The organism is Lentilactobacillus sp. Marseille-Q4993, assembly GCF_951230165.1.
Classification (GTDB): domain Bacteria; phylum Bacillota; class Bacilli; order Lactobacillales; family Lactobacillaceae; genus Lentilactobacillus.
Genome location: NZ_CATNVB010000005.1, coordinates 1 through 57,671 on the forward strand (window position 1 = coordinate 1; position 57,671 = coordinate 57,671).

Sequence of the window (57,671 nt, forward strand, 5' to 3'; positions counted from 1 at the left end):
TCTTCCTTAACTTTAGTTATTTGTATATTTTTGTCTTTGATATCCAGTAAATCTAAGATAGAATTGTCTTGGGACATCACATACACCTCGCTTGTTTTTTGTTTAGACGCTTAAATCTTAGCATATGGGACAGTGATGTCCTATTTGTTTTGGATAAAAAAACTGGCATTGATGATGTTCATCAATACCAGAAAGTATAGTTCCAAAATTCCTAAGCCTTTTTCTGTTCTTCAAAATTTTTAAATGTTAGGTACGCCCCTGCTTCCTGGTCAACCGTACCGTCATGTTGATTAGATTGAAGTTGACTAAACGGAAAGACAGAAGTCATTGTGGAACGCCGCTTATGATTGAAACTGGTAAGTTGTTCCTGTATTTGGGTTTTGTCTAACTTACCAAGATACTTTTTGACGAGAGTTGCGACCCAATCGACACCAGTTGTTTTAGTTAAAAAGGCGGTTTCTGTTATCGTTACTGGCCTGATCCCAACAAATTCATAACCGTCAACCTGGCGATTAAACATAATTTGAACCAGCCCCTGCCAGTAATCAGTGTTAATTATCTGGGTTACAGTGTCTACCAGAATTTCAGTATCCGTTTCCCAATGGAGCATCGGTTCGCTAAGATTGTACAGGTATTTCAGTTGCTTGTTGTTACTGTCCTTGGCGTTTGAAAACTCAATCGTTGTTATAGGTGTAACCGTCGTACCATCAATAAAAACATCAATTGCATTAGTTGCTTGATTATCGTTGTATTTTGCAATTTTTTGATCTGGTGGTAATAGCACGATATTCAAATCAGTAAATTTCTTTAATTCAGTAGATAGGAAGTGACGATTACCTGGTAAAAATACAACATTAGGGTGTTCAAGGTCAATAATATTCAGAATATTTCCAAGTTGAATTGGCTCAATGTATTTTTTATCACTTAACTGTGGAGATAAAGAAATGGCATTGGGATTGGTATTCATAATTATTGTTCGGTACCCTGTTTTTTTCAGAGTCAGTAAAATCTTTGCAGTATAGTAATCAGCAGCCGTATTTGGCCCCAATTGGTTACCGCCTCTACCAATTACGAGGGCAACTTTATCATCTGTCGAATAACTTTCGCTTTCGTTCTCCATCTCATAACTAGAATAAAATGTATCGGTTGAATCGTTTAGCTCACCGGCACTTGGTTCTACCATTTTGAAGGTTACTTGATTTGCTGACTCGGACCCAATCGCCCTAACGTCGTTAATGCTTAAATTCCACATCTCTGCTAGCATTCCGTCCCCAAACCCATACTTATGAGCTACGTCAACTGCCTTTAATGTTCTAGGATGGTCAGCAACATACTTTTGCCCTCTAAGCAACTGGTTTAGTTTATAGAAATAAAACTTATCGATTTTGGTTAATTCAGACAGTTCATCAATAGAAAAGCCTCTTCGCAGAGCTTCCATTAAAATTAAGATCCTGCTTGCAAGCGGGTGGATCAGTTGATTAATCAACTCATCTTCATCCACTTTTGAAGTACTTGGTAAGATATCGCGGGGAGACAGTTGAGAACTATGTAAAGCTTTTAAAATAGCTTCTTCCACAGTTCTGCCGACCCCGATTGTGGACCCGACTGCTTTCATCACGGTATTTAGGTGCTGATCAATATCTGGAATGTCTTCAAACGGCCAAATTGGAACCTTAACTAGCACGTGATCAGATGTTGGCTCCATGTATGCTGTGTATTTGCTATATTTGCTTGGCAGCTTGATTTCAGTTAGTGAATAACCCATTTCCAAAAAAGTTGAGATATACGAAATTGGATATCCGGTTGACTTGGCCGCCAAATTAGTATTTCTAGTAAAAAATGGGCTAACCTTAGTTACAAAATAAGAGCTAGTTTGCGAGTTAAGTGCAAATTGTATATGACAAGTTCCCTTAATTCCAAGACTATCCATTATTGAAAACGTTGAGGTTCTTAGCGCTTGGTACTCTTTATTGAGTAGTGTTTGAGTTGGAGCAAAGATAATTGAATCTCCTGAGTGAATTCCAATCGGATCCATATCTTCCAAACCAGAAACCAACATCTTGTTTCCCAGTGAATCCCTCACTCCAACCATTTCGATTTCTTTGTATCCTACAATACTCTGCTCGATTGAGCAGCGATTTATGTATGTTCGTTTTAAACTGGCTTCAATTGCATCATCGAGCTCGTCAGGGTTATTACAAATAAACCGGCTAGTATCGTGGCTTGAGGAAATTGGTTTAACGATAACCGGGAATCCAACTTCCCTAACAAAATCCATTGCCTCTTCCTCATTCGCAATAATAACAGACGCAATTGTCTTTTCACCTATTTCAGTCAACGAATCTCTAAGCTTTTGATTATCAATAATCTTGGTGAGCTCCTGCGGGCCAATGCCGAGAAGGGAAATTTGTTGTTCTTCAAGGACTTCACTTTCGTACAGTTGCCATGCAATTTGGATTGCCTTTAGTCCTCCAATGGTTGGCATAACTGCATCTGGGTGCTCCTTTTCAATCACTGAAACAACGTTTGCAAAATTAACTTCTAGCGAATAGACATTAGCGGCTTGAACTTCTTCTGCAGACACAGAAAAAGGATTATTATCGATATAAACTATCTTAGCGCCAGTTTTCCTGATGGCAGCAATGGTCTCGAAACAAGCGGCATCGTATTCATTTTCGTTCCCAATATTAGACGATCCACTACCGATGATTAGGATTTTTTTAAAATCTTGTTTCACTGCTATCCCTTCTCCTTGCCATTATTTCAACGAAGTCATCAAATACCCCAACTGCATCTTTGGGTCCTGGAGCACCATCTGGTGAAAATTGTACCGAGAATGCGGGGTAATCACGATGACGTAGGCCTTGTACAGTTCCATTGATGAGGTCAGCATGGGTGATATAAAGTTTGTCATGATTAATTGATTTTGAATCAATCGCATAACCTTGTTCCTGACCAGCGTAAAACACTTCATTAGTGATTATTTCTCTAATCGGATGATTACTACCATAGTGCATAGATTCCAACGCAACAATTTGAGCATCATTAGCCATCGCAAACAATTCGTGTCCTAGCCCAATTGCCAACATTGGGACGGCTTCTTGAACATTTCTAATCATTTCAAGAACATCATCTGGCAAGCTTGTTGGCGCCCCTGGTCCAGTTGAAAGCACCACTCCATCCGGATCTAAATCTAGAATCATCTCACTGGTTGAGTTCCAGGGAACAACTGTGATATTACAGTCCCGCTTTGATAGCTCCCTAAGAATACCGCTTTTTAGTCCAAAATCAACAACGACAACGTTGTCCCCGTCACCCGGATTAGCATATGGCTTTGGTGTTGCTACCTGCGAAACCTGTTGATTTGTAAGTACTGTCGCATGTAACTGATCAAACGCGTGCTCATCTGCAACATCAACAATACTAGCCTTCATGTTCCCTTTTTCTCGTAGATGATGCACGATTTGACGGGTATCAACATCGTAAATTCCGGGAATCCGGTGTAACTTTAAATACCGATCCAATGAAATTCGCTTAAACTGATCGGTTGCCAAATTCTCGTATTCTTTAACAACGACGCCCTTTGCAGTTGGCATAATTGATTCGTATGCATTTTGATCTAACCCAGTATTTCCAATCGATGATTGAGTAAAAACAATTATTTGGTTGTGATAGATTTGATTAGAAATAATCTCTTGATAACCATTCATCGTTGAGTTGACAACAATTTCTCCAGTTGTGGTTGATAATGAGCCGAAAGCCTTACCTAGGTAAGCGGAGCCATCTTCAAGTATTAAATATCGTTCAGTCATCTATCTACCACCTACAATCTGTCTATTTTAGGATTTCAACGGCATCCTTACCATCAATTTCGTTAACGTAAACTTTGATCTTTTCCTTTTGAGAACTTGGTATGTTTTTCCCCACAAAGTCTGCCCGGATTGGAAGCTCTCTGTGGCCTCTATCGACTAAGACAGCAAGATTGATTGACTTAGGCCGACCAAGGTCCATAACCGCACTAAGAGCAGCTCTGACAGTTCTGCCAGTGTATAAAACATCATCGACTAAAATGACCCGTTTGTTTTCAACTGAGAAGTCAATGTTGTTGTTAGACATCTTGATTTCATCAATTGAAGTTGCATCATGTTCAATATCGTCACGATAGTTGGTAATGTCTAATTCACCAACTGGAATACTTACGTTTTCTAATTGCTGAAGTCTGTTTGCGATTCGTTCAGCTAGGAAGACTCCTCTAGTCTTGATACCAATCAAAACTAGATCCTCGACCCCTTTGTTTCTCTCAACGATTTCGTAAGTAATTCTAGTCAATGCCCGTTGCATTGCCATTTTATCCAAAATATTCTTACCCATAATTTAGCTCCTTAAATATAGTCTCCCATTACTAATCTATTACCATTCAGCATAGAAAAGCAGTTAATTAATGTCAAGACAACTTACCTGTCGTTTCTTAGTTGGTTAATTTTATCATTAAAATATGCCGGTAATGGTGCCGAAAACATCATCAGTTTATGACTAGTTGGGTGAATGAACCCTAATTCTGCAGCGTGTAAGTACTGGCCATTATCGGAAATTGATTTCTTCGGTCCGTAAAGTGGATCACCAATCAGTGGATGATTGATATATTTCATATGAACCCTTATTTGGTGGGTTCGTCCTGTCTCAAGCCGGCAATGAATCAAGGTACTGCTTTTAAATCGTTCTATAACGGTGAAGTGAGTGATGGCATCTCGGCCGTCAGCCACAATTGCCTGTTTCTTACGGTCATTTTTAGATCTTCCAATTGGGGCATTGATTGTCCCTGAATCTTCCTTGATAACACCATGAACGAGTGCAACATACAAACGCAGGTTTTTCTTTTCTTTTAACTGTTTTGAAAGTTCAATGTGGGCATGATCATTTTTGGCCACCATCAACAACCCTGATGTGTCTTTATCTATTCGATGTACGATTCCTGGCCTAAACTCACCATTAATGTGGGATAGCGGACTGTGATAAAGTAGAGCATTTACTAATGTTCCAGAAGGGTGTCCTGCTGCGGGGTGGACAACCATTCCAGTTGGTTTGTTAACCACGATAACATCATCATCTTCATACACAATATCGAGGTCAATATCCTCAGGAATAATTTCAGTTTCCTTGATCTCAGGAATTTCAACAGAAACAACATCACCAATTTTTGCAGTGTACTTTGGTTTTACCCGTTGGCTATTAACTTTTATTGCCCCTGATTCGATCAACGTCTTTGCCTTTGAGCGCGTTAAGCTAGGAACAAACAACGGAACCAGTTTATCTAATCGGTCTTCCTTTTCGGTTATTTTAAAATCACTCATAATTACTCTCTCACGATTCTAATGGCTAATAATAAAATTCCAACCGTTAGAAACATGTCCGCGCAGTTGAAAATCGGAAAATTGATAAAGTCTAACTGAAACATGTCAACAACATGCCCCAGTCTGATTCTATCAATGATGTTGCCCGCTGCACCAGCGAACAACAGTACCAAACTGAACATGTACCAGTTATCATTTCTAAATTTGAACATCATGTAGGCGATAACGATGAGTGCGATTATTCCTATCACGACGAATATAAATTGGTGGCCAGATAGGACGCTCCAAGCGGCACCAGTGTTATTTAGGTGGGTAAATGACAGAATCCCATCAATAATCGAAGTAGTTTGTCCAAGTTGGAGGTTAACTACTATGAGGTGTTTAACAACTTGATCGATCGCAATTAAAATTGCAATCAATCCAATGTATAAAAATGGCAAGGTAAAAATCCTCTCTATTTTGCTAGTTACTTGGCTTATAACCAGTTATTAAGTTTTTAAGTTCAATTACTGAGTTTGCTGGTAAAATGAATGCATAAATTTTACCATTAGCAACAAAACCGAGCTGATACTTGGATGTCTGAACACTCTCGATCTTTGCAAGCTCAATTACCAAGGTGTGGGGATTGATTATTCTGCTTACAATTAATTTTTCGTTTTCAATTGTTATGTTTCTAAAGCGAATCTCTGCCCAGCTAACAAGTCCAAACAGAACAAAGAAAAATAAAGTTATCCATTGAAAATGAGTGATTTCAAGCCAAATAACGACACCAACAAAGAAAATCACTAGCGTCCAGCTCCAACAAATAATGCTACTAAGAAAACTTGGTTGATATAAAAATCTTCTTTTTTGAGTTATCATTTAATAAACTCCTAAATAAGGTGGTAGGAAATGCTTAAATTATACACCGATGCAGCCGTAAAACAAAGCACCCAAAAGAGTGCTGCGGGTATTCTAATTGTTCATGAGGGCCACCAAATTCAGCTCAGTAAAGAGCTTGTGGCAATGGACAATCATACAGCAGAATTTCAAGCAGCAATCGCTGGCTTCACAGAACTAGCTAACCTAAAAATCAGCCATGATGAGATCATTCTCTTTTATTCTGATAGTAAAATCTTGATTGATGCTCTTAATAAGCAGTATGCAAAGCACTATCAGGAATATGTCGACAAATTGATTGAACTACAGTCCCGATATCAGGCCGTAGTAAATGAATGGATCGCAGACAATCAGAATAAAGGAGCCCATAATTTAGCCATCCAAAAGCTACATCACTTATGATGCATTTTTACATATTGGGCCACGGGTTTTGTGAACGAATCAAAATCAGGATAATCACCCGAAACTGCCATATCGGCCAATAGTTTACCAATTATCGGACCAGTTGTTAGACCTGATGAGCCTAAACCACCGGCAACTAGCACGTTCGGCTGACCCTCGATTGCACCGAAGAATGGTGCAAAATCACTAGTATAGCCTCTTGTCCCCACCCTCACTCGATTAATTTCATTTTCTGATAAATTAGCAATTGATTTTTGACCACTCGCAAATAACGACTTATCAGCTAATTCAGTAGGATTCAAATCAAAACCTGCTTCATTCTCGTGAGTTGCCCCAATTGTCAATTGATGACCGGTAAATGGGATAATATCTGATTCGCCTTCTGGCATGTAAACGGGCATGTCATCAAACACCGTTGATTGGATATTCAAATCGATAAGTTGCCCCTTTTGAGGACGAATATCGACGTCAAATCCAATCGGTTCTAGTAGGTTTGCAAGAAACGCACCTGGAGTAATAACTATCTTATCAAATTTCTGTTGATTACTATTTTCAACAACTTCAAATCCATTCGATAATTTAACGCGGCTATTGCTCAAATGCATACCATTATTAACTGCTTGCGAAATTAGCGTGGCCACTAGTTCATGACCATTAATTTTAGCACCGCCAGCAACAAAAATTCCTGCCTCAGGGTTAGTCAATATGGGTATCAGCTCTTTAACTTCATCTGCAGTGAGTAGTTTTACCGACTGCATAGCCGGAGTTACCTGAAGCCTCTCATTAGCTAGAGCATACAACTCAGTCAACTTCTCTGGCTCTTTGCGAGTGACGATTGTACCAGTTTGCTGATAGACATCTTTGCCTAATTTTGCATCGCGTACGAGCTCCGAGTAAAAATCGGCTCCCCGTTTTGCAAGTGCAAACCATCTTTTGTTTCTGCGCTTTGAAAGCCATGGTGAAATGATTCCCGAAGCAGCCTTAGTTGCCTGTCCGCAATCATCATCAAATAAGGTAACATTAACTTTATTATTGTTTGCCAAATAAAATGCTGATGTCGCCCCAATGATTCCGCCACCGATTATTGCAATGTTCTGCACCTGAATTACTTCCTTTCAGCCCAGAATTGGAAGTAATCCGCTCTAATCGCACCGTTATAAAGTTTCCGCTTCTTAGTGGCTTTTTGACCATAGTACTTTTCAAAGTCAAGATCACTAGTAATAAAGTATTTTGACCAATCTTTCATTGGAGCAAGGGCTTTACCCATTTCTTTGTAAATCTGGTGAACTTTTTCTTGCTCTCCCATTCGTTGACCATAAGGAGGATTAGAAACGATTACTCCCCCACTCAATTCGGTTTTAAAGTCAGCGATTGCGACTTGTTTAAACTGAATATCGTCCAACAGCCCAACTTCTTCTGCGTTTCGCTTAGCAATGGCAATCATACTACCGTCAATGTCAGACGCATGGATTTCAAGTTCAGAATCATAATCTGCTAGGCTGTCAGCCTCATCACGAGCTTCTTGGGCTAAGTTATCATCTAAAAATTGAAATGATTCGAAGGCAAAATTCCGATTGAATCCAGGGGCTATGTTTCTAGCAATCATCGTTGCCTCTATTGGAATTGTGCCTGAACCACAAAATGGATCCCAGAACGGCATGTCTTTCTTCCAATTGGTTAGCATCACTAATGCGGCAGCCATGTTTTCCTTCATTGGAGCGTTTCCTTTTTCTACCCGGTAACCCCGCTTGAAAAGTGAAGAACCAGTGGTATCAAGGGTGATCATCACGTGATCTTTATTGATTGCTACTTCCAGTGGGTATTTAGCCCCCGTTTCAGGAAGGCGAGTGTGTCTATGGTAAGCGGCACTCAATGAGCTTACAATGGCTTTTTTTACAATCGCCTGCACATCAGGAACACTATGAAGTGTCGATTTTTGCGACTTTCCTTCGACCGGAAATTCGGCGTCCATTGGTAAGTATTGATCCCAAGGAATCGCAGTCGTTTGATCAAACAATTCATCAAATGACTTAGCATCAAACTCGGTCACTACGATTTTAATTCGATCAGCCGTCCGTAACCATAAGTTAGTTTTAGCAATATCCTTACCATCACCTTTAAATCTAATTCGTCCGTTTTCTGCCTGAACTTCGTATCCAAGGTCAGTGAGTTCACGTTTTACCAAACTTTCAATTCCGGCAGCACAAGTTGCAATTAAGTTAAACATTGATTGGTCTCCTTTGTTATTTATGTTCGAGTTATTGATTTTTTAGGTAATAAAAAAGTGGGAGCAAGCTCCCACTACGTCCTGATGGTGTAAATCCCTGTAAGCCATGTTTTGTGCTTGCGTCACCCCAGGAAAAGTGGCAACAAGTAGTAATCATCTATCTCGGAGAAGAAAAATCTTCTCCCCCCCACACTTGGTTTGTTTTCCGTGTGTGAAGCTCCCCTACCAAAAGTTTGGGTTTCCCGCTCGAGGGGTTTACCGCGTTCCAGTGATTAGGTTTCCCCAACCAATCGTCTCTGTGGCACCTTCGGGACATCTAAGCATAGCCGAAACCTTAGTTTAGATGTCCGCCGTAACTCTCTTAAAAGAGGTCCCCCGGCTTATTTTTTCGCCGAGCACGAACACTACAGGCATTGCAGCCTGTGCGAGAATGGACTTTCCTCAGCTATCAAAAGATAACCGCGATTACTCAGGACTTACACCAGTTATAAACTATTTTAAAGACGGTGTGACTCGTTAGAACCACTTGCACCATTGTCTAGTTGAGAACCAAATACCCTACGTTCAAGGTTGGATAGTCGCTTAAGGATATCCATATTAGTTGCACTCGACATTGGTTGACTTGGTTGTTGACGAACTTGCGTAGTGGCAGTTGCACTTGGAGTACTTTGACTAGCAACTGTGATTTGTTTATTTAACTCGTCAACTTGAACCTTTAATCGTTGGTTTTGATCAGTAAGATCCGTGATGGTTTTCGTGAATCTTTCATAATCCTTAATAATGTCATCCAAAAAACTGTCAACATCGTTAGGGTCATAACCCCGCATCTTCTGCTTAAACTGACGTTCTAGAATATCTTTTGGAGTAAAATTAATGTTTTCCATTTTATTGGTTACACCTCGTCATTGATTTGCACCGTACCAAAACATAATACCATATGTTACTCATCTTGAAAACCGTTATCTAAACTTTCTAAGTATTCTTCAGAAGCTGTTTGAAGATCGTCAAACGTAATCAACCGGTAAGGATAAGGATGGTCGGCTGCATAATTTTTTATTTTTTCATAATCGAATTGAGTCTTTCCCTGACTATCTAAATCATATATCAGAAGTGCCTCATCAGTATGATTAATCATAAATTCTTGGTAATTTCTTAATTGTTGAGGACTCTTATAACTATCATTACTGACAGAGGCAAAGAAATCAACTTTCGACTTTACAGTAGCAAACGATTGCTGGTTATTTTCATTCCAGTTTGACGAAAAATCAGCAAACGGCACAATCATTGAAGTTTGAAATTCATCTGGATACTCTTTTTTCAAGTCGATAGCAGTAGTGAGTGACCACTGTTCAATCCCCATTTGTCCGCCCGATATTATCCAATCAACGCCGTTTTCGATTTCCGTCGCTAATTCTGTTTTTAAAACATAGTCGAGAACTTTTCTTTTTGGATCATTATTATCGAATATTCCCAGCTCATAACTGCGATAACCCGTTATCCACAATCTACTCAAATAATCACCTTATATCAGAAACATTTTTCATAAATTCTACCAACTGCTATAATATCATTATTAGTGGTTTCAATACATACTAATGCTGTACAATGAAATTATTACCACTAAACTAGGGATGATAAAAATATGACTATTAAGTACCCAAATGGGAAAAAATACTCATTCAAGGATGATATTCTGAGTAAAGAAAGTAGTTCGGTCGAATTTTCTAACCGGGGGATGACCTTAGAAGATGAGATCAATCGTAGTAATGAGTATTACTTGAACAACGGGATTGCGGTGATTCATAAAAAGCCAACTCCTATTCAAATCGTTGCGGTCGACTATCCAAAACGAAGTGCCGCAAAGATAAAGGAAGCTTACTTTCGGCGCGCATCAACCACTGACTACAATGGTGTTTATCGGGGTAGGTATATTGATTTTGATGCTAAAGAAACCAAATCAGCAACTTCTTTCCCCCTCAAAAACTTTCACGCCCATCAAATCGAACATATGAGGGCGTGTTTACAGCAACAGGGCATCTGTTTTGCTATTATTAAGTTTGTGACTGACCAGAGCGTCTTCTTATTCAAAGCATCTGACTTGATACCCTATTGGGACAATCAGGAGCACGGCGGTCGAAAATCAATTCCGCGACAGGTTATACACGATAAGGGATATCAAATCGATTATAAAATCACCCCCCTTATTCCATACCTAAGCGCAGTTGATTGTATTATTTAGATGGTCAAATTTATTTAAGGAGATTCATATGTCTGAGAAAAAGCCAAAGCGGACCGATGAAAGTCGAGTCGCAAGGAATAAAAACAAACCAAAGAAAAAATCATGGATTAAAACTACATTTAAGGTTTTGCTATTCGCATTTGTTTTAGTCTTTTTATTAGGGGCAGGATTATTCGCTTATTACGCATCATCAGCCCCAAAAGTTACCCCAGCTGCCCTGTCGAGTGATAACTCAACTAAGTTTTATGACGCTAGTGGTCACGTAATTTCCCGATTAGGAAGCCAAAATAGAGATTACGTTAAGTCGAACAAGATTCCTTCGACATTAAAAAATGCTGTTGTTTCAATCGAAGATAGACGATTCTATAAGCATCATGGTGTCGATCCAGTCAGAATTGCTGGGGCCTTAGTAGCCAACGTTACGGGGTCTTCACTCGGGCTTCAAGGTGGAAGTACCCTAACCCAACAATTGGTTAAGCTTTCAGTCTTCTCAACGGCTGCCTCCGACCGAACAATAAAGCGGAAGGCCCAAGAAGCTTGGTTGGCTTGGCAAGTTGAAAATAAATACTCAAAACAAAAGATTTTGGAATTCTACATCAATAAAGTTTATATGGGCAATGGTGTATACGGAATGCAAACGGCCGCTGAATTTTATTACGGTAAGACGCTATCCAAGCTGACCTTACCTCAATTTGCTTTACTGGCTGGAATGCCGCAATCGCCAAACACCTATAACCCTTACCGCTTTCCAAAGTATGCTAAAGAACGCCGTGACGAAGTATTGAATGCGATGGTGAAGAATAAAGCCATCACTTCTGCGGAAGGCTCTCAGGCAAAACGAGTATCTATCAAAGCAGGCTTGGTAGCTAACCATAGTAAGACTAATACCAGTGAAAAGATGGGTAGAGTAATTGATTCCTATCTAAAGCAAAGTTTGCAGGAGTTAAAACAACGAGGATATAAAGCTAACAGCGGCTTGAAAGTTTATACCAATTTGAATTTGACTGCTCAAAAGAAACTTTATAAAGTTTCAAATAGTGACCCGTCGATTGCGTACCCTAGCAAACGATTCCAGGTTGGAGCAACCTTAGTTAACCCTAATAACGGAAAAGTCCTTGCCATGCAAGGTAGCAGAAAAACAAAGGTTTCGTTTGGATTGAATCGAGCTGTTCAGACTGGTAGGTCATCTGGTTCGACTGCAAAGCCAATTATGGATTATGGTCCAGCAATCGAATATATGAAGTACCCCACTTATCAACCAGTTAAAGATACACCGTATATTTACCCAGGAACCAACAAGTCAGTAATGGACTTTGATAACAAATATCAGGGTACCATCACAATGAGAAAAGCCCTGATTGAATCTCGGAATATTCCGGCAATTCGTACTTTGGAAAACGTTGGAATTGACAGAGCTCAAAAATTCTTGAAGGGACTTGGGATGCCGTTTGATAAGCAGCTCGAGCTCCAAAACGGGATTGGGTTGTATATTTCAAGTGAACAATTAGCTGCGTCGTACGCCGCGTTTGCTAACGGTGGAACATACTACAAACCTTATTACATCAATAAAATAGTTCAATCAAATGGCCAGACTAAGACATTTGAAAGTAAAGGTAAACGGGCAATGACCCCAGCAACAGCATTTATGATCACTAGTATGCTCAAAGGGGTTATGACCGACAGTAGTGGTTCGGGTACGGCTGCGAAAGTTTCAGGGCTCTATGAAGCTGGTAAGACAGGAACGACTCAGTATCCTGACGATTATATCAACAAGGTACCGTCAGACTCCTCAATGGATTCGTGGTTCTCTGGTTATACTAAAAACTATTCATTAGCAATTTGGACTGGATATGATCATCAATTCAGAGCAAATTCTTACATTACCCAACCTCAAACAGAAATTGCACAACAGATATATAAAAATGTAATGGGTTATATTTCTAAGGATAAGCCTAATACAGATTGGACCCAACCAAGCAACGTCATCAAGAGTGGTTCAGATGATTATTATATTCAAGGTTACCAATCAGCTCAGTCAGATAGCAGTTCAAATCAGACCACAAGTGGATATACAGTTGACAATAGCTCCAGCTCGGCAACCGTAACCTCACCTAGAACTGGTGAAGGAGAAACTTCTAGCAATTCAGGAACTACCGGCACAGGAACTTCTCAAAGTTCGGACACTACTCAGCAACCAACTGGTGGCACCGGATCTGGTGATGGCGGCGATGATGACACCACTGATACTGGTAGTTCAAATACTGGTACAGATAGCAATTCAACTAATAACAATACAAATACTGACCAAGGTGGTAACACTTCTAATACGGGTGGTGGAACCACTTCTAATGACACAAATCAGACTACCAATGATAATACCGCTACAACAAATACAGATAATACTGATACCGGTAATTAAATAAGCAAAAAAACAACCTCGAAATCCGCTAAGTGGATTTCGAGGTTGTTTTTTACAAATCAATAAACGGTATTTCAGGTCCCTGGTACTTACCTATATTACCATCGTCGGTACCCTGTTTACGTTTAGAACGTTTATTTTGAACCTGCTGAGCAGTCTTTAGGTTCTCTTTATTCCAGCTCAACATGATTCGATCCATATATTTGAGATTATAGACTTGGCTTAAAACGGCCTCTTTGAGTGCTAACAATATGAAATCTGGTTCATAATTATCGATTCCGAGCCAGTCGTTGATCGTCTCGATTTCGTATCCGGAAAGAGTACGACCAAACTCCTCTTCTATAGCACTAAAGACTCGCTGCCGATCAGTTAATGATGGCATGTCTACGTGAGTTGCTTGAACAGCTTTTTTCGTTGATTCCATTTCGGTAACCAACTTTAAAAGCTTCTCGTACATATCCGAAAAATCATACGCATCAATCGTTTGATTGCCGTCATTCATGTTACTAATTTTAGCAAGCTTCTTTTCAATCATGCTATGAAATAAATCAAAAATCTTCTTTTCACTAAAACCAGTTTGACTCCCAATAACCTGAGGGTCTGGCATGGGCACTAAAATATCATCATTTTGTTTTATTAGGAGGTACAGAATCAGCTCGTCATTAGTCATTCCAATTTCACGATAGTGAGCTAATAATAAATTGCTGATTGTAGTCTGCCCAGCAAAATATTTACTCGGATCAACATCTGCCAAACTTATTCCCTCCTCTCTAACTAATCGTTATGGGTAAATCCGGTTTAATAATCTTGGGAATGGAATTGCTTCCCGAACATGGTCCTCACCGGTCAACCACGTCAAAGCTCTTTCTAAGCCAAGACCAAAGCCTGAATGCGGAACACTTCCGTATTTTCTAAGGTCGAGATACCATGAGTATTCCTTAGGGTCTAATCCTGCCTTCTTAACTTGGTCTAGAAGATAGTCATAATCAACGGCCCGTTCAGAACCACCGATAATTTCTCCATACCCTTCTGGAGCAAGTAAGTCTGCACAAATAACAACGTCTTCTCGAGTTGGGTGTGGTTTCATGTAGAATGGTTTGATAGCTTTAGGGTAGTTGAGAACAAATACTGGTTGGTTAAATTGATCAGCAAGAAATGTTTCTTCAGGTGAGCCGAAGTCGGCACCCCAAGTCACATCAAAGTCGTTCTTTTGAAGAAGCTCAATTGCTTCATCATAGCTAATTCGTGGATAAGGTAGCTTAGTGTATTTCTTCAAAGTCTCAATATCTCTATCTAATGTTTCCAAATCAGTCGCGCAATGATCAATAACGTTTTGAACTAAAAATGCGATGTAACGTTCTTGAATTTCCAGACTCTCTTCTTGGTGCATGAACGCCATTTCTGGCTCAATCATCCAAAATTCAATTAAATGCCGTCTTGTCTTGGATTTTTCAGCTCTAAAAGTTGGTCCAAACGAAAATACTTTGCCAAATGCTAGGGCACCAGCTTCTTCGTACAATTGACCACTTTGAGATAAGTAGGCGTCACGATCAAAGTACTCAGTATGGAACAAATCAGTTGTCCCTTCGGGAGCACTACCCGTCAGGATTGGTGAATCAATTTTAACAAAGCCCTCATTGTTGAAAAACTCATATGTAGCTCTGATGACTTCGTTTCTGATTCTCATAATTGCGTGTGGCCGACTTGAACGTAACCACAAGTGACGATGATCCATCAAGAAATCAATTCCGTGCTCCTTTGGGGTGATTGGGTAATCGTGAGTTTCAGAAAGAACTTCAATTTCTTCAACTTCAAGTTCGTACCCAAATTTTGACCGTGAATCTTCGTGGACAACACCGGTCACAAACATACTTGTTTCTTGCTTAACTTCCTTAGCTAGCTCGAATGTTTCCTCACTGACGTTGCTTTTAACCACGACTCCTTGGAAAAAGGCAGAACCGTCACGAAGTTGCAAAAAGGCAATCTTTCCGCTTGAGCGTTTGTTAGTAAGCCAAACCCCAATTTTTACTCGTTCATCAACGTACTTTGGTGCGTCGATCATATTGATTGTTTTCAATCTAAATTTCCTCCATTACTGAACAAATTGATTTAAATAATCTGAAATTCTTTGGATTGCAGTCTCCAAGTCATCAAGACTCGTAGCGTAACTCAACCTTAAATGATTATCCATTGAAAATGCAGCTCCGTCAACCACTGCAACGTGAGCTTCAGTCAAAATTCTTTCAACTAGCTCACTTGTATTCTTCGATCCTGTTAGTTTTACGGCTTCACTGACCTCGGGGAATAAATAAAATGCTCCCTGTGGTTTAAACTCCATTTTAAACCCTGGCAAAGCATTAACTTTAGGGTAAATAGTGTTTAGTCGCTTCTCAAATTCAATTCGCATTGATTCAACCGCACTTTGGTCGGAGTTAAACGCTGCCACTGCGGCATATTCACTTACCGCTGTTGGACTTCCTTGTGAGTGTGACGCCATAGCGTTAACCTTTTGAATTAACTCAGGCTCCCCAGCAATATAACCAATTCTCCAGCCAGTCATTGAGTATGCTTTAGAAACTCCATTAACTAAAATTGTTGATGCGGCAATTTGGTCGCCCAACTGAACTAGCGAAACAAATTGATTGTCGTTATACACTAACTTTTGGTAAATATCGTCAGCAATCATCGTAATATTATGCATGACAGCCCAATTACCAATTGCAGTTAGCTCATCTCGTGAATAAACGGTTCCAGTTGGATTTTGAGGCGAGTTAAGAATTAGCACCTTGGTGTTCTTTGTTACGGTCTTGTCCAACGAATCCGGAGTGATTTTAAACTCATTATTAGTTGGAACCATAACGGGAGTGGCTCCACTTAAAATTACCTGTTGGGTATAACTAACCCAAGATGGTTGGGGAATCAGCACCTCATCCCCTTGTTCTGTCAGCACTTGAAACAAGGTATAAAGTGCCATTTTCGCTCCCACCGCAACGCTAATATTGTCAGGTGAGTACATTACGCCATAATCCGCCTTAATTCTTTCAGAAATGGCTTCTTTTAACTCAGAAATTCCGCTTGCTGGAGTATAAAAGCTACTTTTACCGCTATCAATAGCTGCTTTAGCTGCATCATTGATAAAATCAGGGGTTTCAAAATCAGGCTCCCCAATACTTAAATTAATAACGTCGATGCCATCCTTGATCATTTGTTTTGCCTTATTAGACACAGCAACGGTGGCAGACGGCTGAATCATATTTGCTCTAGTTGAAAACTTCATTTTTTTATCCCCTTACACATTAGCAATAAGTTGAACTATCTTGCCAGTCTTAAAGTTCAGTGTGGCAAAACACAATCGATTGCTTGAATTTACGTAACTAACTACCCAGTGTGGTTTACCCCCGAGAAGGGTGATCGAAACACTGTTAATTTTCTTCGGCTTTTTTCTTTCGGTAATTAGCGTCTTTACTTTTGAGACAGGCAAGCCGTCACTTTCTGGGACAACCGTCACTTTACCGCCCTTCTTGGCAATAATCACGTATACAGATTTCCCCTTCGAAGTTGAACCCGCAACTGTGTAATATGTTCGCGTCAAATTAGAGTTGTAAAACCCCTTAACGTCAGTAACATCAGCATATTTCTTGGCAATCTGAATACTCTCACTTTTTGCCTTATCAAGTGGTGACTGGGCTTCGCCAATTACAATTGCAGTTGCCAAAATAATCAGCAAAATGCCAATCGCAATTCCCCACTTCAAAAACCTATTCGATTTTCTGATTCTTTGTCGCCTTTGCATTCATAGCTCTCCTAAAATTACTTAATTAATTCGATTATACCAAATAGCCACTTGGCATCCCCTCGGATTTAGTGTTTTTCAAAAAAACTTAGCATATCTACAATGCATTCGTCGAGGTCACCTTTAAGTTGGGGGTATTCCTCCAGATTTCTCAGCATGATTTCCCCATAATGTCGTTGAACAAGCCGAGGGTCAAGAACAAACACCGTCCCATAATCATCATTGGTCCGAATTAGACGGCCAATTCCCTGTCTCATCCGTAAAGTGGCATTCGGTAAGCTAACTGAATAGAATGGATTCTTGCCGTTCTTCCGCTGGCGACTAGCCATCGCCCGATTGTAGGGCTCAGTTGGGACATCAAAAGGTAATTGGGCGATAATCAGATTTTCAAGTTTGTCACCTGGAAAGTCTACTCCTGACCAGAAAGTACCCGTCCCCATCAATAAGCTTGGTTGCTGTTGGTTGAATAAGCGACTGATTTTATTTGCAGTTCCATTCACACCTTGTGCTAAAACGTTATGGGTCTGGGTAAACCCAACTTCAGACATGAAACTGTAAGTCTGAGAAATGGCGTCTAAGGAATTGAATAGAATCATCATTTGACGAGGAGAATTCTTATAGATTCGAACGATGGATTCGGCAAGAAATTTATAATAATCGTCATTCCCCAAGCGATTGGCATCAGTAAACGAATTAACCAAATAAAGGCGTGAATTATCTTTGAAATCAAAATCAGTTTTCAATCTCCTAGAGACCACTTCATTTCGAGTTAATCCTAGCGAGTCAAATACATACTTTGACTTTTTTGATGAAAAAATTGTTGCCCCAGTATATATTGGCCGGGGAAATGATTTATATACCGTCTGCTTAAGATAATTACCAGTATCAAATAAGCCACAACTCACTTTAACTTGCTGACTATCTGGGCGCTCAAGCCAAAATACATGTTCCTCATACTCGTCGGTCATTAATTGTTCTATTCGAGTTAATCGTTCAAGTAGTTCGATACAATTACTAATTTCAGCGTAAGTATCGATAGTTTGTTTGATTTCACTGGTAGTCATTAATTCGGGATTATTCCTAAATTCCGTTTCCAGTCTGAGGGCATGATCGGTCAGCTGCTGTGTCATCTTCACTATCTTACTTCTAGTTCCTTGAAAAACGGGAGCAAGCATCTCCATTTCACCGCTATCTAACAGTAACTGAGCTTTTTTTGTTGTTCCAAAACCGTACCTGAGTAAATTAGCATTAAAGTTGTTAAGTTCGGTGGTGATTTCGTGTTTGACAGCCAAAATTGAATTTACCGTTTTTTTAATCACCGCGTTTATTTGAACGATTGATTTAAAAGCCCGTGAATGCAATGTGGTCGTCATTCTGTCAAGTTCAACCTGAATTTGATGAACGGATACTTCCAATTTATTTTCTCGAATTACTGTATCTGTAAATTGGTGAGATTCGTCGATACATAAGTAGTAACCACCAAGCTTTTCGTGAAGAAAATCAAGGTGCTTTAACAGATAATTGTGATTAACAATGATAAAGTCTGCATTCTTAGCATTATTGAGATTAAACTGAAGAAAATCATCCCTAGCAAACTCGCTACTTGGATTGATCGTTTGAATTCCTCGATGTTGAATTCGCTCAATCATTGAGTTTTGGTCAATGTTCAGGTGTAGTTCATCTAAATCTCCCGTGGTTGTAATCGTCAACCAGATTAGTAACTGAGCAATCAAAAATGCATCGTGGGTCGTTCCCGTCCCTGAAGTGAATGCATCTTTAAACCTAGCTAGGTCAAGATAATGACTACTTCCTTTGAGAATCTGACTAGTGATTTTAAAAGGTAATACCTGGTTTAGTAGCGGAATCGTTTGGTTCTGCAACTGATCTTGTAGATAATTCGTCGAAGTGCTGATAATGACTTTTCGATCAGGTTCCTTCAAATAAGCTAACGGTAGCGAATAACCCAAGCTCTTACCAATTCCAGTTGGTGCCTCAACAATAACTGATTTAGTATCATCAAGCTCCTTACGGTCATAATTGTTGAAAATCAGGTTCATCATGGTGTTCTGTTGCCGGCGGGATTCAAAGTTACTTGGTAACACCTTTTGCTTATCGGCAGCAGTCTTTGGAAACTGATGATCAGCATTTTGGTCACCTGTCGCTGTCATTGGAACTTTTTTTCTAAGGACAATGCCATCGACCAACATAAGGTGGCCAGGCAATCGCTTTGCTGTTGCCTTATCTGCATTTAAATCATCAAACATTTGAAAAACTTTTAGGGTATCTTTAGGTAAATTAGGCCGAAGGTTAACCACTTGGTGGAGCGTAATTGATGGTAATCCTTCAATTTGCCGAAGCAATACTATCAATAGCTTTGCAGTGGCCATTGCATCACCATCAGCACTGTGCGGGTGTTCATGATCAATATTAAAGTAGGAACTCAAATCAGCAAGTCGATAACTATTTTGAGTCGGCAGTAATAGCTGACTCAAAGTAACGGTATCAACTGCTTCATTTTCCAATTCTGGATATCCGGCTCGGGCCAACTCGACATTCAAAAACGGAAAATCAAAGTTAACGTTATGAGCCACAAATACAGTTCCCTTGAGAAATGAATAGATTTTATTAGCAACCATATCCATGGTTGGTGCATCCGCAACCCGTTGCTTATGAATACCAGTTAATTGCTCAATGCGTGACGGAATATCCCGATTTGGATTGATATCCGTGGTGAAACTATCGATGATTTTGCTGTTTTGAACTTTAAATCCGCTAAACTGGATTACCCTATCGTCCCCAGCTGCATCCGTTCCGGTGGTTTCCATATCAACCACTGAGTAAACTGAATTGACGTTCATTTTTTCACCACATTTTCGTTTCGTAATTAATTATTGCCAAATACTATAATACTACACGCGCATGGGTTATATCTACCTAAGCTAAACTGAGTTTTTATAAATATCTAAATATCGCCATCGGTGGCCACTTACTCCTATGAATTATGATAAAATTGTACTGTTTGAAAGTGAGCGAATAAAATTGACGAAAAAAGTAATATCAAAAAGCTACGCGAAAATAATCTTATTTGGTGAGCACAGCGTTGTTTACGGACAGCCAGCTATTGCATTGCCACTGTACTCGGTAGATGTTCATGCGGAAATCAGTTTAGAACCATCAGGGCAGACTCTCAGTAGTCGGTATTATGAAGGCCCAATCGCTGATATGAGTAACAACTTATTAGGGGTCAAGACATTAATCGACCATATTCTCAATGAACTCGGGAAATCATCTGCTAATTTTAAGATGACAATAACTAGTCAAATTCCATCCGAGCGAGGAATGGGTTCATCAGCTGCCACCGCAATTGCAATAACCAGAGCTTTGTATCAATATTTCGATGTGCCATTGAACAGAGAAAAGTTGCTAAAAGAAGCGCTGATCGAAGAAAAAATTACACATGGTAACCCCAGTGGAATTGATACAGCCACCGCTAGTTCTCATTTTCCAATTTGGTTTATCAAGCATAAAGAAAATGCTCAAATCACCTTCAACCTTGCGGATTATAATCTGGTTATTGCCGACAGCGGTATCAAAGGGAAAACGGCAGATGCTGTCTCCCTAATTGCCCGCAATATGGTGGATGATTCAGACAATACAAAACCGCTAATTGATGACCTCGGCCGGATTGCGACGGAGGCTAAACGCGCAATCATTACTGGGGATGGCAGTAAGATTGGTGACCTTATGTATCAAAGTCAACAACGGCTTCACGATCTTGGGGTTAGCACACCTACTTTAGATAAACTGGTTTCAACTTCAAAGAAAGCAGGAGCCCTTGGGGCAAAGCTCACAGGTAGTGGCCTTGGTGGATGCATGATTGCTTTGACTGATTCTACCACTACTGCTCAACGATTGGCTACAGAATTACGCAAGGCTGGGGCAACCCAAACTTGGATTCAGTCTTTTAAAAATTACGGTTTTAACGGAGAAAAGCAAAATGACAATGTTGTCCAATAACTCTGCGACAGCAAGAGCCCACACCAACATCGCCCTAGTTAAGTACTGGGGCAAAAAAGATGATAAGTTGATTCTTCCCTACACCGGGAGTTTGTCGTTAACCTTGGACAAATTTTACACTGAAACAACAGTCACCTTTAACGAGCAGTTAACCAACGATGAATTTTACTTAAATTCTCAAGTTCAGGATTCAGCTGCGACCAAAAAAGTTAGCCGGTTTATTGATATCGTTAGAAATATGGCTGGCGAGAGTCGGTTTGCCAAAGTTCAATCAACAAATCACGTTCCGACAGCTGCGGGCTTCGCATCATCCGCATCTGCGATGGCAGCATTAGCTGGGGCCACGAGTAAAGCTGCCGGATTAGCTTTAACTCCGACCGAGTTATCGATCTTAGCTAGGAAGGGATCCGGTTCAGCTTGTCGGTCGATTTTTGGTGGCTTCGTTGAGTGGTTACCAGGAGTAGATGATCATTCATCGCATGCAGTTCAAGTTGATGATGCTAATCTAACCGATATCAATGTTATTGCCTTGACAGTAAACGCCAACCAGAAAAAAGTTTCTAGCCGCCAAGAAATGAAGACGACCGTTGATACATCACCGTTTTATAACGAATGGCCACAAATCGTAAGCCGCGATTTGACCGATATAAAACTGGCAATTAAAGATGATGATTTTACCCGGTTTGGCCAAATTTCTGAATCTAATGCCCTTAAGATGCATGCACTAACGATGGGAGCCACCCCACCATTTACATATTTCGAACCCAAAACGATCGAAATAATGAATCAAGTTAATCAGCTAAGAACTAACGGCATCGAATGTTACTTTACAATCGATGCTGGTCCTAACGTCAAAATCTTATCGAGATCAAACAACGTTACTAAAATCGCAGCTGCCTTCACTGACTTAATTGGAGCGGCCAACATTAATGTTGCTAAAGCCGGTCCGGGAATTGAAATCTTATAATTTGGGAAAGGAACTGAATGTTTTGATAGAAGCTAAAGCACCTGGAAAACTATATATAGCAGGTGAGTACGCAGTGGTAGAGCCAGGATACCCTTCGATAATCGTTGCCCTCAACCAATTCGTCAGGGTATCAATCAAAGAGAGTAGTTCATACGGCAAAATCGTTTCCCAACAGTACCAAGAAGACTCGGTTTTCTGGCGGCGTCAGGGAGACCAAATGATTTTGGACAATCGTGACAATACATTTAATTACATTATTTCTGCAATTTCATTAGCCGAAGAATACGCCCAACAACTCGGCAAGAAAATGGCCGTCTATGATTTATTCGTTAACAGTGAACTAGATAGCCCCAGTGGTCGAAAATATGGATTAGGATCATCCGCGGCGGTAACAGTTGCGACTATCAAAGCTGTTTGCCAATTCTACGAGCTACCAATGACCAAGGCGATTTTATTTAAACTAGCAGCAATCGCGCACCTGTCCGTTCAGGGAAATGGTTCTTTAGGTGACATCGCAGCTAGTGTTTATGGTGGTTGGATCGAATACCGTTCCTTTGATCGAGAGTGGCTTCAAGCAGCAAGAAACACCGCCAATTTGAAAACGATTCTGGAGCAACCGTGGCCATTATTAAAAATTAGGCAGTTGACCCCACCTGATAATCTAAAATTGATGATTGGATGGACAGGATCACCCGCATCAACCTCTCATCTAGTTGATAAAGTTGCATATCAAAAATCCACAAATGAGATGAACTACCAGGACTTCTTAGATGCTAGCAAGCAGTGCTTAGAAAAATTGATTTCAGGTTTTGAAACCCAGTCGCTGTCATTAATACAGGCAGGAATCAAAGAAAACCGAACGATTCTAAATAACTTAGCTTCTTTCACTAAAGTTGCAATTGAAACCCCAATCTTAAAAAAGATGTGCGATATTGCCGTTGCCCATAATGCATCAGCCAAAACATCAGGTGCAGGTGGTGGTGATTGTGGGATCGTGATTATCAGCAATAAGGAAGATGTTTCGACCCTACTGACCGAATGGAAAAGTTCTGGGATTACCGAATTACCAATGAAGGTTCATGAAATTAACGATATTAAAGCCTAAACGTAAAAAGGAGCAGTTTGAATGGTAAGCAAACAATCACACCGAAAAGATGAACATTTGTCCCTATCAGAAAAGTACTGGGGAACTCATAAGTCATCATTTAACCACATTCGGCTAATGCCAAAAACACTGCCCTCTTTTTCCCGTACAGATATCGACTATTCCACTTCCATTGCAGGGATAAAATTATCCGTTCCTTTCTACATTGAAGCGATTACTGGCGGAAGTGACCGATCGACTAAAATCAATAAAAAGCTAGCAACTGTTGCTTCCAAGACTGGATTAGCAATGGCAGTTGGTTCCCAAAGTATTGCTTTGAAAGAACCCGAGCAAGTTGAATCATTTGAAGTCGTTCGGCAATTAAACCCAAACGGAACAATAATTGCTAATATCGGGGCCAATCATGGTGCTACTGATGCCGCAAAAGCCATTGAGATGATTAAAGCTGATGCGATTGAGTTACATTTAAACGTGGCCCAGGAAGTTATAATGCCCGAAGGCGATCATCGCTTCGATTACCAGCCATCAATCGAAGAAGTAGTGAAATCAGTTTCGGTACCGGTCATTGCAAAGGAAGTTGGTTTTGGAATTGATCACCAGTCGGCTGCAAGATTAGTCAGCATTGGAGTTAACGCAATCAACGTTGGCGGTAATGGTGGCACCAACTTTGCTGAAATTGAAAATTTTCGGCGGCGTGACAAGTCAATGAGTTACCTTCACGATTGGGGATTATCGACTGTTGAATCGATGCTCCTATTAAAGCCTTTAGCCTCAAACGTAAGTCTTATTTCGACCGGTGGGATAACCACCCCCCTAGAGGTAGTTAAGGCAATGGCTCTTGGAGCTAACGCAATTGGAATGGCCGGATACTTTGCTCACTTGGCAATAAACTACGATACGGAAGAGATTGTTGAAATCGTTGAACAGTTCAAAGAACAAGTTAAGAACTGCATGTTTCTCGCTGGCTTCCAGACTATTGCTGATGCTCATCAAAATGCTACTCTTATTTATGATAACCACATCAATAACTTTATCAATCAGTTTGAAAACAAATAAAAACAGACCTGCTTTGGGATGAATAACCATTCACTCCAAACAGGTCTATTTTTTACCAAATTATTAAAATCTCAATCCCTTTGGGAAAAAGTTCTTCGCTGTTCCCTGAACTGCCTTGACAAATCCAACTGGTAAACCGGAAACTATTAACTGTTGCCAACCTTTAAGGCCTGTAGCGATTGGAAATGTATCACCATGAACGTATTGGTGCCACTCATCCTCATTGATTGCAACTTGATTCTGATTCTCCTCGTTTGTCAGAGCCAACCCAAGGGCGTAGCTGGGTTCAAATCGATTTTTCTTAAATGTACCCAGTTCAATTCCCATTCTAACAACCTTGATCTTGGATGCATCAATCATTTCATCGGGGACGCTCATCAGTTTGTCGTTGTACGTAAATAGGGTTTGACCATCATAACTGATATTGTTTTCCCGTTTAAACTTGTCCCATAACTTCTTCTCATCGCCAGTCATCTTATGAATGTTACGGTTTTTGAATAAGCCCTTATATTTTGGCTCAGCTTCATCGGTCATTGGTTTTCTAAGTTTAGCAATAAAGTGACCCTCGCCTGCGAAGTGGAATGGAAATAGCCGAACACACTTTGTTAAATCAGGATTGCTATCCGCCCACTCTGGTCGACCATCATCCATCCCAGGGAACTTTTCAACTGGCAAAATTTCAAAATCATACTCTTTAACTAACCAGGCAACAATTTGTTCGTCTTCTTCTGGAGCAAAAGTACAGGTTGAATATATCAATTCTCCTCCTGGTTTTAAAGCCTTAACAGCCTCTGTGAGGATTTCTCGCTGTCTGGTGGCACATTCTATCGGATAGTCCTTTGACCAGTACTGAACGGCATCTGGATCCTTTCTGAACATCCCCTCACCAGAACATGGTGCATCAACTAGCATTCGGTCAAAAAAAGCTGGAAAAGCTTTGGCAACTCTCGCAGGATTTTCATTAATAATAACCGTGTTTCGTAACGAAAACCGTTCAACATTTTCTGCCAGAACTTTTGAACGTTTCCCATCAATTTCATTTGCAACTAGTAAACCAGTATTTGCTAAATAACTGCCTAAATGAGTTGTTTTTCCGCCAGGTGCGGCACACAAATCAAGAACTTTTTCACCCTTGTTAGGTTTAGCAACTTCGCCAACGTACATCGCACTCGGCTCCTGACTATACACTGCCCCACTCTGATGAAGGACCGATTTACCGTTTACCTTACCGTAATAGCCAAATTCGCAATGTTTTGCCTTCTTGAAATCGGCTAACTTATCCGCAGGAACGTTTTTTAGCGGATTTACTCGGAAACCGTGATTGACCGGCTGATTGAATGATTCAAAAAAGGCAGTGGCGTCCGCCTCACCTAATAGTTGTTTGTACTTAGTGATAAAATCTGCTGGTAATTCCATTTTGAACTCCTTAAAAATATTCCGTTTGATCACGTGATAATTGACCTAGGGCCCTATTTAGGTTAACATAACGCCATATGGTCAGGAGTGATATGTATCGGAAAGAAATTAATCGTCCTTGATTTGGACGGAACAACATTGAACAACGAATCAATGATAACAACAAATACAAAAAAAGCAATCCAAGCAGCTAAAAATGAGGACTATATCGTAAGTATTGTGACCGGGAGACCAAACCGAATCTCGGAAAATTTTTACGATGATCTTTCATTGGATACCCCAATGATTAACTTTAATGGTAGTCTGGGGATTCTCCCTCACTCCAAGTGGGAACGGGAATACGAATACGTTATCGATAAGGATATCGTGATGGATCTGCTAGAAAAAAGCAAGTTGCTTGGAATCACACTATTAGCGGTCGAAGGAAAGCAACTATTCTTGGCAAGTAGAGCTGCTAAAGATGGATTTGGCTTTTTCCCTAGTTCGTTAAGAACTACCGAAGTATTAAATCAAAAAAGTCTAAAAGAAAATGTCGACAATCCAATTACCATTACTGTTGAACTGGTTCCCGAGATGAAGCAAGCCTTTATTAATTATGTGAATCAGCAGTTCGGTGACCTCGTTGAAGTTTCTCCTTGGGGTGGCCCTCATCCAATTGTGGAGGTCGCCACTAAAGGAATCAAAAAAGTCACTGGTGTCAAACGACTTGCTGATTATTATGGCGTGCTCCAAAAGGATATTATTGCATTTGGGGATGAAGCAAACGATCACACAATGATTGACTATGCTGGTCTTGGTGTAGCGATGAAAAATGCAATTCCGTCAATCAAGGGTGTCGCTAATGATGTTACTAAGTACACCAATGAGCAGGACGGTGTGGCAAGGTACATGCAGGAAAAGCTTGATATTGCTGTAGGTATTTAAAAATAAAACTTGTAGAGATAAAAAAGTCAGTGCAAATTTCTTCTTCGAAATTAGCATTGACTTTTCTTTTGTCCAGATATTCGCCAAAGTGGCTTTCAATTATCTTATTAATCGCTTTCTGGATGGAATTTAACGGTTGCTCCAACTGCTTTTTGCCAACCAGAATATAGATTTTCCCGTTTGTCTTTATTCATGCTTGGTTCAAAATTACTACCGGGAATCACATTTTTTCTAATTTCATCAACGTTTTCCCAGAAACCAACGGCCATTCCCGCAAGGTATGAGACCCCAAGGGCAGTTGTTTCTGCAATGGATGCCCGTCTGATTGGAGTGTTAAGGATGTCTGATTGGAATTGCATCAAGTAATTATTGTTAGCTGCTCCACCATCAACAGCTAACGTCTTTAATTCGATCCCAGTTTCCTTCGCCATCGTATCAACAACGTCACGAGTTTGGTATGCCAGGGATTCCAAAGTTGCCCTAACAAATTGGGCTTTGGTAGTTCCACGGGTCAAGCCAAACACAGCTCCTCTGGCTTCTTGATCCCAATATGGAGCCCCCAATCCAGTGAAGGCTGGAACAACGTAGACCCCTTCAGAATCCTTAGCATCATTTGCCAACTGTTCTGATTCTGGTGAATTCTTGATCATTTGCATCCCATCCCGCAGCCATTGAATTGCGGAACCAGCAACAAAAATACTACCTTCAAGGGCATAATTAACCTCACCGTTAATCCCATACGCAATTGTCGTTAGTAAACCACGTTTTGACAAGGTAGGTTCCGTTCCAGTGTTCATAACGATAAAGGCACCAGTTCCGTAGGTGTTTTTTACCATCCCCCGTTCAAGGGCAAGCTGACCAAATAGAGCAGCTTGTTGATCACCAGCAATTCCTGCAATTGGCACTTGAACCCCAGAGAACGTGTAGCCTGCGGTATAACCATAGATTTCGGAAGATGATTTGACTTCAGGCAACATTGAACTAGGAATGTTCAATGTTTTAAGGATATCTTCATCCCACTTCAAATCATGGATATTGAAGAGCATCGTTCTGGATGCATTCGTATAGTCGGTAGCATGAACCTTCCCGCCGGTTAATTTCCATAAAATCCAAGTATCGATAGTTCCAAATAGTAAATCACCAGCTTCTGCTTTTTTTCGAGCTCCCGGAACTTTATCCAAGATCCACATAATTTTGGTTGCTGAGAAGTATGAATCAATGATTAAACCAGTCTTATCATGAATCATCTCTTCGTAACCATCGCGCTTTAGTTCGTCAGCTATTTCGCTAGTTTGTTTTGATTGCCAAACAATTGCGTTATAGATTGGCTCACCGGTATTTTTATCCCAAATGACAGTTGTTTCCCGTTGGTTAGTAACACCAATTCCCCGAACCTTGTAGGGTGGAATTTCCGCACTGATAAGGGCTTCTGAAATGACGGATTGGACGGCACTCCAAATTTCATTAGCGTCATGTTCAACCCAGCCTGACTTTGGAAAATGTTGGGTAAATTCCCGTTGAGATTTACCAACAATTTGGGCTTTTTCATTAAACAGAATGGCACGGGCACTTGTTGTCCCTTCGTCAATTGCCATTATGTACTGTTCGTTATCCATTATTTTTCCCCATTTCAGTATTGTTAATTTGAAACCGCTGTCCTAATTATACAATATCGAAGCCTAACACTCCACGGTAGCCATAAAAAAAGCCCTCAAAATCCGAATAAGATTTTAGAGAGCTAGTAATTACTTTTCGTCACTTTTTAAAACGCCACCTACGCTATAACGGTTAGGTTGCATTTCACTAAGAATAACGTGAACGTGTTCTGCAGGTGCCCCAGTGTTTTTAACGACGGCACTTGTAACGTCCTCAACTAATCCCTTGAGTTGTTCTTGTGAACGACCAGCAATTAAATCAATGTTTACGATTGGCATGTCATTACCTCCATTTTTATAACAAAAAGTATACCCTAATTCAGTACTATCAGCAATCCGAAACTTATCAATGTAATTATGATAAAAAATGGTACAATGGTTGCTGATTAAAAACTAGGAGGCCAATTATGATCCCTAATAAAAATATTTCAGCATGTACCAGCATTATTGTTGGTAAAAAGGCCAGTATAGATGGTTCGATTATGATTGCTCGAAATGAAGACAGCAAAGCATCGTGGCCCAAAAATTACGTTATCCACCCTGCTCAACATCATGAAACCGCGCCGGTGTTCAAATCAACCGACAACCAATTTACGATTGAACTTCCAAAAGATAGCTACAAGTATTCAGGCACACCCGAATGGACTACTAAATATGGTCTGTTTGAAGAAGATGGCATCAATGAATATGGGGTCGCTATGAGCTCCACCGAAAGTACTTACACCAATGATTTGGTTCTGACTTTCGATCCGCTTGTTAAAGACGGGATCGGTGAAGAAGCGATGATTACCGTAGTATTACCATATGTGAAGACCGCCCGCCAAGGTGTCCAACGACTCGGAAATATTATCGAATACTATGGTACCGACGAATCCAACGGTATTTTATTTGCTGACAAACAAGAAGCCTGGTATATGGAAACCGGTGGTGGTCATAACTGGGTTGCTCAAAGGATTCCGGATGATAGCTACACCGTTATCGCCAACCAAACTGCTATTCAGCTGATAAATTTTAATGATCCTGATAATTTTATGTGGTCAACTAATATCCGGCAGTTTGTTGAGGAACACAAATTGAATCCAAATCAGCACGGTGAGTTCAATTTCCGTGAAATTTTTGGCACTCATGATTTGTCTGATACCTATTACAACACCCCACGAGTTTGGTACGGCGTAAAAATGTTCTCAAAGGATGAGCAACACGACCCAACTGATTTCGATATTCCGTTTCTTCATCATGCAGATAAAAAACTTAGTGTGTACGATGTCCAAGATTTTCTAGCTTCTCACTACCAAGGCACTCCCTACGATCCAATCGGTGAAGGTAGCGAACATGATAAAAAGCGATTTCGTCCAATCAGTCTAGCCAAAACCCAAGAAGCCCACATTTTACAGATTAGGCCTGACATGCCCGCTGAGGCCTATCTTCAATGGTTGGCAATGGGGGTAGCTGCCCAAAGTTCCTTTGTCCCATTTTACGCAGGGGCAACCGATACCCCTGCCGTTTATCAAAACGCAACTGGTGATTACAACCCCAATAGCGCTTATTGGACATATAAGCTTGCTGGTGTGCTTGTTGACCCTCATTATGGCCAATTGGGTGGAAAACTGCAAACTGCTCAACAGGAGCTTAAAATTGCGTTTCAAGATGTTCTGTCAAAAACCGATACGGTCATAGCTGCAATGGCCCCTTCAGAAATTGCTGCTGAGGCCACAAAGGCTAATTTCAAGATGGCTAAACTAGGCATTGACAGATACCAAAAATTGATTAGTGAATTGGTAACTAGTTCAACCGATTTTTCACCACTTAACTACAAACAAGATCTAAACCTATAGAAATACAAAAAGATAGAAATACAAAAAAGCTTAGTAATTGGATGTTCCGATTACTAAGCTCTTTTAATTTGCTATTTTTGAGCAGCCTCTTCGTAGTCACCGTTAGGACAAACCACTTGAGTTCCACCTTTGATCTTCTTTTCAACCAAGAAGTGACCATCCTTCGGACAATCACGACCCACTGGTTTATCCCAAGAAACAAAGTCACAATCAGGGTAACGAGAACAACCGTAGAAAAGCCTGTTTTTCTTTGATTTTCTTTCGATAACCTGTCCCTTATGACACTTAGGACAAATGACACCAATTTCCTTTACGATTGCCTTGGTATTCCGACAATCTGGGAAACGTGAACAGGCGTAGAACTTACCATAGCGTCCCATTTTGATAACCATAGGAGCGCCACAGATATCACAATTAAAGCCTGCTGGTTCGTCCTTGATTTGGATTTTTTCCATTTTCTCAGTGGCTGATTCAACTTCCTTTGAGAATGGCTTGTAAAAATCATCGACGACTTTGACCCAGTTTTCATCACCAACTTCAACGTCATCTAAGTCATCTTCGAGGTTAGCGGTAAAGTCAACGTTAACAACATCTGGGAAGTATTTAACAATAATATCATTAACGATGTCTCCCAGTTCAGTTGGCTCAAACCGCCGGCCAACTAGCTTAACGTAATATCTCTTTTGAATTGTTTCCAGAGTTGGGGAATATGTTGATGGTCGGCCAACTCCCTTTTCTTCAAGGGTTTTGATAAGCGTTGCTTCGCTGTACCTTGCAGGTGGCTGAGTGAAATGTTGATCTGGATTTGTCTTGGCCAGTTTGACATGGTCGCCCTCTTCTAAATCAGGCAAGATGTTATCCTTTTCTTTTCCATCTCCATAGACCTTTAAGAACCCTTCGAACTTCATCTTTGAACCGTTAGCCTTGAAAACCACATCGTTTTGCTCAATGGTTACGGCCATCGTATCCATGATTGCTGGAGTCATTTGACTAGCCACGAACCGTGACCAGATCAACTGGTAGAGTTTAAACTGATCATTATTAAGATACTCTTTCAAACTCTTAGGGGTTCTAAATACAGATGTAGGACGAATTGCCTCATGGGCGTCTTGGGCACCTTCAGGCATTTTACCCTTGATTGGCTTAGTTGCTGCGTATTCCGCACCGTACTCCTCGTGAAGGAATTGGGATGCTTCATGCTTGGCAATGGCAGAGATTCTGGTAGAATCCGTACGCATATAGGTAATCAATCCCTGACTACCTTCCTTACCAATATTAATTCCTTCATACAATTGTTGAGCTGCCATCATCGTTCTTCTGGTTCTAAAGTTCATCTTCCGGTTAGCTTCTTGTTGAAGGGTACTAGTAGTGAAAGGTGCTTGAGGTTGCCGTTTTCGTTCCCGTTTTGTGACCTTGGTGATATCGAAATCACCCTTAGGGTCAATTGCCTTTAAGATTTCTTCAACGGCTTCGTTGTTAGGCAGTTCTTTTTTCTTACCCGCTACGCCATAAAAACTAGCTGCGAACTTACTTCGTCCCTTTTTGAATTCTGAGTCAATTGACCAGTACTCTTGAGGTTTGAAGTTTTCAATTTCCTTTTCCCGTTGGATTACCAACCAAAGGGCGATTGACTGGACTCGCCCGGCTGACAGTCCCTTCTTAACTTTTTGCCACAAAAGTGGTGAAATTGAATAACCAACCAGTCGGTCGAGGATTCGGCGAGCTTGTTGAGCATCAACCAGGTTCATATCGATGCTGCGGGGATGCTTAAACGATTCCTTAACAGCATCCTTAGTAATTTCATTGAAGACAACCCGGTTGTCCTCTTCTGGATCAAGGTCTAGGACGTGAGAAAGGTGCCATGCAATTGACTCTCCCTCACGATCGGGATCGGCTGCTAAATAAACTTTTTTTGCTTTCTTAGCTGCTGACCGTAACTCCTTAATGGTATCCCCTTTACCACGAATCGAAATATAGTGGGGTTCATATTCATTTTCAATATCGACCCCCATTTTACTTTTTGGTAAATCACGGACGTGACCCTTGCTAGCAATAACTTTGTATGAACGACCAAGATACTTTTCAATGGTCTTTGCTTTAGCAGGAGACTCAACGATCACCAAGTTTTTTTTAGGCGACTTGCGCTTTGTTTTCTTTTTACTTGCTGTGGATGTTGCCATTGTTTCTCCTCTCAAAATATTAGGTTTTATTGTTAATTGATTAACTAATTAATTTGAATTACAAATCTATCACATCATATTGCAGGATCAAACATGTGTCAACAAAAAAACTCTTCTATAATATGTTCTGATTTTCGAACCAGCTTTGCTCCAGCCAAAATCAATTCATTAGTTCCGGTCGAAAGTTCAGATGTGATCAAGCCAGGTACAGCAAACACTTCGCGGTTATTTTGAAGAGCCAAGTTAGCGGTTATAAGGCTGCCAGAATGCTGTTTGGCCTCAATGACAAGGGTACCCAACGTTAGCCCAGCAATAATCCGATTTCTTTCAGGAAAATGATATTTGGTGGGGCCAACATTTGCTGGATATTCACTAAGAACTAAGTGGTGCTCACCAATGTATCTCTGAATTTCTTCATTTGCCCGGGGATAAGTTTTGCCTAAACCAGTTCCAATTACCGCAATCGTCTTACCACCATTTAAAATCGTTTGTTTGTGGGCTTCACAATCAACTCCGCTTGCAAGCCCGGACACCGTTACAATGCCTGCCTTAATAATGCCAGGCAACAATTTACTAAGAACATCACTAGAATACTGGGTCGGCTGACGACTACCAACCACCCCAACCATTGCCGCCTTAAGTAAATTTACGTCGCCCCGATAAAAAACGACGATTGGTGGACAGTATGATTCCCGCAACATGGTTGGATATAAATCGTCAGCAATCGTCAACCATTTTTCATTTGCAATTAAATCATTAACCAGTGATTGATTTGAAGCTAACCGTAAAAAACTCCGGCAGAATTTAGATTTCTAATCCGAAGTTAATGATAATGGCCTAGTTAATGCTTGTAAATCTATTTTATCAATTTCTATCTCTTTTTTATCTTGTAGTAATTGATATAGTCGGAATTTATTTTTAAAACCAATCCCATCTGATAGGTGGATCAACATTAGTAGATTACGTAGTTTCATATTTTCACGTCCTTTAAAAATAAAGTCCGTAAAAACATTTAAATATAGTCACTCACTGGAGCAAAAGTTTTTCGATGAATTGGGCAAACCCCAACTGTCTTCAATCCATCCAAATGGGCCTTAGTTCCGTAGCCAGCGTTCTGTTCAAATCCATATCCTGGATACATTTTTGCGTACTCAGCCATTAATTCGTCTCGATATACTTTCGCACAAATACTAGCGGCGGACACACTTATACTTTTAGCATCAGCCTTGACCATATCGATTTGGGGAATGCTAGTGTCAATATTCATTGCATCCACGATAATTTCATCTGGAGTGACCGAAAGACCCTCAACCGCCTGCTTCATTGCTATCCTAGTAGCCTGGTAAATATTGACCTTATCGATGATGTTATTGTCAACGACTCCAAACGAAACCGAAATAGCTTCGTTTTTGATTCTAGGCGCTAATTCTAATCTTTTTTTATGACTCACCTGCTTTGAATCATTTACATCAATCAAATCGAAATCACTGGGTAAAATAACGGCACACGAAACCACGGGTCCAGCTAATGGGCCTCTGCCAACCTCATCAACGCCCGCTATGTACTGGTGCCCCTTCTGCCACAAGTTACGCTCAATTTTAAACCGTTCTTGGAATTGTTGTTGGGCAATCGCTAACTTGTTGATTCGGTTTATCGTTGTTTTAAGGGCAGATTGTACGCCAGCCCGGGGGTCACTGTTCAGTTCAACAAGCAACGGGTCATCTAATGTGGTTACCAATGCTAGCTGAGCTTTGATCTCCTTAATCGTCATTGGATTCCACTTCCGAAACTAAATCAAGGGTAAATGGTCTGAGCTTATTACTTCTAACATCTTGGATAATCCGTTCGGATGAACGCATATAGTCATCCTTCATCCCAATCTTGCTAGTAATTTCCATTAATAGATCAACCGTTGTTAATTCTAAGGCACTTTCATTAAGATGATATCTTTCCATAATTGATTTTGGGCTAAACTCCCTGAAAAAATCAAGTGCATAAAGAGCAATATCGTCACTTGAATAAGCAGTTTCTTTAACTGCTCCAGTCAAAGCTAACTTATTTGCAAGTTCTTGATTAGCAAACTTTGGCCACAATATACCAGGGGTGTCTAACAATTCTAGCTCCCCATTGTTTGATTTCATCCATTGCTGGCCCTTAGTAACTCCGGGCCGGTTTCCGACTTGAGCAGCCTTACGATTTACCAATCGGTTTAGAACCGTGGATTTACCCACGTTTGGGACCCCGACACTGACCGCTCTGATTGGCCTGGTCTTCATTCCCTTATCTCGTTCACGTTGTAACTTATCCGCCAAAATTGGTTCAATCACTTCAAGAACGTTTTTGATTCCAAACTTGGTCTTGGCATCAACCGCAATTGCCGGTTGACCATTTTCCCTAAAATATCGTAACCAATCCTGAGTTCGATTTGGGTCAGCCAAGTCCTTTTTAGTTAGGATGTACAAGTGAGGCTTATCCCCACTAATTCTTTTAACTTCTGGATTCATTGATGAAAATGGAATCCGGGCATCTAAAATTTCAAACACAATATCGACAACCGAAATATTTTCCTCAAACTGTCTAATTGCTTTTGCCATGTGGCCTGGAAACCATTGAATATTAACTGCCATTTTTCTCCTCCCTAGAGACTTTCTCGATACTGCTGAAACGCTTCGTCAAAAATCGTCATAGTAGGCAAGTAACTGGCATTCTCTTCCAAGTATTTGGAAAGAGTTTCAAAATCAGTTTCTTGCTTAGGAAACGATTGGTCCATTGAGGCGTTATTGGCAAATTCCGCAACGGAATCAGGACTGGAGGGATTCCTCTTGGTCATCAAAAATTCATAAAATGTTTTTCTCACTTTGGTATCTCTCCCTACTTGCTGCTTGGTAATAAGACGTCAAATTTAAATGCGCCATCGCCCTTAAGACTGATTTTGTCTGCCTTAAAGTTAACTCCATTTTTCCCGTTGATATTTCTAATATCAAGATAGACGTTCTTCTTTAGTGGATCCAATGAAACCCATTTTGGTAGATTGTAGTTATGCTTAACAAACGAAAGAACAACAGATGCTGGAACTTTAAAGTTAGCAATTGATAGCGTCGTTGCCTTAAGCTTAACGTTACCATCTTTCATAACCGTTGGCTTGAAGGACAATCCATAATCGACCTTTGAACCAAGCACGTCAAAAGTCCCATAAACAATTCCCTGATCTTTTACGACAAACCGATATTGAACTTTCCCGTTTTTAGATTGAAATTTCTTTAGGTAGAATGACGAAAGACTATTGATCTGCTCCTTCTTCATTGAAACCGTTGCTAGTTTTTTAGTAGTTGGGACTGCAGACTCCTTGATGCTGCCACCACCTGCGGTCAAAACGTAGCCGAAAACAAACACAATTCCTAGTAGAATGACAGCAATTAGTGACCAAAAGGCAATTTTGTACGGGTTCTTGGATTTGCTATGCATAAGTGATTACTCCTTTAAATTTGGAACGTAAAGTTTCATTTGTTGGTAAAGACGGTCGGTCATAATTTGATATCCCTTTTTATTTGGGTGAAAGTGATCTGAATTTGATAGCAAACTATTTTTATCACCACTGCCAGCCAAAATTTGGTTAATAGCTGTTTCATCCAACTGTTTGCTCATAGAAGGCAACTCACTAGCTCGGTCCGCCAATTTTTGATGATCCTTTTTACTCTGGTATTGGCCATCGGATAACTTATCACTGATATTGACATAGTGTGCGTGATCCATTTTGTTGATAACCGATTTGCTAGTCTCGTTAGTATCTGAAATCATTCGAGAAATAAATTTAACTTGTGGTAAATATACATAAACCGGGTTATAAATACCAAAAACAAAAATTTCTGCGTCTGGATTTAATTTTTTTATATTGGTCAGAAGTCTGGTTATCCGTTGTTGATACTTGTTTTCAAACGCCGATGCCTTATCATTCAGTTTAGTCTGACTGGATGTGAACAAATTATTCTTTAAAAAGTGAATAACGTCATTACCACCTGTCGTAACCGTAATTACATTTGCTTGTTTAAGGTTGGCTCGTAGCTTTGAATTAGTTTCCACTCTGTGATTGATTTGATTAGTAGTCTCACCAGCAATTCCAAAGTTAGAGCTTGATACTCTCAGCTTCGGGTTGTTTACCTTTATTTTATGATTAATTTGGTAAACATAGCCACCACGATCATCGGGATCCCCAACTCCTTGAGTCAATGAATCACCGACTGCAGTGATATCGATTCGCTTTGGATTGTTTGCTTTATGTTTTACTAACACTACCGATAATGCAAAAACCAGCAGAGAAACAACACTAACTCCAAGCACCAACTTTAAAACTCGCTTAATAAAAATAATTATTCACACCTTTTTATCAATTTAAGGATACTTTACCAAACAAATCATCAATTTGACCTTAAGAATTGATTATAATTTAATCAGTCGAAAAGAGCACTAAATACTTTCAATACTGAAAATATTCCGTGCTCTTTTATAACTTCTCATTATTTTATTCAGGATCATCAAAATAAAACAATGCAAAGGCACCTTCCCCAGCGTGAGTAGAAATAACGGGAGAGGTGACCTTAAGTAAAAACGGTACATTCTGGACTTGCTCTTTTATTTTATCAGCAATCTCTGAAATTAAGTCAGTAGTGTTCACATACGAAATTCCAATGGCTTTAATTGCTTTGTCTTGACTCATACTACTAATAACGTTGTCAAAGTATTTTTTAATAAACTTAACGCCCCGACCTTTACTCTCAATTTTTAGCTTGTGGTCTTCGATTTTTAGAATAATTTTGATGTTAAGAAAATTAGTAATGGCTCCAGCTACTGGGTGAAGACGCCCACCTTTGACGATATTATCGAGAGTCATAACTCCCATTGCCATGACGGTGTTCTTCCTAACCGTTTCAATCCGTTCAACAATTTCATCAACTGATGCCCCGGTTGCAGCTAGTTTAGCAGCCTCGACCACTTGAAATCCTAGTCCACGATCCGTCGTTCCACTATCTACAACAGTAACATCAGCACTTGATAATGTTGCAGCTTGCTCCGCTGCATGCACTGAACCACTAAGTTGTTCCATCATGTTGATGCACAAGACTTGACTACCATCGGCGCCCAATTTATCAAATGCGTCTACAAACTTACCAATTGGTGGTTGACTTGTCTTAGGTAGGTTGTCTGCCTCAAGCATCATTTTCACGAATTGTTCGCTGCTGATTGTTTCCCCATCAACGTAAACAGTTTCGTCAATCATGATTGATAAGGGAATGACGGTAATGTCGTATTTCGATTTTTCATCTTCTGAAAGTTGAACGGATGAATCCGTTACGATTTTAACAGTTGCCATTAATGCCACTCGTTTCTTAATTTATTGTTTTACCAAATCTTATTATAACAAACATTCAATCACTTAGCCGAAGTGGTTTTTCGATTTAAAATTTGGAAAGTATGAGCATACTTGTTTTTTTCGTCAACGATACCAGGAATCGACTTGTCGAGACTGAAATCTGAGTAATCAATTTCAGTCATGTAGGTATCACCTGAAAATTCCGCTTCAATCTTGGTTCGGTACAACCGGTCAACATTATCAACTAACTGAGCAAAAATTCTGGAGCCACCAACTACAAAGAATTCTTCATCTGACCTAGTCTCAGCAACTTTTAAAAATTCCGGAATTGAGTGAAAAACAACTACTTCTTCTGGAAAATCATCTCGACTAGAGATAACAATATTTTCTCGGTTTGGTAATGGTCGCCCAAATGATGCAAAAGTTCTGGAACCCGCAACAATGGGATGTCCTGTGGTAGTTTGCTTGAAGAAGTGCATATCATCAGGTAAATGCCACGGAAGCGTACCATTACTGCCAATAAGCCCGTTCTTATCTTCAGCCCAAATAAACGAAATCATTGAGCATCCTCCTATACAGCAACTGGTGCTTTGATTGCTGGATATGGGTCGTAGTTTTCAACCTTAATATCCGCCATATCAAAATCATCAAGGCTTGTTTTCTCAGGGTTTAACCACAATTTAGGAGCGTCGTGAGGAGCTCTGGTAAGTTGTTCCTTAACTTGGTCAATGTGATTAAGGTAAATATGGGCATCACCAAGAGTGTGAACGAATTCGCCGACTTCTAATCCTGTTTCTCTCGCAATTAAATTAGTGAGTAATGCGTAGCTAGCAATATTGAAAGGAACGCCAAGAAAAATATCAGCTGATCGTTGATACAATTGGCAACTTAGCTTACCGTTAGCAACATAAAATTGGAACATGGTGTGGCAAGGAGGTAGAGCCATTGACGGGACATCCTCTGGGTTCCAAGCCGACACAATCATTCTTCTTGAATCTGGATGGGTTTTGATTGTATCAATAACGTTCTTGATTTGATCAATCGTTCCACCCTGACTGGTCTTCCAGGCACGCCATTGGCTACCGTAAACTAATCCTAAATCACCGTACTTTTTGGCAAAGTCATCATCATTAACAATTCGGTCACAGAAAATTTTCTTCTGTTCCTTGTATTGTTTGTTGAAGTCTTCATCGACTAATGAACGATGACCAAAATCAGTCATGTCAGGCCCAGAATAATCGTTAGACTCTGTAAAACGTTGAAATGCCCACTCGTCCCAGATATGGTTTTTATGCTTTAAGAGATATTGAATATTAGTATCTCCATGAAGGAACCACAATAATTCACTTTTAATTAACCCAAACGGCACTTTTTTGGTCGTTAATAATGGGAATCCCTTCGAAAGATCAAAGCGCATTTGGTATCCGAACGTACTGATTGTCCCGGTATTTGTTCGGTCGGTTTTCATATTGCCGTTTTCTAACACAAACTTCTCTAAGTTTAAATAAGCGTCTTCAAGCATAACCATTCCTCCGATTTAATTATCAAACTGAGCGAGGTACTCCCATCGCTCCATCTTGTCATTTATTTTAACATCTAAATCGTCTTTTTTCTCTTGCAATTCTGCTAATTTGCCATAATCACTGCCATCAGTCGTCTGCATTTCCTTACCAACTGCCTCTTTCTCAGCTTCGAGTTTATCAATATCACTTTCGATATGACTATATTCCTGTTGTTCAGAGTAGGTTAGTTTGACTTTTTCTTTTGGTTTTTCAGTGTTAGCTTCATTAGTCTTTTGCTCCGCCTTAGCTTTTTTTCGCTCATTTGATTGGGCTTTAGTTTCTTGCTTAGCCTCAGCAAGGTAGTCGGTAAATCGCCCTCGCCGTTCCACAATTTGAGTATTACCCTTGAAAATCAGTAATCTATCGGCAACCTTATCAAGGAAATATCGATCATGGGAAACAGTGATTACAGTCCCGTTAAAACCACTAATGTAATTTTCCAAAACGGTCAGTGTTGCAATATCCAAATCGTTTGACGGCTCATCAAGTAACAGCACATTTGGCTGTTGCATCAACAATTTCAAGAGATATAACCGTCGTTTCTCACCGCCTGACAGCTTTCTAATGAGAGTTCCGTGCATAAATTTAGGGAACAGGAATTGTTCAAGAAGTTCAGTAACACTGATTTTATCCCCGTCTTTATTGGTGACTTGTTGACCAACGTCGCTCAAGTATGCGATTACCCGCTTATCCTCGTCAATTGGTTCTGTCGTCTGAGTATAATAAGCCATCTTAACTGTTTCGCCAATTTTAACGATCCCAGAGTCCAACGGCAAACGACCAGCAATTACATTAAGCAAACTAGTTTTACCAGCCCCGTTTTCACCACTAATTCCAATACGTTCATTCCCCTGAATCAAAATAGAAAAATCTTTGAGGATTTGTTTATTACCAACTTTAAGATTGGCATCTTTCAACGAGATAACGTCTTTTCCAAGCCGACTCTGGCCAAGTGAAATGTTGACGTTTTCTTCTAACTGAAGGCTATCTACATTTTCCTTTAGCTCATTAAAACGATTGATTCTAGCTTGTTGTTTCGTCGACCGAGCTTTAGCCCCAGTCTTCATCCATGCTAATTCGGATTTATACAATTGATTAGTCTTATGTTGAGCGGCAATCTCACCCTCAACTCGAGTTGCTTTCTGAGCAACGTAACTTTGATAGTTACCCTCATACTCGTATAACTTGCCAAACGATAATTCGAAAATCTTATTAGCCACCTGGTCGAGAAAATACCGGTCATGGGTAACAAGCATGATGGCTCCCTTATATGACGCTAAGTATTTTTCAAGCCATTCGATTGAATCAAAGTCCAAATGGTTAGTAGGCTCGTCAAGTAACAGCAAGTCTGGTGATTCAATCAAGACTTGAGCTAAGCCAACTCTGCGCTTCTGCCCTCCAGATAGTTCGCCAACCTTTTTATCGTAATCAAACAACTTGAGTTGAGTCAAAATTGTTTTGACGTCGTTTTGGACATTCCAAGCATCGTCCTCATTCATCTTAGCTTCCGCTTTTTCATAACGTTTGATTGCTTGCTCATCAGTTGGATTCTCTGAATAATCGTTCAAAGCATTTTCATAATTTTTAATGGTTCGGTAGATAGTTTGGGAACCAGAAAATACTGCGTCCATAATTGATAAACTATCGTCCAATTCAGGATCCTGAGTTAAATATGATATTTGATAGGCTTTTGAGGTTTCAATATCACCGGTAAAATCATGATCATGGTTAGAAATCGCATTCAGTAAGGAGGTCTTTCCAGCTCCGTTTGTTCCGATCAAACCAATCCTATCTTGCTCATTGATAATAAAACTTAGGTTATCAAATAGGGTTTTCTCGCCATATGTTTTAGCTAAGTTAGTAACTCGCATTGTTTCCATGATTAATCAATCCTCTTCTTAATGGCAATTGCCAGTTGTTTCAAACTATCTGAATCATTATGGACCTCATTATTTACCACCGCGGTTTCTAGTCCATTTAAAATCGTCCCTAAATTAGGCCCTGGTGTCGTTATTTTATTAGCAATTATATCCTTAGCTCCAAATGCTAACTCCTTCTTCGACTTGATTTGTAAATCAGAATACCTGGCAGTAAGTGATTCTCCCTCAAGTGATAGGCCTACTTGCTTGAGTAGCTGATTGGCATTAGCCACATTTTCCTTACCAGCCAAATAAAGGTCAAAGTTCTCAATTGAGTTTGATTGCACCTGTTTTAAAACTCGAACAGTTGCCGCCACGTCTTCAATCATCTTGTTGGAAGTCTTCCAATCTCGAAGTAGTTTTTTAAGTTCGCTTTCAGCCAGGTCAAAACAAAACCCAATAACTGACCAGACTTGTTCTTCATTTTGAAGATTTAAATCAATAGTTGTCAGAGCTTTTAAATCCTCAATGTGGTCTGCAAAATGGGGAACGTGTTCTGCCATTCCGGAATCGATCATTTCGGAAATTCCAGCTGAAGGACGACGCCCCAACATCATCTTAACGAACTCGACGTTGATTCTTTCCACGGCAATTTTAGCTAATAATGAACTATTATCGTTGATTCCAACAAGAGTATGAGGTTCGACATCAAAATCAAGTTGACTAGAAAACCTTACCGCTCTCATCATTCGCAATGCGTCTTCATTGAACCGTTCTTCAGGAACCCCGACTGCCCGAATTAGTCTGTGATTCATATCGTCAATTCCCGAAAACAAATCAAAGATTTCACCCTTTTCGTCTAGGGCTAATGCGTTAATTGTAAAATCGCGCCGCTTTAAATCCTCTTTTAGCGATCGCACAAAGGTAACATGGTCTGGACGACGATAGTCCTGATAAGTAGATTCAGTTCGAAAGGTGGTTACTTCATAGCCATTTCCGTGATCGAGAATCATCACCGTTCCATGCTGAATTCCAGTATCAACTGTTTTTTTGAATAATGATTTTACTTCTTCCGGAAAAGCACTGGTGGCAATATCAACATCATGAATTGGGCGACCAAGAATCGTATCTCGAACTGAGCCACCGACAAAGTAGGCCTCAAATCCGGCCGCTTCAATCGTTCTTAGAATTGGAAGTGCATCTATAAATTCCTTTGGAAAGTTTTGAATTTTCACGTTTTTCGCCGCCGTTTATAAAAGTTTTTTCTCCTAAACTATCTTAACAGAATCCATGAGGATAAAAAAGATGGACACGGCACTTGTTTAATTGGTAGTATAATTCGGTTAGGACACAAACTTGGGGGAATTACATGGCAACGAATAAAGAATCATTTAAAGACAAAATAAGCGCATTTGATTTAATTGTGATTGCACTTGGTGCAGCAATATATTCATTTGGAATCGTTTATTTTAACATTTACAACAAGCTCGCTGATGGTGGATTAACCGGGGTTACGTTGATTATTAGGGCCCTATTTCACTTTGACCCTGCTTATTCGACAATTTTGATCAATATTCCATTATTTGCCATTGGCTACAGGTTACTTGGAAAAAAAGATATGATTTATACTTTGTACGGAACAATCGTCCTGTCTGTTTTTCTTTGGATTTGGCAACGAGTTCCCATTGTCATTAATATTCATCATGATCTCCTGCTTGCCTCGATTGGAGCCGGATTATTCGGCGGTTTTGGCTGTGGCCTCGTTTATCGTTACGGTGGGACTACCGGTGGAGTTGATATCATCGCCCGACTATTTGAGCGATTCAAGGGAGTTCAAATGGGCCAATCCCTATTATCAATTGATGTTATCGTACTGTTATCGTCGTTGATTTATCTTGATTTAAGACAAATGGCTTACACTTTGATTTATGTTTGGATATTTTCCGTCATCGTGAACTACACTATGCAAGGAGCATACACCGGTCGAGGAATTCTAATCATCAGTAACTATCCTGATGAAATTGCTCAAACCTTAATGGATGAATTAAGCCGCGGAGTGACTTTTCTAAACGCTGAGGGTGGGTATTCACACAACGAAAAGAAAGTTGTTTACTGTGTGGTTTCTCCAAACGAACTGCATAAATTAAAACAAATCGTGACCGCAATCGATGAGCAGGCGTTTGTTTCGATTCTCAACGTTAACGAAGCCATTGGTGAAGGTTTCACCTATAAAAAGCCCAAAAAATTCAAATTATTACCATAAATAAAACGGAACCGACCTCGTTAGAGATCGATTCCGTTTTTAAATGGTAAATTCATCTGGATCATTAGGAATTTGAACTGAAACACCATCCATTAAGCTACTAAGTTCCGAAGGTGATAACAGTTTACCAACTTTCCTTACCTTACCATCAATAGCTACTCCAATTGAGTTTGCTGATTCCTTTATCAATTCAGGAATTATATCGGCGTTTTTGTTATCAGCCTTAACCACATCAAGACTGTGATTTTTGAGTAACCGATTATTTTGCAGCGTCATTATTTTTCGTTCATCGGCATTTTCAACTTCATCGAGGTGTAGACCCATTATGGTCTCAAAAGCGTGAAGCCTGGATGACTGATAGTCTTTGGGTACGTACTCTATGATTGTTGTCATTACAGTAGCCTCCTAGTCTAAAAGCCTTCTGAATCCTCATCATACATATTCTGCATTTCAAAATCATCAGGAAGTAAATTAAGGTATTTATTCAGCAATTCAAGTTCTTTATCCCGATTACCGTTTTCGCGATAAAAGAAAATCGCATCTTTTAAGTAGTTTGTATCATCACCCAGTTCACGTTCAGCTGCGCCAAAGGCAGTCGCAGCCCCTTTAATATCTCCATTTGCCTTTCGAGACAAAGCAAGATTGTATTCCAAATGAGCATCCTCAAAGCTTTGCTCAGCAATTGGCTTTAGAAGCTCAATGTTCTCATCGTGCTTGCCGTTGACAATGTACCAATCTGACAATGACGACATGATTGAAATATCTTCAGGATTAGTTTCGTGGGCCTTTTGAAGGTATTCACCCACGAGTTCCTCATTCCCAGTCTTAGCGGCAATCTCACTAGCTTTTCGCCACATTTCTTCGTTATACTGATCAACCGCCAGTCCCTCTTGAATTGCGATTAAGGCTATATCAAACTGATTAAGTTCTACATGGGCATCTGCAAGATATGGATACAGTGAACTATATTGAGAATCGGTCTCCTTTAGTTCTTCAAACTCGGTAATCGCCTTTTCATATTCACCAAGACTAAAATAAGTAAATCCAAGTTCAAATCTCACATCAGGACTCATGTTGATTGGTTTAATTTGTTCCAAGTATCCGAGCGCCTGTTCAAACTTACCAGTTTCTGCGTATGAAACCCCTAACCGTTCAACTAGGTTTACAGCAGACATTTCAAGGGTACCCTCTTTGATCAACTCAAGATAAATGTTAATGGCTTTTCTAAAGCTACGCGTGTTGAAATAGAATTCAGCCAAGGCAAACTTGATGACGTCCTCTTCAGGAGCCAAGAATTGAGCCTCTATCAACTTTTGATCACTTATCTCAAACATACCTTGAGTCTGATACAAATCGGCTGAGACAAGCAAAGAACGGACATATTCGTCTGAATTAGAAGAAATCTCAGATAATAGGTTCAATGCTTTATCGTCATCATCGTTATCAATGGCTAGTTCAGCTAGATTGATTTTTAGCCCATCATCATCTGGATATTTTTTTAATAATTGTTCGTAAATCTGTTTTGAATTTTCGCTGAATCCAAGTGAATACAGCTCCTCAGCCAATGAGTATAGCATATCATCGGAATCGCTTTTAAGAGCCGCTTTGAAAATTTTGTTGAATTCATCGATTTGCCCTCGTTCAAGAGCATCTAGTGCTTGGGTTGAATAATCCATAATTACCTCCATGAAAACAAAAAAGCCAGCCGACAAAAGTCGATCTGACTTAACAGATGAATACTATTTTACAGCATCCTTAAGTGCTTTACCAGGTTTGAAAGCTGGTACTTTACTTGCTGGAATTTGGATTTCTTGACCAGTTTGTGGGTTACGACCCTTACGAGCAGCACGTTGACGTACTTCGAAGTTACCAAAACCAATCAATTGAACCTTGTCCCCTTTAGCTAAGCTAGCTTGGATTGAATCAAATACTGCATCCACAGCTGCTGTAGCGTCTTTTTTAGTTAACCCAGTCTCAGTTGCGACTGAAGCTACTAATTCTGCCTTGTTTGCCATGTGTGGATTCACCTCCCTCGAAAATAGGTATGTAAAACATCACAAACCCGATTCCCTTAAGAATCCGAATTGCTGAAATAACGCCTTTTGAACATCATTTCTTTTTAAAGATAGCATAAGAATACCGTCATTGCAATGTTTTTAACCTTTAAATTGGTGAAAACGCCTATTTTAAAGCAATCGTTATAAAGTAAAAGGGTTAACTACTTCCTATTTCTCTTAATTATCCGAACTGGGGTTCCAGAGAAATCAAAGTGTTCTCTAATTTGATTTTCCAAGAATCGTTGATAAGAGAAATGCATCAATTCAGGATCGTTTACAAACACAATAAAAGTTGGTGGCCCAACAGCCACTTGCGTTGCATAGTAGACCCGAAGCCGCTTAGAATTAACGGTTGGCGTTGGGTGAATACTAATAGCGTCCATAATAACGTCATTAAGCGCTGATGATTGAACCCGTCGCTTATGATTTTCATTAACCCGTTTAATTAGTGCAGGTAGTTGTTCAACCCGCTGACCGGTTTTGGCGGATATGAAAATAATTGGAGCATAGTCAAGATACTTAAAACCATTTCGAATGAAGTTTTCAAAATCAGTCTGGGTATGATTGTCCTTCTTGAGGGTATCCCATTTGTTGACAACAATAATAACCGCCTTACCAGCCTCATGAGCATATCCAGCCACTCGCTTATCTTGTTCTCGAATTCCCTCTTCGGCGTTGATTACAAACAATGAAACATCACTTTGATCAATGGCTTTCATCGCCCTCATGACACTGTATTTTTCAGTGTTTTCATAGACTTTACCACGTTTCCTGATTCCAGCAGTATCCACCATTGTGAATTTTGTGCCATCACTCTCAAAACGAGTATCAATTGCATCACGGGTGGTTCCAGCAATATCTGAAACAATAACCCGATCCTCACCAAGTAAGGCGTTAACAATTGATGACTTACCGACATTTGGACGACCAATCAAACTAAATCTAATATCATCGTTTTCTTCAACTTCATCTTCAACTGGGAAGTTTTCAATCACCTTATCGAGTAAATCACCGAGTCCTAAACCATGAACTCCAGATATTGGAATTGGATCACCGAAACCAAGTGAATAGAAATCAAAAATGTTATTGCGACTTTCTGGATTGTCAACTTTGTTAACAGCAAGCACAATTGGTTTGTCGCTACGGTATAAAATTTGAGCAACAGTTTCATCGTCAGCTGTTAGTCCAGCCTTACCATCAACGATGAAGACAATTACATCAGCTTCTTCAATTGCAATTTCCGCCTGACTCCTAATTTGAGCCGTAAATGGGGCATCACCAATCTGAATTCCTCCAGTGTCGATCATTGCAAATTTGTTAGCAAGCCACTCCCCGTGTGAATAAATCCGATCACGAGTAACTCCAGGGGTGTCTTCAACAATTGAGATTCTATCTCCCGCAACCCGGTTGAAAATAGTTGATTTGCCGACGTTTGGTCGGCCAATAAATGCAACAGTTGGTAAACTCATTTAGTTACCTCCTTTTTACGAAATAAAAAGATTACCCCATAACAAGGATAATCTTTTTAATCTTGTTAATATTTATAATTAATCTTCAGAATCGTCAGAATTCTTTAACTCGTTCCCAATAAGGTCACCTAAAGTGAAACCAGTTTCTTCTTCAGGGGCATTTTGAGTTGAGTTATCGTTAACTGGTTTGTTGTTACGAGCCTTTTGTGGCTTGTCTTCACCAGCTGGCTTTTCAGTCAATGCCTTAATTGAAAGTGCAAGGCGCTTTCTTTCTGGATCAACATCAATAACCTTAACTTGAACTTTTTCGCCAGACTTAAGAACGTCTGCTGGAGTATCAATATGCTCATGAGAGATTTGAGAAATATGAACAAGTCCCTCAACACCTGGGAATACTTCAACAAATGCACCAAAATCAGTCAAGCGTTTAACAGTTCCTTCAAGAACGCTGCCTGCTGGAGCTTTACTTTCAATGTCGTCCCATGGTTCAGGAAGGGTTTGTTTGATTGATAATGAGATTCTGTTCTTGTCAAAGTCTACTGAAAGAACTTTAACCTTAACATCTTGACCAACCTCAAGTACGTCTGAAGGCTTATCAACACGTTCAAATGAAATTTGGGAAACGTGGACTAAGCCATCGATTCCACCAAGGTCAACGAATGCACCGAAGTTAGTTAAACGGGCAACTTTACCTTCGACAACGTCTCCTTCATGAAGATTTTCCATCAATTCTTCACGCTTAGCAGCCTTTTGGGTTTCAAGTACTGCACGGTGTGAAAGAATAAGACGATTTGAAACTGGATCGATTTCAACAATCTTTAATTCAAGCTCTTGTCCCTTGAATTGGTTAAGATTTTCCACGAAACGATCTGATGCCATTGAGGCAGGAATGAAGCCACGGACTCCACTTGCATCAACAACTAGTCCACCACGAACTACTTGAGAAACCTTAGCGGTTACAGTTTCACCATTCTTTTCTTTTTCAGCTAATTCATCCCAAACCTTACGGGCTTCAAGACGACGGGCTGAAAGAAGGTAGCTTCCGCCTTCTTTATCGTTACCGATTCTTGAGGTAACAACAAGTTGTAACTTGTCGCCAGCCTTAATATCGTCAACGTTTTGGTCAGATGCAAGTTCACGTTGAGGAACAACTCCTTCAACACCTGTATCTTCGATTCCGACGATCAATTGTTGATCATCATCCTTTGTAAGGACTTCGGCGGTAACAACGTCACCAACCTTAACCTCACTGACGCTATTTAATGCGTCTAGTAAGTCTTTATTTTCATTACTAGTGTTCTCACTCATCAAACAATTCCTCCTTGAAACAACTCTAAACTTTATTTTATCGTAAACTGACGCGTAATGCTAGTCTAATGACAATTTAGTTGTTTCCCTGCGATATTACGCAAGCACTTTATTAATATTTTTAGCAATTTCTTCGACAACTTCATTAATCGATAACGAGGTTGTATCAATCTCTACAGCATCTTCCGCCTTAGTCAGTGGCGAAATCTTGCGGTGAGAATCTTTATAATCACGCGCCTCAATCTCTAATCTTAATTCATCCAGTGGAGTATTGATACCCTTTTGAATATTTTCTTTATATCTTCTTTGGGCCCTTTCCTCAACACTAGCAATCAAGAATATCTTCACCTCAGCATTAGGTAGAACAGTTGTGCCAATATCACGACCATCCATTACGACACCGCCGTCTTTAGCAATCTCTTTTTGCTCGGTGCTTAACTTTGTTCTTACCGCTTGAATTGCAGCCACGGCTGAAACGGAGTTGGTGACATTTTCTTCCCTAATAGCAGTGGTGATTTCTTCTCCATCGATAAATACCTTTTGATCCGTTTCTCCCGGTTCAAATGAGATATGAGAACCATCAGCAATTGTAGCAATCTCTTCATCGTTGTCCAATGAAATGCCGTTTTTTAATACTTTATACGTGATAGCTCGGTACATTGCTCCCGTGTCCACATAAATGTAATTAAACTGCTTTGCTACTAACTTAGCAACCGTGCTCTTCCCCGCTGATGCTGGGCCGTCTATTGCGACCTGTAAACCATTTTTATGCATAAAAAATTTGTTAACCTACCATTTCGTTTATTTAACCCTTAGTTTTTGTCCTGGGTAAAGTTGTGACGCTGAAGTTAACCCGTTCATTTTCATTAGTTCCTGAACAGACAAACCATGATTAACTGCCACTCTGTATATTCCCTGACCAGCCTGTACCGTAGCATAGCTACCAGAGCCACTCATTGTAGTTGAAGAACTCGATGCAGTGCTAGATGACTGTGTAGTCGAGCTTGTTGATTGGCTACTTTGATTTCTCTGACTTGTTCCACTGCCTTGAGTACTAGTAGCCCCTCCGCCAGTGCTGGTTTGGTTTGCTGAACTATTACTGTTAGTAGAACTACTAGAGTCATTATAGCTTTGAGAATCACTATTTGAACTTTTACTTACATCTGATGACGAACTTGAGCCACTGGAATCACTATCATCATCAGAAGACGATTTTTTTTTTGAACTATCGTCGTCAGAAACTACAGTTACTGATGAATTATCGTCAGAACTTTTATTGTTCATAGCGCTTTGCTTGGCTAAACCAAACACAAGTGCCGCCACCGCGATCAAAACAATCAAGGCAACGATTATAATCGTAAGCAAGTTGTGGCTCTTATTCTCCTTACGCAATTTAACGCGGGAAAGATTACCATTCTCGTCGCGATCCTCTGAAAAGGTTTGATTCCAAGGTTCATTATCCTCAGAATGTTTTTGATCCTTTTGCCCCATCGTTTCTCCTCCTTCGATATCACTTCCATCATACAATTTTATCATCAAAGTGGCATGGATATCATTAATTTTTTTCTAAAAATAACTGGTTAAGAATATCCCGCCAACTGCTAAGTGAAGAAGCCTGACTATTTTCAACTGGTTGGGGAAGATTATCATCAATAAATAAACCCGGATTTTTCCAAAATTCAGTATCATTATCACAACAAACCGAGATTGAATCTTTCTGTTCACCAAAATAATCTAGCATTAGCTGCCGTCGACAATTAGTTGTCATCACCAACCCAAGCATCTCGTCTAATTCAACAAACCGTTTATTACGACGGTCCTTAAATATATTACGAATTGTTTGTTTGCTCTGACCACGATTCAAATAAAACTTAATCACCGAACTAATATCTGACTGGACTGAATCGACATTGTCAATGATAGCTGATAACTCAGCATCTGGAGGCACAGTTGAGTCCAACAATCCAAGCTGAATGAACCTATCATTATCTTGATAAAGGGTAATCGCTACTGACTGCTTGCCGTCGCGCCCACACCGCCCAATCTCCTGAGCATAGCTTTGAATGTTGGCTGGAATATGATAATGAATTACAAATCTAATATCCGCCTTATCTATCCCCATTCCAAATGCTGAGGTAGCACAAACAATATCACACTCATTATGCATGAATTGCTGCTGAATTCTGAACCGAGATTCATCATCTAGGCCACCATGGTAAGCAAGGACTCGGAGCCCCGTCTTACTTTTGATAAACTCCGCAATTTGCTCGGCCCGTTTCCGACTCGAAAAGTAAATCACTCCCGAGCCGGTCAACTTAGAAAGCAAATCCAAGAGGGCTTCATTCTTTTCGCTGTCATTTGGAAACTTTTTAGCAGCCATAAAAATATTTGGCCGGTCAATGGAACCAACAATAACTTTTGAATCATCCGGAACAAGATTCATTTTGTTTAAAATATCTAACCGAGTATCACGATTAGCCGTAGCCGTTAACATAAGTGTCAGCGGTTTGTTTAAATCCGTCCTAACCTTAGCAAGGTTAAGGTAATCTGGTCTAAAATCTGGGCCCCACTCTGAAATACAGTGAGCTTCGTCAATTACCATCAAACCAATCTGACACTTTTTCACCGAATCAAGAACCTCTGGGTTAGCTAACATTTCAGGTGATGAAAAAATAAAATCGTAGTGGCGTAAATTAGTTAAGACTGCTTGCCTTTCTCTATAGTCCAGGCTTGAGGTCAATGCTACCACGCGTTTAGCTCCCAGAAAGTTCATCCGTCTAACTTGATCATTCATTAGTGATATAAGCGGAGAAACAACCAAAACTGATTTATTTGATACATAACCATACATCTGATATAAAAGGGTTTTCCCGCCACCGGTTGGTAAAACAGCTAACGTGTCTCGGCCTGAAATCAACGAATTCAAAACTTCACGCTGTCCTGGTCGAAAACTATTAAACCCAAATTTGGTTTTTAAAATTGAATTTAAATCAATATCACGCTTCATTAGCACGAATCCTTTTTATCTGGAATAATCTTGCCTGCATAAACGGAACATCCGGTGCAAATTTTGAGAGATTGATAAACCTTGTCCACTCAGGATGTTGTTGAATTACCTGGTTCAAAATGTCATCATTCTTATCAGAAATCAAACGTGAAAAAATATCACTCGGCTGAGGAACGACCATTGCAGCTTCAATCAAATGTTCCTTTACAGTATTAACTTTGATATGCCTAAGATCTGCAATTCTCTCCAAACTCAGCGTTGAGTTGTTTACAAACTGGCGGTACGTCACCTCGGTACTCCCACTGATTTGAGGCTTAATCAGCCCCGAAAGGAGGGGCTTAAAAACACTATTGGGTTTATCTATAATCATTGTCACCATTGAAGCCATAACCATAAATTGGATTACTGCTATCCGTTCAGCCGATTCATTGGTTTCAATTCCAATTTGATCATTAGTGTGGCCACTGACCTCATGACCGACAAAAGATTGAGCAAATATATCTGCGTATTTCTGATTCGAAAAATTATCAAGTAATGACTCTAATTCTTTATGAACTCTGGTGACAACATCATTATCCTTGTAATTGATAAACCATTTTTTAACAATATTATTATTAAAAAAGTCAATTGAACTGGGATAGTACCGATTATTATCATAACTAAATTCAGAGATTACCTGGAGCGCCAAAATAAACCGCTTTTTAAAAGTAACAACATCAAATTTACTTGCCGTTTCAATCCAGTTTAACGGTTCAAAACGGTTCCTAAGTTTATTCCGATATTCACGACCTTTTTCAGTCAAAGTGACCAGCATATCTTGATCGCTAGTAATTAAGCCAGCGGCTGTTAATGTTGAAACGGCCTCTTTGGGATCAGGAACACTAATTTCATGGAACGCACCAAAATACGGCATAATTCCCGCCGATAGCGCAAAAAAAAGGTTTGATACCGTTCGTTTACCATCTAGGCTGTTAATAATTGCCTTTAGTCTATTCGGATTTTCGGGACTACAAAATAGTAGTAACAACCTTATATCACGCACGTTTTCAACTCCATTAAAAAACCGGGAACGTAACCGTTCCCGGCAGATATTTTTACTGTCTTCTTCTAAAGGCAGGCAATAACTTATCTTTTATCAGTAAGAAAACTGATCCGACGATTATCCCTTTAATTATATTAAAGGGAACGACTCCAATCAAGACCATCTTGGTGACTGACATTCCTAACTTCATACCAATCAAGTTCATGTACATTGGTAGCACGAAAGACCAGTTAAGTAACGACATTACAATCGTGATCAACAATGCCATTGCAATTATGGTTACGATTCCCTTCATCAACTTACTCTTACTATGAAAGAATCGGTTGACTCCGTAATAGGCGTAGATTAATGTGACCGACGAAGTGAACGAGGCTACAATTCCAATTAGGTTTGGAATCGAAACACCTGTAACAACCCAGTATAGCAATGATTTTAAGGCTGCAATCGTAATCCCGGCAACTGGGCCAAAGACCACCGTACCGATTAAAATCGGCATATCACTAAAATCAATCTTCATGAATGGAACCATCGGCAAAATCGGAAATGATAAGTACATTAATATGTACGAGATTCCCGATAAAATTGATAATTCTACCGTTCTTGTTAACACCATTCTTCTACCAGTACTACTTTCCATTGAAAAAACTCCCTTATCCAATGGTTATCTACAAAAAAATCCCGACACCGAGGGCATCAGGACAATACGAAGCATTAATCTTCTACATACCAGACTTTACTGTCGGTATCGGAATTTCACCGATTCAACCGCCGAAACGGGTCGCGGACTATAACCGCCGGTCGGGAATCACACCCTGCCCTGAAGATAACCAGTTATTTTATTTCGATATTAAATATATCAATCTACTTACTAAAAGTCAATAAAAAACATTTACAATTAGTCTTTCACTGAATCGAGCAATCGCTGAACTTCATGAGGCTTTAATCTGCGGTAATCCCCTGCATTCATCCCATCAAGGGTTAAAAAGCCATAGCTTTCACGACTCAACTTTTCGACCTTATGCCCCAATGCAGCAAACATTTTTTTCACTTGATGGTTCCGACCTTCGTGAATCGTTAATGACACAATTGATGTTTTTGAGCCATCGTTATAACGAATCAATTCAGCTTTGGCTTTAGAACTCTTTTTACCGTCAAAGACAACTCCCTTTCGAAGTTGAGCAAGTTCGTTTCCCTGAACCTTGCCGGTAACTTTGGCTACGTATGTTTTATTAACCTCATATTTTGGATGAGTTAATTTATTATCTAAATCCCCATCGTTAGTTAATAGTAGTGCGCCCGAAGTGTCGTAGTCTAAACGACCGACTGGGTAAATTCTTTGATCAATATCCTTGAAGTAATCAAGTACTGTTTTGCGTTTTTTATCATCAGAAACTGATGTAATAACCCCACGAGGTTTATAGAGTAAATAGTAGACCAATTCTTCTTTTTGTAATTGAACTCCATCGACCTCGATTGTGTCCTTAGGAGTTACCTTGGTTCCAAGTTCCTTAACAACCTCATCATTAACGCGTACTCGGCCATCAGTTATCAGCTTTTCAGCTTTTCTTCTTGAAGCAACTCCTGCTTGAGCAATTGCTTTTTGTAGTCTCATTTCAGCCAATTATGATTTCTCCTTCTCAGTATCAATTTCTCGGTTAAACCTAGTCATTAGGGAATCACTGGTATTTTCGTTTAAAACCTCATCTTTTGGTAATTCAGGCAAGTCATCCTTTGACTTTAAGCCAAAATAGTCTAAGCAATAATTAGTGATGCCATAGGTCTTTGGATTTCCGACCTCCTGCTTCACTCCAGTAACTTTTAACAAACCTTGATTCAACAATCTATGAATTATTGCGGAACTATTGACCCCACGAATCTCATCAACTTCAATCCGAGTGATTGGCTCGTTATACATTACAATCGCAATTGTCTCCAATGAAGCTTGCGAAAGTGACCGGGGCTTTTGGTTAGTAATAAAATCAGCAACAACATCCTCATACTCAGACTTAGTCTTTATTCGGTATACCTCATCACTGCTAACGATTTCAGTTCCAAGATCTTTATCCGCTGATAACTTTGCTGTTAACTCATCAATGATTTGCCTACAACCAGGTTTAGTCAGTCCAGTTCTGGTTGCAATTTGAGTTAGGGAGATTCCCTCATCACCAGCTGCATATATTAATGCATGCATTCTTGCTTTATTATTTACCACTAGCGATATCCCCCTTCATAATTTCAATCGTTGAATTCATGTCCTTCTGGACTAATTTAACTTCCTGGTACTTTGCCATTTCTAGCAACGCCAAGAAATCGGTCACAACTTCCTCGGTTGCATGAGCTCTCTCAGCCAATTGCTTAAATGTGAATGAACTACTCTTTTTACCAAGCAATTTACGAATCAACTCTGTTTGACCCTCAATCGTGTATTCCCACTCATGGACAACCGTTTCCATCGGCTGATTATACCTAAACCGTTTCAACGCATCAACGTAAGCTGCCATTAAATCAAGAGAGTTAAACAATGAGGGAGCTTCAAGAATCTCTGGTGTTGCTTCAACCTCAACTGGTGGTCTCGTATAACTCTGACGTCTTTTTTCTTCAGCTGTTTTTAGAAACGGGGTAATCTGCTTATATTTTTGATATGTAATCAGTTGTTCAACTAATTCTTCCCTTGGGTCCTCAGGCTCCTCTTCAACATCTTCAGTTACCTGTGGAAGTAGCATTTTGGACTTAATAAGCATTAATTTGGCTGCCATGACGAAGTACTCACCAATAATATCCAAATTAAGCTCCTCAGCATCATAAATATATCGCATATATTGGTCGGTAATTTCAGCAATCTTAATGTCATAGATATCCATTTTAGATTGTTGAATCAAGTGTAAAAGGACTTCTAACGGCCCCTCAAAATCATTAAGGTGCAATTCTGGTTGCTTGTCACTCATTGGTTCAGCCCCTTCCAATGGTTAAATACGTTCTTCAATGAAAAGCTCGGAACAAGGGTGTGCTTTGGAAACAACTCCTGTAACTCACTAAATATCGCATCACTATTGGATAAGCTCATTGCTTGGGGAGCCAAAATAAGTTGGTGAATCGTGACCTGTTTTCCATTCAACTCAACTCCCAACACAGCCGACCAATTATTTGATTTATCCTTCCACAAATAGAGAAGACGGTTATCATCACTGCCATACCAGTTCATCTCTTGAGTGACTAAATCCATGTTGGAAAAATCAGTAATCAACGACATTAGTCCCATCGTAATTTTTTCATAATCTTTTCGGTATTGAAAAAGCGTAATAACCGCCTCCCTTCTATGCTCGTGGATGAAATTTATTATATACCTCTGTTAAATGTTTGTGGGATACATGGGTGTATATCTGGGTCGTAGAAATATCAGAGTGACCAAGCAACTCTTGAACAATCCGTAAGTCGGCTCCGTTTTCTAGCAAGTGTGTAGCAAACGAGTGGCGGAGAGTATGAACAGTAACGTGATGTTTAATTCCCGCGATTCCAGCGTCTCGCTTGATCATTTGCCAGATACTTTGACGAGTAAGATGACGCCCCCTAGAATTAAGAAAAACATAATCATTGTTAGGTTTATTAGCAATTAGCCCCGGTCTAACTTCATCCAAATATCGATTTACCCAGTCGATTGCAATATCTGAAATAGGAATTATTCGTTCCTTATCTCCCTTTCCAATCGTCTGAATCAAATGCATTGAAAGGTGAAGATCACCAATCTTCAAATTTACCAGCTCGGATACACGTAGCCCAGTTGCGTACAGCGTTTCTAAAATAGCTCGGTCACGAAGCCCAAGTGGCTTGGAAATCTCCGGCACATCAATCAACGAATTGACTTCATCGGGAGTTAAAACATCTGGTAACACCATTGCCTTTTTAGGAGTATCTATTTTTAGCATCGGATCAATTGAAATTCGATTTGTTTGAACTAAGAATGCAAAAAACTTTCGTAAACTGGAAACCATATGAATAATTGTATTGCGGGATTTTCCCTCAGATTCCATTTGTTCAAGTAAAATAAGAATATCGTACTGATCAACCTTAGTTAATTCCTTTTCCTTTGAGCCAAAAAACGTCAACGCTTCGTTGACGTCCTGCCTGTAACTTGCAATGGTATTTGCCGATAATCCACGTTCCACTCTCAAAAAATGAAGATAGTCACCTAACTCATCTTTCATATTCCATTACTCTTTCTTTAAATAAATTGCCCCATCTTTTTGGATAATCTTGTCTGCCTTTAATAAGTGACCAATTGCTCGCTTAAATGAAGCCTTACTTATACCGAAGTACTTTTTGATATCATCTGGACTACTCTTATCAGAAAAGTTTAGCATGCCATCCTGGCTGTGTTCCAAAGTTGCCAAAATCATTTCCGCGTCATCGCCAATTGCTTTAAACGCCAGTGGCTTAGTCGAAATATTAACTGTGCCGTCTCGCAATTCGCCAATGATTCTTCCTTCAATTACTTGACCAAGCCGTGGTTCAACTTGCCGTTCGTCTGGATGGAGAAATGCTAAATGAAAATCATCAGTCAGCAATCTAGTGCCAGCCATCTTCAATCTGTAGGCAGTGGCGGTTACTTTTTTGTTCCGAACAACTTTGGTTACTGGTCTAGAAATTGCCTGGAAGATCTCTTCATCCGCTAAGTGACCCCAAATTCTATCTTTATTATCAACCGTTAAGGTAATCATCAACTTATCACCCTCTTGTGGCCATAACTGGGCTACGGTTGGTAATTCATCTAATGAAACCACAACATCCTTATTAGGGAGGCCAATATTAACAAAGACTCCTAGACCCCGTTTTTGTTTGACAACAGTTGCGAACCCGTAGTGATCTTTTCTAATTGTTGGTACATCTCTGGTAATCTGCAACTTATGAGCTTCATTTTCATATGTGAACCCGGTAAACATTGATCCTAACTTAAGTGGTTTTTGAATTTCTTGCTTATCAAGAAGAAATGTAATTCCTTCAATCTGGACAAAATAATCTTCATCATTCTCATCAGTTACTTTACCTGTATAGACATCTGCAAGGTAGTTATTCATATTAATCTCCATTCGTTTTCTCTGAAGTAATTGTACATGTTTTTTAGCTAAAGTGCTAATCAGACTGAATTAAAACCACGGTTAATCATGTGAGTATCGGTCAAATGCTAACTATGTAAAAGCAAAAAGGATATAACCACCGATATTATCGGTACCATATCCTCTTTGCGACGGAAACCCGCCAGTGTATTAATTTAAT

56 protein-coding genes, 1 other RNA gene and 1 riboswitch are annotated in these 57,671 nt (G+C 39.9%); of the genes, 10 read left to right on the plus strand and 47 right to left on the minus strand.

What is annotated here, in order from left to right; genetic code table 11:
- Positions 1-211: 211 nt before the first annotated feature.
- From QOW94_RS03185 to QOW94_RS03210, 6 genes are all read right to left on the minus strand, one after another.
- Positions 212-2,737, minus strand: a complete 2,526-nt coding sequence (locus QOW94_RS03185) for a carbamoyl phosphate synthase preATP-grasp domain-containing protein (RefSeq protein ID WP_283678724.1) — start codon at positions 2,735-2,737, stop codon at positions 212-214.
- Positions 2,721-3,812 (minus strand): carbamoyl phosphate synthase small subunit, encoded by a 1,092-nt coding sequence (locus QOW94_RS03190; protein ID WP_283678725.1) that lies wholly within the window; start codon positions 3,810-3,812, stop codon positions 2,721-2,723. The genes QOW94_RS03185 and QOW94_RS03190 overlap by 17 nt, the downstream gene beginning before the upstream one ends.
- A gap of 22 nt (positions 3,813-3,834) precedes the next feature.
- The gene (pyrR, locus tag QOW94_RS03195; protein ID WP_283678727.1) at positions 3,835-4,371 is read right to left on the minus strand and encodes a bifunctional pyr operon transcriptional regulator/uracil phosphoribosyltransferase PyrR; all 537 of its coding nucleotides are present in this window, start codon (positions 4,369-4,371) and stop codon (positions 3,835-3,837) included.
- Between the two features lie 83 nt (positions 4,372-4,454).
- Positions 4,455-5,351, minus strand: a complete 897-nt coding sequence (locus tag QOW94_RS03200; RefSeq protein WP_283678728.1) for an RluA family pseudouridine synthase — start codon at positions 5,349-5,351, stop codon at positions 4,455-4,457.
- A 2-nt stretch (positions 5,352-5,353) separates the two neighbouring features.
- Positions 5,354-5,791 carry a signal peptidase II gene (lspA, locus tag QOW94_RS03205; RefSeq protein ID WP_283678729.1) on the minus strand — a complete coding sequence of 146 codons (438 nt, stop codon included), beginning with the start codon at positions 5,789-5,791 and terminating at the stop codon, positions 5,354-5,356.
- 22 nt (positions 5,792-5,813) lie between these two features.
- Entirely contained in the window at positions 5,814-6,212 is a 399-nt protein-coding gene (locus QOW94_RS03210) for an EbsA family protein (protein ID WP_283678730.1), read from the minus strand.
- Between the two features lie 30 nt (positions 6,213-6,242).
- Between QOW94_RS03210 and QOW94_RS03215 the strand changes: the two genes are divergently transcribed.
- Positions 6,243-6,632 (plus strand): ribonuclease HI family protein, encoded by a 390-nt coding sequence (locus tag QOW94_RS03215; RefSeq protein ID WP_283678731.1) that lies wholly within the window; start codon positions 6,243-6,245, stop codon positions 6,630-6,632.
- On the opposite strand, the gene QOW94_RS03220 is transcribed toward QOW94_RS03215, so the two are convergent.
- The 5 genes from QOW94_RS03220 to QOW94_RS03240 form a co-directional block, all read right to left on the minus strand.
- Positions 6,623-7,732, minus strand: coding sequence for an NAD(P)/FAD-dependent oxidoreductase (locus tag QOW94_RS03220; protein ID WP_283678732.1), 1,110 nt, complete (start codon positions 7,730-7,732; stop codon positions 6,623-6,625). The genes QOW94_RS03215 and QOW94_RS03220 overlap by 10 nt on opposite strands.
- Before the next feature lie 5 nt (positions 7,733-7,737).
- Positions 7,738-8,859, minus strand: coding sequence for a THUMP domain-containing class I SAM-dependent RNA methyltransferase (locus QOW94_RS03225; protein ID WP_283678734.1), 1,122 nt, complete (start codon positions 8,857-8,859; stop codon positions 7,738-7,740).
- A gap of 95 nt (positions 8,860-8,954) precedes the next feature.
- Positions 8,955-9,336: RNase P RNA component class B (gene rnpB / locus QOW94_RS03230), an RNA gene on the minus strand.
- Positions 9,337-9,356: 20 nt separating this feature from the next.
- The gene (gene gpsB / locus QOW94_RS03235) at positions 9,357-9,743 is read right to left on the minus strand and encodes a cell division regulator GpsB (protein ID WP_283678735.1); all 387 of its coding nucleotides are present in this window, start codon (positions 9,741-9,743) and stop codon (positions 9,357-9,359) included.
- 56 nt (positions 9,744-9,799) lie between these two features.
- The gene (locus QOW94_RS03240) at positions 9,800-10,372 is read right to left on the minus strand and encodes an SLOG family protein (protein WP_283678736.1); all 573 of its coding nucleotides are present in this window, start codon (positions 10,370-10,372) and stop codon (positions 9,800-9,802) included.
- A gap of 129 nt (positions 10,373-10,501) precedes the next feature.
- Between QOW94_RS03240 and recU the strand changes: the two genes are divergently transcribed.
- Both recU and QOW94_RS03250 read left to right on the plus strand, forming a co-directional pair.
- Positions 10,502-11,098: a Holliday junction resolvase RecU gene (gene recU, locus QOW94_RS03245; RefSeq protein WP_283678737.1), complete on the plus strand. Its 597-nt coding sequence runs from the start codon at positions 10,502-10,504 to the stop codon at positions 11,096-11,098.
- A 28-nt stretch (positions 11,099-11,126) separates the two neighbouring features.
- Positions 11,127-13,517: a PBP1A family penicillin-binding protein gene (locus QOW94_RS03250; RefSeq protein ID WP_283678738.1), complete on the plus strand. Its 2,391-nt coding sequence runs from the start codon at positions 11,127-11,129 to the stop codon at positions 13,515-13,517.
- A gap of 52 nt (positions 13,518-13,569) precedes the next feature.
- Here the strand turns inward: QOW94_RS03250 and QOW94_RS03255 are convergent, their stop codons facing one another.
- The 5 genes from QOW94_RS03255 to QOW94_RS03275 all read right to left on the minus strand — a co-directional run bounded on the left by QOW94_RS03255 (position 13,570) and on the right by QOW94_RS03275 (position 20,168).
- The gene (locus QOW94_RS03255; protein ID WP_283678739.1) at positions 13,570-14,271 is read right to left on the minus strand and encodes a DnaD domain-containing protein; all 702 of its coding nucleotides are present in this window, start codon (positions 14,269-14,271) and stop codon (positions 13,570-13,572) included.
- A 27-nt stretch (positions 14,272-14,298) separates the two neighbouring features.
- Complete coding sequence (gene asnS / locus QOW94_RS03260) at positions 14,299-15,594, minus strand: asparagine--tRNA ligase (RefSeq protein ID WP_283678740.1); 1,296 nt, start codon at positions 15,592-15,594, stop codon at positions 14,299-14,301.
- Between the two features lie 15 nt (positions 15,595-15,609).
- Positions 15,610-16,794 (minus strand): pyridoxal phosphate-dependent aminotransferase, encoded by a 1,185-nt coding sequence (locus QOW94_RS03265; RefSeq protein ID WP_283678741.1) that lies wholly within the window; start codon positions 16,792-16,794, stop codon positions 15,610-15,612.
- Between the two features lie 12 nt (positions 16,795-16,806).
- The gene (locus QOW94_RS03270) at positions 16,807-17,310 is read right to left on the minus strand and encodes a cell wall elongation regulator TseB-like domain-containing protein (RefSeq protein ID WP_283678742.1); all 504 of its coding nucleotides are present in this window, start codon (positions 17,308-17,310) and stop codon (positions 16,807-16,809) included.
- A gap of 68 nt (positions 17,311-17,378) precedes the next feature.
- Positions 17,379-20,168, minus strand: a complete 2,790-nt coding sequence (locus tag QOW94_RS03275; protein WP_283678743.1) for a helicase C-terminal domain-containing protein — start codon at positions 20,166-20,168, stop codon at positions 17,379-17,381.
- Between the two features lie 181 nt (positions 20,169-20,349).
- Here QOW94_RS03275 and mvk point away from each other — a divergent pair, with 181 nt between their 5' ends.
- From mvk to fni, 4 genes are read left to right on the plus strand one after another with little or no spacing between them, the layout of a single operon-like run.
- Positions 20,350-21,327 (plus strand): mevalonate kinase, encoded by a 978-nt coding sequence (mvk, locus tag QOW94_RS03280; RefSeq protein ID WP_283678744.1) that lies wholly within the window; start codon positions 20,350-20,352, stop codon positions 21,325-21,327.
- On the plus strand, positions 21,308-22,294 hold the full coding sequence (gene mvaD / locus QOW94_RS03285; RefSeq protein WP_283678745.1) for a diphosphomevalonate decarboxylase: 987 nt from the start codon (positions 21,308-21,310) through the stop codon (positions 22,292-22,294). The genes mvk and mvaD overlap by 20 nt, the downstream gene beginning before the upstream one ends.
- Positions 22,295-22,316: 22 nt before the next feature.
- Entirely contained in the window at positions 22,317-23,399 is a 1,083-nt protein-coding gene (locus tag QOW94_RS03290) for a phosphomevalonate kinase (protein WP_283678746.1), read from the plus strand.
- A gap of 21 nt (positions 23,400-23,420) precedes the next feature.
- Positions 23,421-24,455 carry a type 2 isopentenyl-diphosphate Delta-isomerase gene (gene fni / locus QOW94_RS03295; RefSeq protein WP_283678748.1) on the plus strand — a complete coding sequence of 345 codons (1,035 nt, stop codon included), beginning with the start codon at positions 23,421-23,423 and terminating at the stop codon, positions 24,453-24,455.
- A 63-nt stretch (positions 24,456-24,518) separates the two neighbouring features.
- Here fni and QOW94_RS03300 read toward each other — a convergent pair whose 3' ends face one another.
- A complete protein-coding gene (locus tag QOW94_RS03300; RefSeq protein WP_283678749.1) occupies positions 24,519-25,871 on the minus strand; it encodes an RsmB/NOP family class I SAM-dependent RNA methyltransferase in 1,353 nt (450 codons plus the stop codon).
- A gap of 87 nt (positions 25,872-25,958) precedes the next feature.
- Between QOW94_RS03300 and QOW94_RS03305 the strand changes: the two genes are divergently transcribed.
- On the plus strand, positions 25,959-26,795 hold the full coding sequence (locus tag QOW94_RS03305; RefSeq protein ID WP_283678750.1) for a Cof-type HAD-IIB family hydrolase: 837 nt from the start codon (positions 25,959-25,961) through the stop codon (positions 26,793-26,795).
- 107 nt (positions 26,796-26,902) lie between these two features.
- Here QOW94_RS03305 and glpK read toward each other — a convergent pair whose 3' ends face one another.
- Positions 26,903-28,411 carry a glycerol kinase GlpK gene (gene glpK / locus QOW94_RS03310; protein WP_283678751.1) on the minus strand — a complete coding sequence of 503 codons (1,509 nt, stop codon included), beginning with the start codon at positions 28,409-28,411 and terminating at the stop codon, positions 26,903-26,905.
- 129 nt (positions 28,412-28,540) lie between these two features.
- Positions 28,541-28,786, minus strand: coding sequence for a 2-hydroxymuconate tautomerase (gene thmT / locus QOW94_RS03315; RefSeq protein ID WP_283678816.1), 246 nt, complete (start codon positions 28,784-28,786; stop codon positions 28,541-28,543).
- A 71-nt stretch (positions 28,787-28,857) separates the two neighbouring features.
- On the opposite strand from thmT, the gene QOW94_RS03320 reads away from it, so the two are divergent.
- Positions 28,858-30,285 (plus strand): C69 family dipeptidase, encoded by a 1,428-nt coding sequence (locus tag QOW94_RS03320; protein ID WP_283678752.1) that lies wholly within the window; start codon positions 28,858-28,860, stop codon positions 30,283-30,285.
- Positions 30,286-30,356: 71 nt separating this feature from the next.
- Here the strand turns inward: QOW94_RS03320 and topA are convergent, their stop codons facing one another.
- The 12 genes from topA to QOW94_RS03380 form a co-directional block, all read right to left on the minus strand.
- A complete protein-coding gene (gene topA / locus QOW94_RS03325; protein ID WP_283678753.1) occupies positions 30,357-32,465 on the minus strand; it encodes a type I DNA topoisomerase in 2,109 nt (702 codons plus the stop codon).
- A 98-nt stretch (positions 32,466-32,563) separates the two neighbouring features.
- On the minus strand, positions 32,564-33,196 hold the full coding sequence (dprA, locus tag QOW94_RS03330) for a DNA-processing protein DprA (protein ID WP_283678754.1): 633 nt from the start codon (positions 33,194-33,196) through the stop codon (positions 32,564-32,566).
- 281 nt (positions 33,197-33,477) lie between these two features.
- On the minus strand, positions 33,478-34,236 hold the full coding sequence (gene rnhB, locus QOW94_RS03335; RefSeq protein WP_283678755.1) for a ribonuclease HII: 759 nt from the start codon (positions 34,234-34,236) through the stop codon (positions 33,478-33,480).
- Entirely contained in the window at positions 34,226-35,092 is an 867-nt protein-coding gene (ylqF, locus tag QOW94_RS03340; protein ID WP_283678756.1) for a ribosome biogenesis GTPase YlqF, read from the minus strand. The genes rnhB and ylqF overlap by 11 nt, the downstream gene beginning before the upstream one ends.
- Positions 35,093-35,103: 11 nt before the next feature.
- Positions 35,104-35,322, minus strand: coding sequence for a YozE family protein (locus tag QOW94_RS03345; protein ID WP_283678757.1), 219 nt, complete (start codon positions 35,320-35,322; stop codon positions 35,104-35,106).
- Positions 35,323-35,336: 14 nt separating this feature from the next.
- Complete coding sequence (locus tag QOW94_RS03350) at positions 35,337-35,930, minus strand: YpmS family protein (protein ID WP_283678758.1); 594 nt, start codon at positions 35,928-35,930, stop codon at positions 35,337-35,339.
- Positions 35,931-35,936: 6 nt separating this feature from the next.
- Entirely contained in the window at positions 35,937-36,803 is an 867-nt protein-coding gene (locus tag QOW94_RS03355) for a GDSL-type esterase/lipase family protein (RefSeq protein WP_283678817.1), read from the minus strand.
- Positions 36,804-36,984: 181 nt separating this feature from the next.
- Positions 36,985-37,833: a DegV family protein gene (locus tag QOW94_RS03360; RefSeq protein WP_283678759.1), complete on the minus strand. Its 849-nt coding sequence runs from the start codon at positions 37,831-37,833 to the stop codon at positions 36,985-36,987.
- Between the two features lie 59 nt (positions 37,834-37,892).
- Positions 37,893-38,393, minus strand: coding sequence for a dihydrofolate reductase (locus tag QOW94_RS03365; protein WP_283678760.1), 501 nt, complete (start codon positions 38,391-38,393; stop codon positions 37,893-37,895).
- Between the two features lie 11 nt (positions 38,394-38,404).
- Positions 38,405-39,355 carry a thymidylate synthase gene (locus QOW94_RS03370; protein ID WP_283678761.1) on the minus strand — a complete coding sequence of 317 codons (951 nt, stop codon included), beginning with the start codon at positions 39,353-39,355 and terminating at the stop codon, positions 38,405-38,407.
- 15 nt (positions 39,356-39,370) lie between these two features.
- Positions 39,371-41,275, minus strand: coding sequence for an ABC-F family ATP-binding cassette domain-containing protein (locus QOW94_RS03375; protein WP_283678762.1), 1,905 nt, complete (start codon positions 41,273-41,275; stop codon positions 39,371-39,373).
- Positions 41,276-41,277: 2 nt separating this feature from the next.
- Positions 41,278-42,489 (minus strand): CCA tRNA nucleotidyltransferase, encoded by a 1,212-nt coding sequence (locus tag QOW94_RS03380; RefSeq protein ID WP_283678763.1) that lies wholly within the window; start codon positions 42,487-42,489, stop codon positions 41,278-41,280.
- A gap of 134 nt (positions 42,490-42,623) precedes the next feature.
- Between QOW94_RS03380 and QOW94_RS03385 the strand changes: the two genes are divergently transcribed.
- Positions 42,624-43,517: a YitT family protein gene (locus QOW94_RS03385; RefSeq protein ID WP_283678764.1), complete on the plus strand. Its 894-nt coding sequence runs from the start codon at positions 42,624-42,626 to the stop codon at positions 43,515-43,517.
- A 39-nt stretch (positions 43,518-43,556) separates the two neighbouring features.
- On the opposite strand, the gene QOW94_RS03390 is transcribed toward QOW94_RS03385, so the two are convergent.
- The 16 genes from QOW94_RS03390 to QOW94_RS03465 form a co-directional block, all read right to left on the minus strand.
- Positions 43,557-43,910, minus strand: coding sequence for a hypothetical protein (locus tag QOW94_RS03390; protein ID WP_283678765.1), 354 nt, complete (start codon positions 43,908-43,910; stop codon positions 43,557-43,559).
- 17 nt (positions 43,911-43,927) lie between these two features.
- Positions 43,928-45,193: a tetratricopeptide repeat protein gene (locus QOW94_RS03395; protein ID WP_283678766.1), complete on the minus strand. Its 1,266-nt coding sequence runs from the start codon at positions 45,191-45,193 to the stop codon at positions 43,928-43,930.
- A 63-nt stretch (positions 45,194-45,256) separates the two neighbouring features.
- Complete coding sequence (hbs, locus tag QOW94_RS03400; RefSeq protein WP_502867231.1) at positions 45,257-45,544, minus strand: non-specific DNA-binding protein Hbs; 288 nt, start codon at positions 45,542-45,544, stop codon at positions 45,257-45,259.
- A 191-nt stretch (positions 45,545-45,735) separates the two neighbouring features.
- Positions 45,736-47,043, minus strand: a complete 1,308-nt coding sequence (gene der / locus QOW94_RS03405; RefSeq protein ID WP_283678769.1) for a ribosome biogenesis GTPase Der — start codon at positions 47,041-47,043, stop codon at positions 45,736-45,738.
- Between the two features lie 78 nt (positions 47,044-47,121).
- Positions 47,122-48,351 (minus strand): 30S ribosomal protein S1, encoded by a 1,230-nt coding sequence (gene rpsA, locus QOW94_RS03410; protein ID WP_283678770.1) that lies wholly within the window; start codon positions 48,349-48,351, stop codon positions 47,122-47,124.
- Positions 48,352-48,447: 96 nt separating this feature from the next.
- The gene (cmk, locus tag QOW94_RS03415; RefSeq protein ID WP_283678771.1) at positions 48,448-49,125 is read right to left on the minus strand and encodes a (d)CMP kinase; all 678 of its coding nucleotides are present in this window, start codon (positions 49,123-49,125) and stop codon (positions 48,448-48,450) included.
- Positions 49,126-49,152: 27 nt separating this feature from the next.
- A complete protein-coding gene (locus tag QOW94_RS03420; RefSeq protein WP_283678772.1) occupies positions 49,153-49,842 on the minus strand; it encodes a LysM peptidoglycan-binding domain-containing protein in 690 nt (229 codons plus the stop codon).
- A gap of 64 nt (positions 49,843-49,906) precedes the next feature.
- Positions 49,907-51,358 carry a RecQ family ATP-dependent DNA helicase gene (locus QOW94_RS03425; protein WP_283678773.1) on the minus strand — a complete coding sequence of 484 codons (1,452 nt, stop codon included), beginning with the start codon at positions 51,356-51,358 and terminating at the stop codon, positions 49,907-49,909.
- Positions 51,348-52,271: a helix-turn-helix domain-containing protein gene (locus QOW94_RS03430; RefSeq protein ID WP_283678774.1), complete on the minus strand. Its 924-nt coding sequence runs from the start codon at positions 52,269-52,271 to the stop codon at positions 51,348-51,350. The genes QOW94_RS03425 and QOW94_RS03430 overlap by 11 nt, the downstream gene beginning before the upstream one ends.
- Positions 52,272-52,452: 181 nt before the next feature.
- Entirely contained in the window at positions 52,453-53,037 is a 585-nt protein-coding gene (locus QOW94_RS03435; protein ID WP_283678775.1) for an ECF transporter S component, read from the minus strand.
- A 73-nt stretch (positions 53,038-53,110) separates the two neighbouring features.
- A riboswitch (FMN riboswitch) is annotated at positions 53,111-53,229 on the minus strand.
- A gap of 66 nt (positions 53,230-53,295) precedes the next feature.
- On the minus strand, positions 53,296-54,021 hold the full coding sequence (locus QOW94_RS03440) for a pseudouridine synthase (protein WP_283678776.1): 726 nt from the start codon (positions 54,019-54,021) through the stop codon (positions 53,296-53,298).
- Positions 54,022-54,612 (minus strand): SMC-Scp complex subunit ScpB, encoded by a 591-nt coding sequence (gene scpB, locus QOW94_RS03445; RefSeq protein WP_283678777.1) that lies wholly within the window; start codon positions 54,610-54,612, stop codon positions 54,022-54,024.
- Entirely contained in the window at positions 54,602-55,345 is a 744-nt protein-coding gene (locus QOW94_RS03450; RefSeq protein ID WP_283678778.1) for a segregation and condensation protein A, read from the minus strand. Before QOW94_RS03450 ends, scpB begins: the two co-directional genes overlap by 11 nt.
- Entirely contained in the window at positions 55,342-55,650 is a 309-nt protein-coding gene (locus QOW94_RS03455) for a reductase (RefSeq protein WP_283678779.1), read from the minus strand. The genes QOW94_RS03450 and QOW94_RS03455 overlap by 4 nt, the downstream gene beginning before the upstream one ends.
- 64 nt (positions 55,651-55,714) lie before the next feature.
- Complete coding sequence (gene xerD, locus QOW94_RS03460; RefSeq protein ID WP_283678780.1) at positions 55,715-56,602, minus strand: site-specific tyrosine recombinase XerD; 888 nt, start codon at positions 56,600-56,602, stop codon at positions 55,715-55,717.
- Positions 56,603-56,608: 6 nt separating this feature from the next.
- Positions 56,609-57,472, minus strand: a complete 864-nt coding sequence (locus QOW94_RS03465; RefSeq protein ID WP_283678818.1) for a CvfB family protein — start codon at positions 57,470-57,472, stop codon at positions 56,609-56,611.
- Positions 57,473-57,671: the final 199 nt, after the last annotated feature.

Coding starts and splice junctions, on each gene's coding strand:
- QOW94_RS03210 (WP_283678730.1), bottom strand. CDS start 6,212: ATGATAACTCAAAAAAGAAGATTTTTATATCAACCAAGTTTTCTTAGT.
- rnhB (WP_283678755.1), bottom strand. CDS start 34,236: ATGACGATTAAGGAGATCAAAGCTCAGCTAGCATTGGTAACCACATTA.
- xerD (WP_283678780.1), bottom strand. CDS start 56,602: ATGAAAGATGAGTTAGGTGACTATCTTCATTTTTTGAGAGTGGAACGT.
- QOW94_RS03435 (WP_283678775.1), bottom strand. CDS start 53,037: ATGGAAAGTAGTACTGGTAGAAGAATGGTGTTAACAAGAACGGTAGAA.
- mvaD (WP_283678745.1), top strand. CDS start 21,308: ATGACAATGTTGTCCAATAACTCTGCGACAGCAAGAGCCCACACCAAC.
- QOW94_RS03270 (WP_283678742.1), bottom strand. CDS start 17,310: ATGCAAAGGCGACAAAGAATCAGAAAATCGAATAGGTTTTTGAAGTGG.
- QOW94_RS03365 (WP_283678760.1), bottom strand. CDS start 38,393: ATGATTTCGTTTATTTGGGCTGAAGATAAGAACGGGCTTATTGGCAGT.
- rpsA (WP_283678770.1), bottom strand. CDS start 48,351: ATGAGTGAGAACACTAGTAATGAAAATAAAGACTTACTAGACGCATTA.
- QOW94_RS03215 (WP_283678731.1), top strand. CDS start 6,243: ATGCTTAAATTATACACCGATGCAGCCGTAAAACAAAGCACCCAAAAG.
- QOW94_RS03320 (WP_283678752.1), top strand. CDS start 28,858: ATGATCCCTAATAAAAATATTTCAGCATGTACCAGCATTATTGTTGGT.
- QOW94_RS03370 (WP_283678761.1), bottom strand. CDS start 39,355: ATGCTTGAAGACGCTTATTTAAACTTAGAGAAGTTTGTGTTAGAAAAC.
- QOW94_RS03395 (WP_283678766.1), bottom strand. CDS start 45,193: ATGGATTATTCAACCCAAGCACTAGATGCTCTTGAACGAGGGCAAATC.
- QOW94_RS03455 (WP_283678779.1), bottom strand. CDS start 55,650: ATGTCGTTGATTACTGATTTTTCCAACATGGATTTAGTCACTCAAGAG.
- QOW94_RS03425 (WP_283678773.1), bottom strand. CDS start 51,358: ATGAAGCGTGATATTGATTTAAATTCAATTTTAAAAACCAAATTTGGG.
- QOW94_RS03350 (WP_283678758.1), bottom strand. CDS start 35,930: ATGCATAGCAAATCCAAGAACCCGTACAAAATTGCCTTTTGGTCACTA.
- QOW94_RS03250 (WP_283678738.1), top strand. CDS start 11,127: ATGTCTGAGAAAAAGCCAAAGCGGACCGATGAAAGTCGAGTCGCAAGG.
- QOW94_RS03200 (WP_283678728.1), bottom strand. CDS start 5,351: ATGAGTGATTTTAAAATAACCGAAAAGGAAGACCGATTAGATAAACTG.
- der (WP_283678769.1), bottom strand. CDS start 47,043: ATGAGTTTACCAACTGTTGCATTTATTGGCCGACCAAACGTCGGCAAA.
- QOW94_RS03385 (WP_283678764.1), top strand. CDS start 42,624: ATGGCAACGAATAAAGAATCATTTAAAGACAAAATAAGCGCATTTGAT.
- pyrR (WP_283678727.1), bottom strand. CDS start 4,371: ATGGGTAAGAATATTTTGGATAAAATGGCAATGCAACGGGCATTGACT.
- QOW94_RS03430 (WP_283678774.1), bottom strand. CDS start 52,271: ATGCCGTATTTTGGTGCGTTCCATGAAATTAGTGTTCCTGATCCCAAA.
- QOW94_RS03300 (WP_283678749.1), bottom strand. CDS start 25,871: ATGGAATTACCAGCAGATTTTATCACTAAGTACAAACAACTATTAGGT.
- QOW94_RS03190 (WP_283678725.1), bottom strand. CDS start 3,812: ATGACTGAACGATATTTAATACTTGAAGATGGCTCCGCTTACCTAGGT.
- QOW94_RS03465 (WP_283678818.1), bottom strand. CDS start 57,472: ATGAATAACTACCTTGCAGATGTCTATACAGGTAAAGTAACTGATGAG.
- QOW94_RS03225 (WP_283678734.1), bottom strand. CDS start 8,859: ATGTTTAACTTAATTGCAACTTGTGCTGCCGGAATTGAAAGTTTGGTA.
- QOW94_RS03420 (WP_283678772.1), bottom strand. CDS start 49,842: ATGGGGCAAAAGGATCAAAAACATTCTGAGGATAATGAACCTTGGAAT.
- QOW94_RS03265 (WP_283678741.1), bottom strand. CDS start 16,794: ATGAAGTTTTCAACTAGAGCAAATATGATTCAGCCGTCTGCCACCGTT.
- ylqF (WP_283678756.1), bottom strand. CDS start 35,092: ATGGCAGTTAATATTCAATGGTTTCCAGGCCACATGGCAAAAGCAATT.
- QOW94_RS03360 (WP_283678759.1), bottom strand. CDS start 37,833: ATGGCAACTGTTAAAATCGTAACGGATTCATCCGTTCAACTTTCAGAA.
- QOW94_RS03390 (WP_283678765.1), bottom strand. CDS start 43,910: ATGACAACAATCATAGAGTACGTACCCAAAGACTATCAGTCATCCAGG.
- gpsB (WP_283678735.1), bottom strand. CDS start 9,743: ATGGAAAACATTAATTTTACTCCAAAAGATATTCTAGAACGTCAGTTT.
- QOW94_RS03450 (WP_283678778.1), bottom strand. CDS start 55,345: ATGAGTGACAAGCAACCAGAATTGCACCTTAATGATTTTGAGGGGCCG.
- QOW94_RS03275 (WP_283678743.1), bottom strand. CDS start 20,168: ATGAACGTCAATTCAGTTTACTCAGTGGTTGATATGGAAACCACCGGA.
- fni (WP_283678748.1), top strand. CDS start 23,421: ATGGTAAGCAAACAATCACACCGAAAAGATGAACATTTGTCCCTATCA.
- topA (WP_283678753.1), bottom strand. CDS start 32,465: ATGGCAACATCCACAGCAAGTAAAAAGAAAACAAAGCGCAAGTCGCCT.
- QOW94_RS03375 (WP_283678762.1), bottom strand. CDS start 41,275: ATGGAAACAATGCGAGTTACTAACTTAGCTAAAACATATGGCGAGAAA.
- cmk (WP_283678771.1), bottom strand. CDS start 49,125: ATGCATAAAAATGGTTTACAGGTCGCAATAGACGGCCCAGCATCAGCG.
- recU (WP_283678737.1), top strand. CDS start 10,502: ATGACTATTAAGTACCCAAATGGGAAAAAATACTCATTCAAGGATGAT.
- glpK (WP_283678751.1), bottom strand. CDS start 28,411: ATGGATAACGAACAGTACATAATGGCAATTGACGAAGGGACAACAAGT.